This is a genomic window from Pseudomonadota bacterium (assembly GCA_026388275.1).
Taxonomy (GTDB): domain Bacteria; phylum Desulfobacterota; class Syntrophorhabdia; order Syntrophorhabdales; family Syntrophorhabdaceae; genus JAPLKB01.
The window spans coordinates 57,672-115,342 of the sequence record JAPLKB010000020.1 but is presented as its reverse complement, the minus strand read 5'-3'; the positions used below and the strand labels follow the sequence as shown (position 1 = coordinate 115,342).

Below are 57,671 nucleotides of genomic sequence, written 5' to 3'. Positions count from 1 at the left end.
AGCATCAAATCTCCCGCAGGCCACATAACAGAGATTGAGTGCGGCTGATCCATCCCTTCTGATTGCTTGAGCTTTGAAAAGAAAATTTATGAAATGATCAATATTGTTCCTTTCAGTTGTGGCTATATTGTACGGGAAACCTGTACTTAATAAGGCCTGCTTCAAATCATGGACAGATGACACCTGTATTGTTTCGCCATTCAGATATGCCCCTGTTCCTTTTCTGCTGAAAAACAACTCGTTAAATATGGGATTATAAACTACCCCGAGCGTAATTTGTCCATCCTCTTCGTAGGCAATTGAAGTACAAAAAAATGGATACCCGTGGGCATAATTTGTTGTGCCGTCAAGAGGATCTATAATCCATCTGTTCTTCTTCCCGTTGAAATTGTTCTTTTTTTCTTCGCTTATAATATCATCATCGGGGAATGCCGCTTTTATGAGCTCGATAATTCTTCCCTGGCAGGCCATGTCCACATCAGTGACAAGATCTATCTCCCCTTTGTGGCGAACATTTATACTTTTTTCAAAATATTTTCGCTGAATTTTTCCGGATTCAAAAGCACAATGCATTGCAAAGTTGAGTACTTCATCCATACGCTCTATTGTACACAATATAATAGAAGGTTTTCAATGATAAACATCCTTTACCTTCCGCCTGCTCCCATGTCGGCACAAGATATATTTATTTTTGAATTCCCTGTTCTGCCAGGGCTTTCAGGAACGCTTCCGGTACCGGGGCAACCCTTCTTGAAGCATAGTTGAATGTAGTAATGCCTGTTTCCACCAGGGCAACAACAATCTGCCCCTTTTTTAGACGATGAAACAACCGAAAGCTGCTTCGGCTTATTTCCCCGACATGTGTATCGATCATGAGTTCATCAAACATGAATGCTTCGGATTTGTAGTTTACTGCCAGGTCCGACATTATTACGCCTGTCTTCCCGTCGCCAAGATCTCCCTCGCTAAGACTTAGCGAGTGAAGCATATTAACCCGCGCCATACCAACAAGAGAAACAAGGGCATCATTGCCCAGGTGCCCTCCATAGTTAATGTCACGTGGCCCAAGTGTTACTGTATAATTAAATGCATAATCATTTAGTTCATTCAATTTTATCCGTGGCATCGCAATACCCCTTCTGATTTATTTTCTTAAATTGCATCACTTCCTTTTGTCTACCACTTCCAGGTTGAAAGTGTCAAAAAAAATGAATATCGGCCTGTCATATAGACTGTTTTTTTCTGGATTTATCAGGAACAAATGAAATATGGAAATGAACCTCCACGCAGCAAGCTGCGAGGTATCAGAGGAATGGGGAACATGATTATTCCCCTCACCCTGCCCTCTCCCTCAAGGGGCGAGGGAAAGTAGTAATCCTGCAGCAAGCTGCAGGGAATGATTTGGATTGAAAAGATAGAAAAATAACCGGTTTTTGCCGGAATTATTTGAAATATTTTGTATTATGGAGAGTTTTTATTGAATTGATATTAATGATAAAGTTTTTAAAAAAAGAAGGCCCGGATAACCGGGCCTTCTTTGGTAGGCTTAGCCTTTTGTTACATTTGACGCAGCAGGGCCCTTAGGACCACTTACTACATCAAAAGTTACTGATTCGCCTTCAGCCAGTGATTTAAAACCACTGTCCTGAATGGATGAATAGTGAACAAATACATCCGCGCCGTCATCTTTGGTAATAAAACCAAAACCTTTTGACTCATTAAACCATTTCACAGTTCCTTTTGCCATATCGACTTACCTCCTTTTTAGAATGTGGAAGAATACGGAACTGTGTTACGAAGGGACTACAAAAAATAATTTCTGCGGTTACAACTAACAAATACTTCCGAAACTCCAAGTCTATTATCCCATTAAACAGAAAAGAATGCAACACTTATTTTAATTAATAAAAAAGGCGGGTTAATTTGCTAACCCGCCTTTTTTCCTTTAGTATTTATTTATTTCTTTGGTGCCGGAGCAGCAGGTGTCGGGCTCTTTGGTGCCGGAGACGGTGGTGCAGGTGCTTTCTCCGGTGCAGGAGCCTTTGGTGCCCCACCAGGCTGCGGTGCACCTGAAAGAGAGCTCGTTATCTCATCTTTCTTTGCATTTATCTGATCATTTAATGCCTTAAGCTCATCAGCAGTTTCTTTCACTTTCGGGCCCTGGATCTTTTCTTTCACGGCTGCAAAATCTGTTTCCAATTTTGTAATTACGCTCTTGGCTTCTTCAACTGCCTTTGCAACGGCTTTCTTTTTCGGAACAGCCGAAACCGTGGCTTTCAGATCATCAATTGCCTTCTGCATGTCCTGGACAAGTTTGTCGGCATCTGCCTTCATTTTTGCCTTGGCAGCGTCAATACCTGCAATTGCCTGCTGCGCAATGGCCTCAGCCTCTATAGCAGCCTGTTTGGCCTCTTTATATTTCTTTCCCTCTACGTAGTCTTTCGCCGTCTTAAATGAAGCTTCCGCTTTAGCAAAGAGATCCGATACATAAACATGCGCTTCCTTTTGTTTTGCATCTCCTATAGACTTTTCGGCCTTTGCCATCTCTTCTGTAGGCGGTTTGGAACATCCTGTAAAGATTCCGAAAGACAAAATAAGTATTGCAATGAAAAAGCAGTAAAAAATACGTCCTTTAAACATACTCATACCTCCATAAATTATTTTTGATACCAATTCGCCTTCAATCATATAACTTTGTTGCCTCCTCCTCACACTCCGCTATTTCTGGGGCTCACGTCGCCCCCTCCACAAGCAAAGCTCGCGGAGCCTCCCCTTCTCGCTCACTGTGTGAGCTAATGCCTGCGTCGGCTCGTCGTCGTCGGCTCGTTCTATAAATGAATCCGAATTGGTATAAGATATTTTATCACATAATGAAACAAAATGCCAAATCCCGGATAAAAAACTTGACATATTTTATGTTGTGCTATACAATAGTTGTAATATGAAACTATTAGGTAAGCAACATGGATGAATTATTAATTCAACAATTCAGAAAAAACTTGCGAAAGCTTGAAAAAAAACTTGCTATACAACTCAAAGAAGATTCGTTCTGCTGTGGCGTTACCATAGCTCAATGCCACACTCTATTGGCTATTGAAGCAAAAGGGTTTACAACAGCTACTGAACTCGCCCTTGAGCTTGAACTCGATAAAAGTACTTTAAGCAGGACAATAGACGGCTTCGTTATAACCGGTCTTATCAACAGGGAGACCGATACAGATAACCGGAGGAGTCAGAAAATTTCTTTGACCTCCCAGGGTAAGAAGGTTACAGACAGCATCAACGTGCAATGGAATCTTTATTTTGCTTCCCTTTTTGCCCGCATTCCTGAATCCAAACATCAGGCCGTGATAGAAAGCATAGCGATATTATCGGACATAATCCCATCGTCTGAATGCTGCTGCGAAATAAAAGCTTGTGAAGATTTACAAAAAAAAGAGGACAAGAGTGACAACAACAGTAAAAGGATCAAAAATGATAAAAAAAAGTGAAGCTCCGGGGTGGATAATCGGCTGGCATCCTTCAGGAATGGGATTCGTCCCTGTAATCGATACACACCTTTCCTTTCAGGACAAACTCGGCGGCTTTCGTGCTCGTTGGGCAATCGGCAGAATGCACTATAAAGTCAACCCGGGCCTTTATGCAGCCGGAGCGCCCGATGCCGATTCACCGGTTCTGGTCACAGCGAATTACAAGCTGACTTTTGACAGCCTCAGAAAAAACCTTCAGCGCATAAAGGCATGGATTCTGGTGCTGGATACCAAAGGAGTCAACGTCTGGTGTGCTGCAGGGAAAGGTACTTTCGGAACTGAGGAGGTTATCAGGCAAATAAGGGCGGTAAATCTTTCTTCCGTTGTCCGTCACAGGACTCTTATCCTTCCCCAGCTTGGTGCGCCCGGTGTAGCCGCACATGAAGTGACACGAATGACAGGTTTTAAAGTTGTCTATGGTCCTGTACGGGCTGCCGATCTACCACGTTTTCTTGAAAACGGATTAAAAGCGGACAGAGAGATGCGTACCGTGTCATTTACTTTAATGGAAAGGCTTGCGGTTGTGCCTGTAGAATTTGTCAAGTCATGGAAAATAGCTCTTGCAGCCTTTCTGTTTGTATTCCTTTCCAAATATCCTGCAGGAGATATGATCTCGTGGTCAACCTTTTTTCTATTTCTTCCTTATGTGGGAGCAATCCTCATCGGCTGTCTCTTCGTCCCGGCATTGCTTCCCTGGACTCCAGGCCCTTCCCTGGCTTTTAAGGGATGGTTTATGTGTATCATCGCCGTAATTATCTACACCCTGTTGAACGGGAATCAACAAACAGAAAATATTGTGTATTTGCTTATCCTGCCGGCAATTTCTGCGTTTCTTGCACTCAATTACACCGGCGCAACTCCATATACATCGCTTTCCGGCGTGAAAAAGGAGATGAGATTTGCCATGCCGCTCATCGGTTTTACAGCAGGCTTCGGGATCGCGCTACATTTAATCAGTTTATGGAGAACAACATGATACATGCCATAAAATATCTCAAAGATGTGGTCACACTTGCGTTAGATGAATCAAAATGTACCGGCTGCGGCAGGTGCGCAGAAGTGTGTCCGCATAACGTTTTTGATCTGAAAAACGGTAAAGCATCAATAGCCGAACGTGACGCATGTATGGAATGCGGTGCCTGCAGCCGTAACTGTGCTTTTGAAGCAATAACTGTTTCGGCAGGCGTGGGTTGTGCCGCTGCAGTCATCCGCGGCGCCATGAAAGGCACCGCCCCTGATTGCGCATGCTCGGGCAAATCTGATTGCTGCTGACAGCCTGCTACTGGCTGCGATCCGGCATCAACCGCTTTTTTAGCATGGTATAGCGCATCTGCGGCTTATTGTTGTTTATGGCTATTGCCAGTGCCTTCCTTGTCCCTACAAGTATAACAAGTTTTTTCCCCCGTGTAATACCCGTGTATAAGAGATTCCGCTGCAAAAGCATGTAGTGCTGGGTAAGCAGCGGCATGATTACCACCGGATATTCGCTGCCCTGAGACTTGTGTACTGATATTGCATAGGCAAGAACGATCTCATCCAGTTCGGCATACTCATACGAAACAAGCCTGCCGTCAAAATCAACCCTCACTTCCTGCGTTTCCCTGTCAATCTCTTTGACTCTGCCGATGTCGCCGTTATAAACATCCTTGTCATAATTGTTCCTTATCTGAAGTACCTTGTCTCCAGTCCTGAATATTCTACCGCCGCGGATGATTTCATCCTTTTCCGGATTAAGTTCTTTCTGAAGCTCTGCATTGAGGTTTGAAACACCTACAACACCTTTATGCATAGGAGTGAGTATCTGGATAGCATTCAGGGGATCGTATCCGAACCGTGACGGTACACCTTCTTTGCATAGATACACAATCTTTTCCAGCACCTTTTCGGGTTCCTCGATTGCAAAAAAATAAAAATCATGGAGATACCCTTCACCGCCTCTGAAAAGAGGCATTTCGCCGCTGTTTATTCTGTGTGCATTTACAATAATCATGCTCTCCCTGGATTGCCTGAATATTTCATTCAATCTGACTACAGGCAGACAACGAGCATCAATAATATCCTTTAATACATTACCCGCGCCGACAGAAGGCAACTGATCCACGTCCCCTACAAAGATCAAAGTCGCCTTCAAGGACACTGCCTTGAGAAAATGATACATGAGTATGGTATCTACCATTGACGCCTCATCTATGATAATCAGGTCGGCTTCCAGAGTGTTTGACTCGTTCTTTTTAAAGTCTCCGGTGCCGGGGCTATATTCAAGAAGTCTGTGTATTGTCTTTGCTTCATGCCCTGTTGCCTCGGTCATTCTCTTAGCAGCTCTGCCCGTCGGCGCCGACAGCAGCACCTTCTGACCCATCCGTTGATAAATTTTAATAATTGCGTTGATTATCGTAGTTTTACCGGTTCCGGGTCCGCCCGTTATCACCATTACCTTACTGTTTATCGAACCCTGGAGTGCTTCAATCTGTTTCACGGAAAGAGCAATTTTCAATATCTTCTGCACCCACTCAATCGCCTGATCAATGTTGACAAGCCTCAATTGTTTAGGAAATGAAAGAAGATTTTTTAACTGTCGCGCAACACCACACTCTGACACATGAAATTTTGCTAAATAAACAGGCTTTTCATCTGTTTCACCTTCCTCTATAACCACCTTTTTTTCTGCAGTAATGGCATCGAGGGCAGAAGAAATACCTGATTCTTCAACCATTAGAGTCTCACTGCATTTTTTAACAAGGGGTTTGCAAGGATAGTAGACGTGGCCTTCATCAGACAATTCATGCAATACATAGAGTATCCCTGCCTCTGCCCTGATCTGTGAATCCTTCGGTATGCCGAGCTTTTCCGCTATTCTGTCGGCTGTGATAAAACCGATGCCGAATATATCCATGGCAAGCCTGTAAGGGTTTTCGCTTACTACTCTGACCGAGTCTTTGCCATACTGTCTATATATTTTCATTGCATAGGCAGGGCTCACCCCATTGCCCTGCAAAAATACCATGACATCCCGTATATCCTTTTGCTCTTCCCATGCTGTCTTAATCATCTCAACTCTTTTTTCAGCTATACCCTGGACCTCATGGAGCCTCTCAATTTCGTTCTCAATAATATCAAGAGTGTCATTCCCGAATTTCGTCACAAGCCTTTTTGCCATAACAGGGCCTATGCCCTTAATCATACCGGACCCAAGGTACTTTTCTATGCCCTTTACAGTTGCAGGCATGATTGTTTCATAAGATACTATCTTGAACTGCTCGCCGTATTTCGGATGTCTGTCCCAATAACCTGAAAGCTTCACCACTTCGCCGGGAATTATGGAAAAGAGGGTGCCCACTATCGCAACCATATCAGTTCTACCCTGCACCTTCATTTTTGCAATCGTGTACCCGTTCTCTTCATTGTAATAAGTAATCCGCTCTATCTGTCCTTTCAGTTCCAATTGCACCTTTTCGTTGTACATGGATTTATCTTATCCAAAACCGGCGGTAAATGAAAGGCATAAATGTTCAAGGCATATTGCGCTGACGAAAAATAGATTTTTATAGAAACGTGCTATACGTCTAATTTCACAATATCTGTACAATATTTAATACTTGTCATTTTTCCCTCATTACGATATTATAAAAAAATGAGGTTAATATAGCATGCGCTTGGGAATCCTTATCGTAGACGACGAGGAGGGCATAAGAAGGTCGCTTTCGAGAATACTTAGAGAAGACGGTTACACAGTCCAATCTGCAACAAACGGGGAAGAAGCTCTAACAATAGTCCGACAGAATCCTCACAATTTTGATATTGTTATCTGCGATCTCATCATGCCAGGGATGGACGGCATAAAAACAATCGAAGAATTAAATAAGCTGCATCAAGGTATTACAAAGATAATTCTCACAGGCTACGGCACACTGGAATCATCAATAAAAGCGATAGAAAACGGCATAGACGGATTTATCACAAAGCCTTTTGAAAATAAAGAGATCAAATGGAAGGTAAAGGAATATTATATAAAAAGGAGGATGAGACAGTTCATTTCGCCAGAAATATTCAATGAACTTATCGACGAACCTGAGCACCTTGAACCAAAGATCTCTCATTTAACGATCCTTTTTTCAGACATAAGAGGTTTTACACAGCTTTCATCCAAAATACCGCCGGCTGAGCTCGCTTCTTTGCTCAACAAATATTATTTCCAGCCGATGAGTGAGATAGTATTAAAACATAGAGGAATCGTTGACAAATATATCGGCGACAGCATCATGGCTTTGTTTGGAGCGCCTGTATACCATGATAATCATGAAGAAAATGCAGTGAAGTGCGCAGTTGAAATGGTAAAAAAGATGAAAGCAGAGGACCCAGGATTTCAAATGGGCATAGGAATAAGCACGGGCTATGTTGTTACAGGTATTCTGGGTTCAATCAACAAGAGAGAATATACAGCTCTCGGAATGCCGGTTAATGTAGCTGCCAGACTCCAAAAGCTTGCAGCCGCCGGTGAAATAATCATTTCAGAAGAAACGAAGGCAAAACTGGACAGCAAATTGCCCTTTGAAAAACTCGGTTCTATCGTAATTGCAACACATTATATGCCCACCGTTTATTACAAATGGACCGGAAATGGTCAGATTTAACGACATTGTAGAAGAGATACTGCGATACAATCCCCAGGCAGATATAAAGATACTTGAAAAAGCCTATGTTTTTTCTGCACAGGCGCATAAAGGTCAAACCAGGTTATCCGGCGAGCCATACCTTACACACCCCCTTGCAGTAGCCTATACATTAACAGTAATGAACCTCGATGTACCAAGTGTAGTTTCAGGTCTACTCCATGACACCATAGAAGACTCCTATGTGAGCAAGAAAGATATCGAAGAATATTTCGGACAGGAAGTTGCAGAGCTTGTAGACGGCGTAACAAAAATCGGCCAGATTCAGTTAAGAACATCGGAGGATTCAAGGGTTGAGAACTTACGGAAGATGATCCTTGCGATGAGCAAAGACATCAGAGTAATACTTATAAAATTGGCCGACAGATACCATAACATGCAAACCTTAAACTTTCTACCTTCAGAAAAGCAGGTTATAATTGCCAGAGAAACTCTTGAAATTTATGCCCCTCTTGCCCACAGGCTCGGGATAGAATGGATAAAGGGAGAGCTTGAAGACGAAGCCTTCAAATATCTTTATGCCTTGGAATACAAAACCATATCGGAAAAAATAGCAAAGAAAAAACAAGAAAGGGATGCATATATTAATGATGTAATAGAACTGCTTAAGGATAAATTTGACCAGTATAAATTGCATGCCGAGGTATCAGGCAGGGCAAAGCGGCTATACAGTATATACAGGAAAATGCAACAGGAAAAACTGGAACTGGATAACATATACGATCTGACCGCATTCAGGGTCACTGTAGACAGTGTCAGGGAGTGCTATTTGGCCCTCGGTTTAATTCATGCCTTTTTTAAGCCGATACCCGGCAAGTTCAGCGATTTTATTGGCATACCCAAGGCAAACATGTACCAGTCCCTCCACACGAAAGTAATAGGGCCTCATGGTGAAAATATAGAAATCCAGATAAGAACCCATGAGATGCACCGCCTTGCAGAGGAAGGCATTGCAGCCCACTGGAAATACAAGGAAGGCAAGGTATTTGACCCGAAAGAAGACAAGGTATTTGCCTGGCTCAGAAGAATCATTGAATCGCAGCAGGAATTAAAAAGCAATAAAGAGTTCCTGGAGATATTCAAGATAGACCTCTTCCCTGATGAAATCTATGTATTTACCCCAAGAGGTGAAGTAAGGGAGCTTCCGAAAGATGCAACACCGGTAGATTTTGCCTATGCGATACACACAGAACTTGGAAATAAATGTGTCGGGGCAAAGATAAACGGCAAACTCGTCCCTTTGCGATATGCGCTGAAAAGCGGTGATACAGTTGAAATCCTTTCGAATCCAACCCATAAGCCAAGTAAGGACTGGCTTGGCTTTGTAAAAACATCAAGAGCAAAAACCAAGATACGGCAGTGGATAAAAGCAGAGCAGAGAGAACAAAGCATAGAACTCGGCAAAATCCTGATAGAAAAAGAGCTGTCCAAACATGACCTGAGCTATTCCAAGCTATTGAAAACAGGGGATCTTTTGACCAGTGCTAAGGATTTTGGTTTTGAAACACTGGACGATTTTTTCGCAAGTATAGGTTATGGTTTACATACCCCGCATCAGGTACTCGGTAAGCTTATCCCTGAAAGCGAAAAACCAGGCAAGTTAAAACAGTTGATAAGCTCAATAAAACGGCCTAAAGACACTTCCATTAAGGTTAAAGGTATCGATGACGGGATGGTCGTAAGATTTGCAAAATGCTGCAACCCTATACCCGGAGATAAGATCTTCGGTTTCATTACCCGCGGCAGGGGCATAACGGTACACACCGAGGATTGTTCAAACACCCATACATACGATGAACAGAGAAAGGTCGAAGTTTCATGGGAACTGGATAAAAGTTTTACATATCCGGTAAAACTGAAAATATCCGGAGATGACAGAAAGGGTCTCATATCCGATATCAGCGCAGTCATGGCTGCAAGTAAAGTTAATATTATCAGTGCAAGCGCCATGACTTACCCTGACAGGTCAGCAGCAGGCATTTTTGAAATAGAAATAGGAAATATGTCGCAGCTTCAAAAAATAATGAAATCAGTTCAAAAGATTAAAGGTGTAAGATCTGTCGAAAGGATGCGGGGAGCAGGATAAAAAAAGAAATTATGCTGCTTTCTGGAAATTGCCTTTCTTAATGCACCTTGTACAGGCTTTAACTTTCTTTGTTACTCCGTCCTTCACAATTTTAATAGTCTGTAAATTCGGAAGCCACTGTTTTTTAGTTCTATTGTTGGCATGGCTCACGTTGAAGCCGATCTGCTTGCCTTTTCCACATAAATCACATACACGTGCCATCTTTCCTCCAATTCATGTTGCTTAAGGATAAGGATTTTACTAATTTACACATGGTATGTCAATAGAATTATCCCTGTCGTCATCTTAAAGAGAAGTGACTGTACCCCCTCTTTATCTAACCTCGTTTGTTCGGCCAGGATTTTTTCCTTGAAATATCTCGTCGATGCGGAACGATCGTCCGAGCGTACCTTGGCTATTGCGTCCATTCAGTTCACTTCGCCACCAAGCCCATGAGCTGGGTGATCCTTAGCCGCCTCCTATGGGAGGGAACAAGGCCAGCGTATCACCCTCGGAAAGCTTTGTTTCTAAACTGCTGTGACGACTGTTGATAAAGATTAGGGCGACCTCTGTTACAGGAATATTGACCTTGTCGATAATTTCTCCTACTGTTACTCCATCGGGAAGTTCAAACGTCTTCACATCGAACCGGTCTTTCCGGAATGTTGCAAATAATTTGACAATCACATGCATATCGGTCGTTCCAGGGGTATCGTGTTGTCTGCCAAATGATAATGTCTCATTGAAATTTATCTCTATCATCAATGCGGATTGTTATATAATCACCATTGCCGTAAGTACTTTCTGCGGATAAATCACGGGGGGCAATAATATTATCTCCAAGATACGCAGCATGTATTTCTTTCCAGAAAGCTTCCCTCTGTTCCTGAAGGAAGCCGACGATGGCAGAACAGCCCATGATAATACCCTTCCTGAGAAAAACAGGACCCAGTTCCTCCATGAGAAGGTTAAAGAGTTTGATGGTGATAGTCCCTTGCCGAGCGTCAACAGACATGTCTTTTTTGCGATAGGTAATGGAATTTCTCAGACATGCGTAAAAACCACCCCTTCTCAACGTGGCGCCGACAAGACCCGGAAGGGCCGAGGAAAATGCCACAACGGAATCGTCATTCAGAATGGTCCGGGAGATGTCATCGACACACTGTCCATCAAGGAAAACTGTACTTATCTTTTCTTCCACGAATAATTTTTTTAATGACAACTGCCGGAAAAGAAGGTCCTCAATGCTTTTCCCTACCTGACATCGGAAGAGGAAGCCGCTCTGAAAGATAGGCCGAAAATAGGGAAATAATGCTTCTCCTGCCTCGATACGCACACCGGGGCAATTTTCAAGGACCGCCCGTGTTTTGTTTTTCATCCTCTTCATAAATGGCAATACGGTTTGAGAAACAAAAAAGTTGTTTCTCGTCTCGTATTACCAGTTGAATACCTCGTCAAGTTCCTCATCGGAAACGTCGAAGACCACATTATGAGGAGGAATTTCCTGGGTCTTGAAAAATTCAGGCAATCTGTCCTGCTCTTTTGTAAAGCCTGCCCGAATATTGAAATCTCTCTCCATTGTGAGGACCTTTTTCCCATATTCCGTAACATCATTGCCGGTGAAGCTGAGGCCGCAGAAGGCATTGAGCAGATCAATGAGCGCCTGAAATGTTTCCGGTTGATCAAGTATGGCAAAAGCGATGAAGAGACACATGCCTGTCGAATCGATTGCTGCCGTGGCAATCTGAAGATTCCGGGAAAGTTCCACCTGTCCCTGTGGTTTCAAAGGATCAACAAATCCACCCACCTTCAGGATATTGGCCGTTGTTGCATAACCGGCTGTGTGGTCAGCGCCCATGGGACTTGTGGCATAGGTCACACCCAATCCTTTCACCGCTCGGGGATCATAGGCGGGCATTGCCTGGCCCTTGACAACGGGGACTCTTTCGACGCCGAATACTTTACCGGTCAGCGCAGCACCGCTCCCGATAATGCGGCCGAGCGGAGTTCCTTTCCCCACTTCGTGTATCAGATTGATTGCGCCGTCGGCATCGCCGAACTTGAGAAACCCGGCTTCCATAGCAACCCCGATGGTGGTCCCCATTTCTATCGTATCAAGTCCGTAATTATCGTCGAGGAAATCGAGCATGGCGATCTTATCCATATCGTCAATGCCACAGTCAGCTCCATGGGCCCATACTGTCTCGTATTCCGGTTGCTTACTCAGGTAGTGTCCGTCCTTATCGTTATATATCCCTGAACAACGGATGACGCACCCGCGATGACAGGCGTGGGTCGGTACGCCGCCCCTCTCCGTCTCAAGGGCTGCCTCGGTCTCGCCGCTTATCTTCGCAACACCGGCGAAGGTCCCTTGTTTAAAATTATATGTGGGATAGGCGCCTGCTTCATTGAGGATATTTGCCAACACATTTGTCCCGTAGGCAGGAAGCGCTTGACCTGTGACGCCATGTTTCAGCAGCCCCTCTATAAAAACCTTGTTTGCTTCCTTAAATCTCTCGGGATCTTTTGGCTGACGCATGGGCATGTCTGTGTCATCAAGGACAATCACCTTTACACCCTTTGAGCCCATGACCGCGCCGGGTCCCCCACGGCCGGCATGTCGTGCCGGTCTTAGTTCCATGTCAGTGAAAGCCACAGACGCTGCAGGAAGCCGCATTTCTCCAGCAGGGCCTATTGAAATGCAGGCGATCTTGTCTCCAAACTTTTCTTTCATTTTTGAGACCGTATCATAATTTCCGAGCATCCGGAGATCGTTGTTGACGGTAATTTTCACGCCCTCCTTATTTATGTATATTGTATAGAGGTCATCACCTTCGGGTTTCCCCTCGAGGACGATTGCCGCGTATCCCAGGCGCGCGAGGACTTGCGAAGGTTGTCCGCCTGAGTTTGATTCCTTGATACCACCTGTGAGCGGGCTTTTACATCCCACGGAAATTCTTCCCGACATGGCGGCAATGCTTCCGCTTAACAGACCGGGCGCAATGACGATTTTGTTAGTCCCACTTAATGGATGACAGGTAGGGGGAACTTCTTTAGAAACAATAGCAGATGTAAGTGCCCGACCCCCCAAACCAGTGTACACGCCGATTGGCTCAACAGTAAACTTTGGACCGCCCTTGGCTCCCATATTGACTCGTAAAATCTTGTCCATAATAGTACCCCCTATAGTTAATTATCGACTCTTTTTAAGTATACACCACAATCCTTGTTTTGCAAAGTCGGTGAATGTACTTTTCAGGAAAATAGCTAATTCTTACTACTAACGGAGACGTTTTGAGAAAATTCTTGAGTTAACGAACAAACAATGCCGTTTTTCGTAATATAACGAATAATCATACTTCACGCTACAACAGTACAATCATGAAATACCTGCAATTATAACGAGTTTCAATATTGGCATGAATAATGCTTTGATTAAAGGCAGGAGTCAAATAAAAATGAAACAGGAGAAAAGAAAATGAAAAAAGCGTTATTGATCGTATTTGCAATTATCCTCGGCGTCGCCTTCGTGACAACCGTGTTTGCCCAGACAGCGACAGATGCTGCAAAGGAAAAGGCAACTAAAGCAGCCACAGACACGGCAAAAGACAAAGCAAAGGCAGCAGGGGATGTTGCGAAAGACAAAGCAACAAAAGCTGCAACCGAGAAGGTAACACCGGCCCCGGAGAAAGCTGCACCTGCTCCCGCACCGGCAAAGAAAGCTGTTGCAAAGGCAAAGGTTAAACAGTTCACAGGGGAAGTCATTGCTGTAGATATGGCTGCCAAGACCCTTATTGCCAAAAACAAGAAAGGCGATATGACCTTTGACGTGACCGATGCCAAGATGAAGAGCGAACCCAAAGTGGGCGACAAAATCTTTGTGAAGTACACGGATAAAGACGGCAAGATGGTTGCCAAGTCTGTAGCAACTAAGAATGCGAAGAAGGCTAAAAAAGGAAAAACCGCTGAGAAACCAGCAGCTCCCGAGAAGACTGCCGCACCGGCACCAGCGAAGTAACCCAAGATCGAATAACCTGATAAAAACCGGGGAGAACATATCTTCCCGGTTTTTATATTGCCCATCCCCACAAATAAACTTTGAATTGAAGCCTGATATATGTTACTAATGAGTTGTATTTACACTATATTTCGCGAGGAACAATGGAAAAAATAAAAACATTAAGGGGATTCAGGGATATCCTGGGCGAGGAAATCCATAAATTCAGGCTTATAGAAGATATATCAAGAAAATATTTTGGTATCCTGGGCTTTAAGGAGATTGAAATTCCTATTCTCGAAAAGACAGAACTTTTTGTAAGAAGTATCGGAGATACAACAGATATCGTAGAAAAGGAAATGTTTACCTTCACGGATATCGGAGGTGATTCTCTCACATTGAGGCCTGAAGCTACAGCGGGCATTGTAAGGTCATATTTGCAGGAAGGTATGTACGTTAAGGAAAGAATGAGCAAGGTCTTTACCATGGGGCCTATGTTCCGGCATGAAAGGCCCCAGAAAGGCAGATTCCGGGAATTTCACCAGGTTGATGTTGAGGTTTTCGGGGTAAGTGAACCACTGATCGATGCAGAGCTTTTATGGATGATTTCCTTGATACTGCACGAACTCAACATCAATGATTACCGTATGGAAGTAAACAGTGTGGGCTGTAAAACGTGCAGGGAAACCTTCAGAGATATGCTTGTTTCATATTTTGAAGGGGAAAAAGACAGACTATGCGAGGATTGCGCCAGACGCCTGCAACGTAATCCTCTCAGGATATTTGACTGCAAAAATACCCAGTGTATCGAGATAAGCCAGGATTCACCCTTGCTTTATAATTATTTGTGCCACGGATGCATGGAACATTTTGATGCATTTCTGGAATATATAAATAGTTTTGGTGTCGATGTTGTTATCAATAAAAGGCTCGTCAGGGGGCTTGACTACTACACAAAAACTGTTTTCGAAGTAACGTCCGATGAGCTTGGCGCGCAGAAGGCATTCATTGCAGGCGGGAGGTACGATAATCTTGTTGAAGAGATGGGCGGTCCATCAACGCCTGGCATAGGTTTCGGCGCCGGTGTCGAAAGGCTGGCGTTATTGATGAAAACCGTTCCTTCATCTGAAAAACCTTCCTGTTTTTTTGCTTATATGGGAGACAGAGCAAGGAATTACCTTGTACCGCTCTTAAAGTCTTTTGCTAAAGAAGGACTGCCATTGTATTACTCATACGAAGGCAAATCTTTGAAATCACAGATGCGATATGCCGACAGCTTACACGTAGATTTTGTATTCATACTCGGCGACGATGAAATTGATAAAGGATCAATAACATTAAGAAATATGAAGACTAAAGACCAGCATAGTCTCCCCTTGGATCCTTTAAAACTCCCGCAGGAGATATTGAAGTTAATTACCGGATAGCTTATTGATCTCTCTTTGGAACACTTTCACAGCATAGAAATATAAAAAGCATAACAGGTTTGGCCAAAACTGAAGTCCCTTGACTTTTTTTATACACCGGATCGGTCATAAAGCGGGTTTCCCGGTGATATAACCTTTATAACTATAAAAGGAGGATTCACTCATGGACTTAAAGGGAACAAAAACTGAAAAGAATTTGCTGTTAGCCTATACCGGCGAGTCTAACAACAGGAACTTATATTCCTATTTTGCATCACAGGCAAAAGATGAAGGCTATGATCAGATTGCTGCAATTTTTTTGGAAACAGCCGACCATGAAAAAGAACATGCTAAGCAGGAACTGAATTTTATTCAAACAAGAGATGTGGAACTTCCTGCCGTTGTTTATCCTGTTAAGGGATTTGGCAAGACTGTTTCAAACCTGGAAACAGCCGTTTCCGGTGAACATTATGAACAGAGTATAATGTATCCTGAGTTTGCATGGACAGCCGATGAAGAAGGTTTTTTTGAAATCGCCCGAATGTTTAGATATATTTCCACTGTAGAAGCCCAACATGAAAAACGCTATCTTGCCCTTTTAAATAATGTAAAAGAAGGGAGAGTTTTTAAAAAAGATACGGTTGTAAAATGGAAATGCCGCGTCTGCGGCTATGTAAATGAAGATAAGGAGGCTCCGCATAGCTGTCCTGTATGTTCGTACAGCCGTGCTTGTTTTGAGCTATTAGCAGAAAATTATTAGGCCTGAATAGGAAAAATTTCTGCGGCTGTCTTGCTCATCAGTTCAAAATCATTGGTTACAAAAACTATAATAGACATATTTCCCTTTTACCCTATCTCAGCTTTTACAACACCGGAAATCTGCTCACAACATTTTTCAGTTATCTCATTGCTGGGACCTTCAACCATAACACGGCATAAGTTCTGTGTGCCTGAATAACGTACCAGCACACGGCCGCTTTCACCGAGTTCTTTCTCTACCTGCTCTATTATTTCCACCACCTTCGGCACAGAAGAGATTTCAGGCTTGTTTTTTACAGGTACATTAATAACCTTTTGAGGGAATACATCCATTAATTTGGCAAGCTCGGACAGGGGTTTCCCTGTTTTTACCATTGCGCTGATTAACTGCATTGCAGTCACTATGCCGTCACCGGTAGTGTGGTGATCGAGAAAAATCATGTGACCCGATTCTTCACCGCCAATGATGCTCCCTAAACGTTGCATGTCTTCAAGGACATAGCGGTCGCCCACTTTGGATGCATGGTGTTTAAAGCCGTTTTTTTTACAAGCTATGGTAAGACCGAGGTTGCTCATAATAGTGCTGACAAGCAGGTTGTTTTTCAGTTTGCCCTCATCTTTTAATATCTTGGCACAGATAACGAGAATCTGGTCGCCGGTGATTTCGTTGCCCTTTTCATCAACAGCGATAAGGCGGTCTCCGTCACCGTCAAAGGCCAGCCCTATGGCTGCACCTGTTTCAATGACACGCTTTTTTAGATCACGGGTATATTGAGAACCACAATTATCATTAATATTAAGGCCATTTGGAGCACGGTGGATTACTTCAATGTCGGCGCCCAGTTCAAAGAATGCATCCGGGGCAACTTTGTAAGTGGCCCCATTTGCAGAATCTATGACTATCTTCATATCTTCCATAGACAATTCACGCGGAAAAGTATTTTTCAGAAATACAATATATCTCCCGTGCACATCTTCCAGACGGTATGCACGGCCCATTTCCGCTGCAGGGGGAACCATTTCCGGAAGCTTGCCTTCGAACATCAGCGTCTCTATCGTTTCCTCCTCTTCGTCGGATAATTTAAAGCCGTTCCCCGAAAATATTTTTATCCCATTATCCTGATAAGGGTTATGAGAGGCAGAAATAACGATACCGGCGTCAGCACGCATGCTCTGAGTAATAAAGGCAATTCCCGGCGTAGGCAAAACGCCTACCAGATAGGGTATACCGCCCATGGAGGTAATGCCTGCCTCAAGGGAACTTTCCAGCATATAGCCTGAAATTCTCGTGTCTTTACCGATAATCAACCTTGGTTTATGATGTGATTTTCTCAAAAGATGTGTAACTGCCTGTCCTACTGAAAATGCAATGGCAGAATTCATCGGATAACGGTTAGCCTCGCCCCTTATCCCATCTGTCCCGAATAATTTACCCATTTACTGCCTCCTTGATGAAATAAATCTAAAAAATTACTTTTTGAAAAGGTTTAACAACGGCATGAAGCTGTCTACTTCGCTGCAAAGACTTTCAATGATTGCTTCAAGCCATTTTACACCTGCCTTTGATATATCGATAGGTAAACCTTTTATAAAGTCAATATATTTCTGATCGCTGCCTTTTTTGTGTGCATTGACTGTGGTAAGAAAAATATCGCGCAATTCCCCGTTCAGGTCATTTGCAGGGGGATTGGTAAAAATATTCCGGATTTTGTCGGCGGCATCATAAAATTCCTTTTTACCGGCTTCAGATTGTCTTTTATCCGGGTACTTTTCAGTTAAAACCTTTGCTTTGTCTGCCATATCCCGAAGACGTTTAATACGTTCTTTCTTTGCCGATGAAAGTTTGTCCATTGCTCCTGCATAAACAAGGTCGCCGAATTCCTGCTTTTCAAAAAAAGGTTGACGAATATAGGTATACCATTGTTCAAGGGCAACCAGATTTGCCAGGTAAAGGATGTTGTTGCCAACAACACGGGAGATGGAAAGATAGTTCCCCGGGGTGTTATTAATGGTTGCGCCAGACAAAGATTTACCAAAGATCAGCTTGTTCTCCTCAATAACATCCTTGCGTAATATCGTCCCTGCGGCAACAATATTTCCGTAGCTCACAAGGAGCGGACCCACCATACCGCCCTGCCCTCCAAGGAAAATAGGGGGCTGATTGAGCATTACACCTCTTGGAACATCACCGATAAGTGAAGCCGTTGTTTTGTCTCCGTCAGGAGTGAAATTAAAATGTATGTACGAACTGCCGACTTCACTGTGATTTTTACGACTTGTGCCGCCAGCCATCAGACAGTCGCAAAAATTTATCAAACTCCCCAGAGTTACAAAAGGGAAAAGAATGGTCTGTTTCAATCCTACGCAATGGGCTCCTCCTGCTTCTTCTTCCAGAATACATCCTTCACGTACATGAGCGCCAAGACCCATATTGGCCTTTTCAAGAAAAACAGCTTTATTGAAATATCCGGCTTTTAGTTCTACATCCGGACCTATCTGGCAGTCATCAATTGTTACCGGGCCTTCGTATCCTATCTTTGCCCCTGCCGAAATTACTGTGTTTTTGCCATAAATCCGGCAGCCCGGATAGATTGTCACTCCGTTGCCTGAAATAAGTTCAGGGTCAACATCCTTACCAATATCCAGAGTTAAAGGATTAGGAATATCAACACCTTTTTCTACTAATCTGACAATCTTATCGTATGACCTGACCTTGAGTTCCACAGATTCCTCCTTATAGCATATCTTTTGGCAGGAAAACGAGATAAATCATAATAATGTTAATGGTTTGCCGTAAACATGAGCTTTCGAAAATTAACATTTTATATAATTCAAGTCAACAAAGTAAATAATGTTATTTAATTTAGATAAGTTAGTACTTTTGAATAATCCAGGCATCACAAAGGCACGCAGGATGCCCGGCCTTGTAAGTGGGGTAATTCAAATTCAATGATTCATCTTCACAATGTTCAGCTGCGGCCAATGGACAGGAGGGAATGATTGAAGGTGAATTGTTGTTATAGAAAAGAAATTGCTATTAAATTTCTGCGCCGGATTCTTTTAACTGGACAAGGGAAAATACGGGGCCGTCCTTGCATATGTATTTCGAACCGATGTTGCACCGCCCGCATATGCCGATGCCGCATTTCATCCTTGCTTCCAGCGTGGTAATTACATGATCATCCTTAAAATTCAATTTGGCAAGATTTTGAAGGACAAACTTTATCATAATGGGGGGTCCGCATGTAATTGCCACAGTATTGTCAGGAGATGGGGCAACTTCATTTAAAACAGTAGGGACAAATCCTATCCTCTTATGCCAGCCGGGATATTCATTATCTACAGTCAGGATTAAATTCACATCCGAACGGGTTTCCCATTCCTTTAATTCATACTTATAGCAGAGATCAATAGGGGTTCTTGCTCCATAGATAATAGTTATATCGTCATAATCGCCCCTGTTGTCCAGCATAAAAAGTATCAGTGTCCGAAGGGGCGCAAGGCCGATTCCTCCACCGATGAAGAGTATCTTCTTCCCTTTTATATCCCCATAAGGGAAACTGTTGCCAAGAGGCGCTCTTATGCCAATCTGATCGCCTTCACGCAGTTCATGGATCGCAGAAGTTACTTCCCCTGCCTTCATAACGCTGAACTGTAGATAATCCATTCTGGTAGGTGGAGAATTGATAACAAATGTTGACTCACCAACACCAAAAACATAGATCTGTCCAACCTGGCCGGGTTCAAAGGAAAAGCTTTTCATCTTATCAGGATCATTAAAAATTACCTGATATGTTTTTATATTGGGCGTCTCATCAATAATTTTGATAATAGTAGCCAGTTCAGGAAGGTAAGGATTAAAGCTTTGTTCCATGTCTTTCACTCCGGACTTCTAAGTTGGGAAACAATTTCACTAATATCTACAGAAACGGGGCAATACCTGATGCATCTTCCGCAACCGGAACAGGCAATTACTCCATTATATTTTTCAGGATAAAAAAGGAATTTATGTCCTACCCTGTTTCTATATCTTAAGAATCTTGTTGCTCTCGGGTTATGGCCACTTGCTTCCAGAGTAAAATGATAAAACATGCAGGCATCCCAACTACGGATCCTCTCCCCCTTTTCCAGGGTCTGTTCGTCGGTAAAATTAAAACAGTAACATGTGGGACAGAGAAATGTACAGGCGCCGCAGCTTACACACTTGCTTACTGCTTGCTGCCAGAATTCATCAAGGTCAAAACGTTTTCTCGATATTTCGGTATGGCTCACTGACGGAAAGGGTTTTTTTACTGCATCATGTGCCTGTTGTTGTTTCTTACGGGCTTCCTCTATAAATTGGCTTCCGTCTTCCATCTCCGGCATTCCAAGGATAGCCTTGCCTTTTTCGCTGACAGGCTCAAGGAGAAACCCTTTCTCAAGGACGGTCATAAGTACATCAGATCCTTCCATGTTGGCAGGTCCGCCCCCTAAAGCAGTGCAGAAACATCCTGCAGAGGGTGCCGGGCAACTAAGTGTAATTATTGTGGTCTTGTCGCGGCGTCCCTGATAGTATGTATCAGGACCGTTCGATTCTATAAAGACCCTGTCATAAACAGTGAAACCCATTGCATCACAGGGGCGGCATCCAAAGATCACTGACTTCGGGTAATCCATATGTGTTTCTATCTCAACGGACACCTTTTTCGGGTCATCAGTTTCTTTTTTATATTCATATGAAAACAAAACATCGCTCTGCGGATAAATTACCGACTTTGGCGGACTGTTGGCGGGTCTGTCCAGACAGAGGGCGTTTCCGGTGATGAAAGGCCTGAATATGACAACATCGCCCTCAAGGACAGGTGTATATAAAAGGGCATCTTTACTGATTGCCCCTAAAAAGTTTTCAATTTTTTCTTTTGGAAGAAAACCTGTTTCTGCCATTAAATTTTATGCTCCTTTATCTTTAACTCATCAACATTAAACATAAACATAGGAGGTTTTTCATCAAGGCTGACTCCCGGTTCATAACCGTAGAGTTCCTTCATATCCTGGTTGATCTTCCTTTTCAGTTTGTTTACCGGTATGCCCATAGGGCAGGCACGTTCACATTCGCCGCACTCAACACACCTACCTGCCAGATGAAGAGCATGGATCATGTGAAACATAAATTTCTCAGTGAACATCATTTTTTGTGTAATCCAGTGAGGATCGCGGCTTTCTGCAATGCAGTTATCACTGCAAATACACATGGGGCATGCATTCCGGCATGCATAGCAACGGATGCAGTGGTCGAATTCCTTCTCCCAGTATTGCATGCGTTCTTCAAGTGTTTTACCCTCAAACTCCTTTATATCATTATAAACGCTGTCAGGAGCTTTCTCCGACTTTATGGGATCTCCTATTAAATGGTCATATACAAGAGGTGTAGGATATTGACATGTCCTGCATTTATCAGGCGAGAAATCAGTTATAGCTAATGTCTTTTGGCCTTTTTCCGTTTTAATGGTTATGTTTCCGTTATTATCAAAGGAAACCTCTTCAATATATTCCCGATTTGTTTCTCTCAGTATCTTATTCACGCTTATCACGCCTGTACAAGGAATGCCTATAACAATCAGGTTTTCCCGTACTATCAATCCTTCCTGAATAAACTGGACTATGGTGCGGCTGTCGCAGCCTTTAACAATAACACCGGTCTTTTTCTTTTTAAGAATCGGGAGGTGCGTTGTCAGATTGTGCACACATAAAGGATTCCAGATCAGCTTATCAATCTGGTCTGCTGAAGTAATGTAATGCGGCGTGGCATGTATTGCATCAAAACCCTGCTGATATCCGATTACCAGATCAACATCATTTAACACCTTTGCAACAACTTCTTTGAGTTTATCTATCAAGGGTTTACCTCATTTTTAATATGGAGGGGTCCCAACTCATGAATTCTGTTAGTAAATTCCGTTACCGTTTGCTGCCATCTTGCCCCTTCTGAAGCAGAAACCCAGGCATAGTAAAATCTCCTTTCATCAATACCCAGGAAAGGGAGAAGCCTTTTCAGCATTTCGAGTCTTCTTCTCGCATAAAAATTCCCATCAGAATAATGGCAGTCCCTTGGATGGCAACCAGAAACAAGCACTCCGTCCGCCCCGTTGAGGAGGGCCTTTACTACAAAAAGCGGGTCAACCCTGCCGGAGCAAGGCACTCTGATAATCCGGAGGTCGGTTGGCTGTTTGAAACGGCTTACACCGGCAGTGTCAGCTCCACCGTAAGAACACCAGTTACATAGAAAACCGACAACTCTGAGTTCTTTAGGGGCTACTTCTGGCATATGGCATTAACCTCCGCTAAGAGCTGATTATCGGTAAAATGCTGTAATTGTATGGCGCCACAGGGACAGGTTGAAGTACAAACACCGCAACCGGCACAGACAGTCTCAATAACTTCGGCTACAACCTTTCCATCCCGAAGTTCCTTGTCTTTGATAGCACCAAAGGGACATGTTTTCACACATTTAAGACATCCGACACAAGTATTTATATTGACCCTTGCAACAGCAGGATCGGATTCGAGCATATCCTTTGAAAATAGCGCCTGAACCTTACTGGCAGCAGCACTTCCCTGACCTACGGAAGCCGGTATGTCTTTAGGCCCCTGGCAGGCACCTGCAAGGAATACACCTGAAGTATTTGTCTCAACAGGTCTTAATTTAGGATGACTTTCCACATAAAACCCGAAGGTATCATAAGAGATATGTAGCTTTTCTGCCATATGCGCCGCATCCGGTGTTGAAATCACCGCAGTACCGAGGACAACAAGATCGGCTTCAACTTCAACCTGAGTTCCGAGAAGCGTATCAGCGCCGATTACGACCATCTTGTTTCCTTTAGGATAAATTCTTGATACGCGTCCCCGTACATATTTTGCCCCGTATTCTTCCTGCGCCCTTCTTGTAAACTCATCATAGCCTTTTCCATTGGAGCGGATGTCCATATAGAACACATATGATTGAGAGTCAGGGATATGGTCCTTTGTAAGGATAGCCTGCTTGGCAATATACATACAGCAGAAGTTTGAGCAATAAGGTATTCCGATGGATTTGTCGCGTGAACCTGCACAGGAGACAAATACTATTGTCTTCGGCTCAACATGATCGGAAGGTCTTATAATGTGACCTGACGTGGGACCCGATGCGTTTAGCAGTCTCTCATATTGAATCCCCGATATCACATCAGGGTAACGGCCTCCGCCATACTCCGGAAGTTTATCCATATCTATAAGACTGTAACCGGTAGCAACAATAATCGCACCTATGTCCTCTGTGATGATCTCATCCTGCATTTCATAATCAATTGCCTTTGTAGGACATATCTTGGCACATACACCGCATTTCCCTTTTACGAACTGGCGGCAGAATTTCGGGTCTATCTTTGCTTTTTTTGGAATGGCCTGGGGAAAGGGAATGTTGATTGCCCGTGTCGGAGCAACACCATAATTGAATGCGTCGTATGCATTTTTGGAAGGACATTTTTCCATACAGGCGCCGCAGCCAGTGCATTTTGTCCAGTCAACGTACGTGGCTTTCTTTCTGATTTTAATCTGATAGTTTCCAACATATCCCTTGATTTCTTCGATCTCGGAAAAGGCATGGAGGGTTATTTTATCGTGCTGGGCCACATCCACCATTTTCGGACCCAGTATGCAAATAGAGCAATCTATTGTTGGAAATGTCTTGTCAAGGCGTGCCATCATGCCGCCTACGCTTGGGCTCTTTTCCACAAGCAGAACTTCCAGACCACCGTCGGCACAATCAAGGGCTGCCTGCATACCGGCAACTCCGCCGCCGATAACCAGCACCCTCTTATTTACCTTAAAAGATGTTGAATAGAGCGGTTTATTCTGCATAACCTTTGCCACTGCCATTCTGACTGCTTCTGTAGCTTTTGTGGTATTAAGGTCTTTATTTTCGCCGATCCATGAAATGTGCTCCCTGATGTTTGCCATCTCAAAGAAGTAGCGGTTAAGCCCGGCCTTTTCTACGGTACGTCTGAAGGTCAGTTCATGCATTCTTGGAGAACAGGCCGCAACAACAACCCTGTCAAGGCCTTCTCTTACTATCGCCTCTTTTATTTCATTCTGGCCCGGCTCAGAGCAGGTATACATATAAGTTGTTGCATAGGCAACGCCTGGAATTTTTCGTGTTTCTTCCGCCACTTTGGCAACATCAACTGTGCCGGCAATATTATTTCCACAGTGGCAAATAAATACGCCAACCCGCATTTATTCAATCTCCTCTAATTTAGTTTCTTCTTTGCTTTCCGTTGCTTTCGATTTCTGACCTTTCGCTTTTGCCTGCTGTTCCTGCAACTCCTTTGCCTCACGAGCCTGCTGAACAGTGATACGTGTACGTACAAAACGATCTGCACTTACAATCACCTTATCCATGGCAAGATCATTTGGAGAGTAACCATAGGCAAGACCCATAATCTGAGAAAAATAGAGAACAGGCATATCAAAAGAAGAACCCATTACTTTATTTACCTGTTCCTGGCGTAAATCAAGGTTCTGCTGGCACAGAGGGCATGCGACGGCAATACAGTTTGCGCCTGCATCGATAGCCATAGAAAGCACTTTATATGTAAGGCGGTTCACCATGTCTCTTTTTGGAACTCCAAATGCCGCACCGCAGCATTCAACTTTAAATGCAAAATCACATACTTCAACCCCGGCAGCTGCAAGGATTTTATCCATTGACACAGGGTTTTCCGGGTCATCAAATTGGGCAATCTCCGGAGGTCTGTTAAGAATACATCCGTAATATGGCGCAACCTTCAGATCAGGAAGCGTGTGGGTAACCTTTGCTGTTACTGCATCAAGCCCGACATCTTCATAAATTACCTGCAGGGCAGATTTAGCGAAGACTCCGCACTCATACGGTTCATCAAGAAGCTCGTTGACTTCTTGTTTAAAGGAATCGCTTTTCGTCATTCCGTGCTGTGCCTTTTTAAAGGCTGTCATACAGGAGGGACAAGGCGTAATAAGGGTCTTAAGACCGGTCTTTTCAACAATTGCGAGGTTTCTGGCAGCAAGGGCAGCAGCAAAAACATGGTCTACCGTATGCGCCGGTGTTGAGCCACAGCAACTCCAGTCATCAGGCTCTCGAAAATCTACCCCGAGGGCTTTTAGTACAACCTTCAGGGATGTATCATATTCGCTTGCCGTGCCTTCAAGTGAGCAGCCGGCATAGTAGCCGTATGTTGTTTCAATCATGCTTCTTTGCCTTTTCCTGGAATCTGTTGAAAATTTGAGCTACCTTATCAGCACCCTTAATCCACTTAGGTAAAAAGTGTATCTTTTCATGCTCCATAACCTTTGGTCCAAGCTCCGCATCAGCAAATAAATGACCTGATTTAAGATTATACGAGAGGAGAATTCCCACTTCATAAATCCTGCCGAATTGCTTCATGGAATTAAGGAATGTGTCGTAAAATAGCTTTACATCCTTCTCGGACACCCTGTTCTCACGACGTGCAATAATCCGGAGAATATCCATAATTCCGGCAACATCTATTTCGCAAGGACACCTTGTCGTACAGGTTTCACAAGTGGCGCAGAGCCATATGGCTTTTGAATTAAGGATCGTGTCTTTCTGTCCTGTCTGGAGAAGCCTCATGATCTGGCTCACAGGGTAATCAAAATACTGTGTATAAGGACATCCTGCGGTACAGTTGCCGCATTGATAACAAAGCGAGGGGTTTTCTCCGCTTTCTTTGAAAACCTGTTTAATAAAATCTAAGTCGACATCATTGCTGAAGTTAATTGTATTCATAATCTCTTATTATAACTAAGACGCTTAATGGTTTTCAAAAATAGCATATTATTAATAAATTTTCAACAAACTGAGTAATTATTATTGGAATATGCTGTAAAAGTGCTCAAATTCATTGCTACGGTGTAACTTAGGGTTAGAACATCTTGAATTTAGAGAAGAACTAATCGATATTGTTGTGATTCTAAACTTCTTGACTCCTTATAATAGCTCTGGTAGGATGCTTAACAAATTCCAAATCGAAAGGAATGCAAAATATGAAACCATCAAAAATAGAAGGTATAAACAAGGTTTTGATTATAGGTTCCGGCCCTATTATCATCGGTCAGGCTTGTGAATTTGATTATTCAGGCACGCAGGCATGTAAAGCACTGAGAGCTGCCGGGTATAAAATTGTCCTTGTTAATTCAAATCCTGCAACCATTATGACAGACCCTGGAATGGCTGATGCGACATACATTGAACCACTCACAGTCGATGTCCTCGAAAAAATTATAGAAAAAGAAAAACCTCAAGGATTGTTGCCTAACCTTGGGGGACAGACAGGATTGAATCTCGCTGCGGAACTTTCAAGAAAGGGTATTCTCCAGAAACATGGCGTGCAGATTATAGGTGTCCAGGTAGACGCGATTGAGAGAGGGGAAGACCGGGATGAATTCAAAAAGACAATGAGCAAACTCGATATCCCCATGCCTGAGTCCGCCCTCGCCTATTCTATTGAAGATGCACTTGAAATTGCCGACAGGCTCGGTTATCCAGTTGTCATAAGGCCGGCATATACCATGGGTGGTACGGGCGGTGGTATTGCATATAATAAGGAAGAGCTAAAGACTATTGCAAGCAGGGGTATTTCAGCGAGCCTTATCGGTCAGGTACTCATAGAAGAGGCAGTTATAGGTTGGGAGGAACTGGAGCTTGAAGTAGTAAGGGATGCTGAAAATAACATGATTACCGTTTGCTTTATTGAAAATATCGACCCCATGGGCGTTCATACGGGAGATTCCTTCTGCTCTGCTCCCATGTTGACCATATCAGAGGATGTGCAGCAAAAACTGCAGGAATATTCGTACCGGATTGTTGAAGCCATACAGGTAATCGGTGGGACAAATATCCAGTTTGCCCATAACCCGGATGACGGGCGGATCGTGGTCATTGAGATCAACCCCAGGACTTCACGTTCATCCGCCCTCGCCTCCAAAGCCACCGGTTTCCCTATTGCCTTTGTTTCTGCCAAACTTGCAGGGGGATATATGTTAAAGGATATCCCCTATTATAGAAGCGGGACTCTTGATAAATATGTGCCTTCAGGGGAGTATGTTGTTATAAAATTTGCCCGCTGGGCCTTTGAAAAGTTCAGAGAGGCAGAAGACAAGTTGGGTACACAAATGAAAGCAGTGGGCGAAGCAATGAGTATCGGCAAGAATTATAAAGAAGCATTTCAGAAAGCAATCCGCTCTCTTGAGATTAAACGTTATGGTCTGGGTTTCGCAAGCAATTTTAATGACCTTCCCCTTGACGACCTGATGAGACTGCTCAATGAACCATCATCGGAAAGACAATTTGTTATGTATGAAGCATTACGGAAAGGCGCAACAATAGATGAGTTATTTGAAAAGACAAAGATAAAACACTGGTTTATAGGGCAGATGAAGGAGTTGGTCGAGCTTGAAGAGGAAATTCTGCAATATAAAGGAAAGACGCTTCCCGACATACTTCTTGTGAAAGCCAAGGAAGACGGCTTCTCAGATAAATATCTTGCTAAAATCCTTGTTTTGAAAGAAGAAGATATCAGGAATAGAAGGATTTCCCTGGGTAAAGTTGAAGCATGGTGTGCGGTTCCGGTAAGCGGCGCCGACGCTGCATACTATTACTCAACATATAATGCCCCTAATGAAGTTGCAATAAGCGACAGGCCTAAGGTAATGATTCTTGGAGGCGGTCCGAACAGAATCGGCCAGGGTATAGAGTTCGATTATACCTGTGTCCACGCTGCATTTACACTACGCGATGAAGGGTATGAATCAATCATGGTGAATTGTAACCCTGAAACAGTTTCTACCGACTACGATACCTCTGATAAACTTTACTTCGAACCCCTTACTGTAGAAGATGTATTAAGCATTTACAATAAGGAAAAACCTATCGGTGTGATAGTCCAGTTCGGAGGGCAGACTCCGCTCAATATTGCAAAGGAACTTGAAGAGGCAGGCGTAAAGATATTGGGCACATCACCTGAAAGCATAGATCTTGCAGAAGACAGGAAACGTTTTAAGCAAGTAATGCATAAGCTTGATATACCACAGCCTGAGAGCGGAACTGCAATAACACTTGAGGAAGCACTTAAAGTGGCAGGTAAAATCGGTTATCCTCTCATGGTTAGACCATCATACGTGCTTGGCGGGCGCGGGATGGAAATTGTCTATGACGATGCAACACTTACCTCCTATGTGAATGCAGCCGTAGACATATCCCCAGGCAGACCTATCCTGATAGATAAATTTCTTGAGAATGCAATTGAAGTGGAGGCAGATGCAATAGCAGACGGCGAAGATGCTTTTGTTCCTTCAATTATGGAGCATATAGAACTTGCCGGCATCCACTCCGGTGACAGCGCCTGTGCAATTCCGCCCAGGACTTTATCTGAAAAACATATCCGTACGATAAATGAATATACGAAAATGATCGCCATCGAGTTGAACGTTGTAGGGCTCATGAACATCCAGTACGCAATTGCCGATGATATAGTCTATATCCTTGAAGCAAACCCCAGAGCAAGCAGGACTGTGCCTCTTGTGTCAAAGGTAACGGGAGTTCAGATGGCACGCATTGCCACACAGTTTATGCTTGGTAAAAAACTGAAAGATATAGGACTGAAGCACAAAAAATATCCCCATGTTGGGGTAAAAGAGGCTGTATTTCCTTTCAATATGTTCCCTGAAGTTGATCCGACCTTGGGGCCTGAAATGAGATCCACCGGAGAAGTTCTTGGTATGGCTGACTCATTCGGTCTTGCTTTTTTCAAATCTCAGGCTGCTGCAGGTCAAAAATTGCCTGAAACAGGCACTGTACTTATCACAATATCGCCAAAGGACAGAAACGATGTCCTCGGTGTGGCAAAATATCTGAAAGAAGCAGGCTTCAACATCCTTGCTACGGAGGGAACACAGAAATTCTTTGCAACTAATGGAATAGCATCAACACTGATAAAGAAAGTTCACGAAGGAAGACCCAATATTCTTGATGCGCTGCACAACAAGGAGATTCAGCTTATTATCAATACGCCGATCGGGAAGAACAGTATGTATGATGATTCTTACATAAGAAAGACAGCTATAAAATACAAAATACCATATATTACAACAACTGCAGCAGCCAAAGCAGTGGCAGAAGGTATCAGGGCATATATAGAGAATAAGGAAGGAGTGGGAATAAAGTCACTCCAGGCTTACCACATGGATATAGAATGACATTACGTCTCCTTGCGGGGACGATTTTTTTATGAAGTGATAATTGTTATGCTTTATATGCGTTATTCCAATTCTAAATCAAGGCGCTATCATCGTTGGCTTCGTCATCAGATTCTCGACGTACTGCTATCGTACGCCTACGTCTCCTCTTCCTTGCCGCCTTGATTGCCCCGCAAGCTGAAGCGGGGTAAGTCATTGCATCCTTGATTTATAATTGGAATTAATAATTTTTTGGAAAACAATAATTTCTCATTCAGGGTTTCCGGATGAGAAATTTTCATGTTTTTCTCTTGTGTACATACTCAGGAAGTTCAAGAAGCGCATCCTTAAAGGGTGATGGCTCAAAGATCTTTAAACAATCTTTAGCTGCATTTGTGTACTGCATTGCCTTATCGGATGTATATTTTATCCCGTCATATTTTTTTATAATTGCACTTACTTTCTCAAAATCTTTCAATGTAATACTCGATTTTTCAACAACTCTTTTAATAACAGCTTTTTCTTTCTCTGTTGTAGCATTCATAGCAATGATAAGGGGAAGTGTTATTTTTCCTTCTTTAAGATCTGTCCCAACTTTTTTCCCGAGAACTTCATCGTATGAGTTGTAATCAAGTATATCATCCGTCAGCTGAAAAGCCATGCCGAGATTTTGTCCATATTCTTTTAAGGCAAGCCTTTTCTCTTCATCAATATTGCTCAGTATAGCGCCTATTTCACATGCTACTGAAAAAAGAACAGCCGTTTTATTCCTGATGATTTCAAAATACTCTTCTTCACTGGTACTAATATCCGATGTCTTCAAAAGCTCTAATATTTCACCTTCTGATAATTGCTTTGTAGTATGCGCCATGGTTTTTATTATTTCAAAGTTGTCTCCGTCTGCCATAAGTTCAAAAGATTTTGTATAAAGGAAATCCCCGACAAGGACGCTTGCTTCATTCCCCCATATTATATTTGCTGTTGAAGCACCCCTTCTCGTTTTCGCATTATCTACCACATCATCATGTAAAAGTGTTGATGTGTGAATAAACTCAATGATTGCCGAATAGGTTATATGCTGTTCTCCATTATAACCGCAGAGCTTTGAGCTGAGCATAACAAGAATCGGCCTGATTCTTTTTCCGCCCGATCTTATTATATAGTTTACAATCTCTTTTATAAAACCGACTTTTGTTGAAACCAATTGTTCTATTGATAATTCGAGTTTTTTCAAGTCATTTTCTATCAGTTTTATAATCTGCTCCATCTTCCTACCCTTTCTTCAGACAGTAATAGCTTTCAATTTCTTCCGTATATTGCTCATTATCGTATATAAAAAGAGGTTTTTCAATAGTTACTTCCATACCACCTTCTTTTATGAATTCAGCAAGAAAAAGATTGGCACCCTTTTCTTTTTTCGGATAAATCAATCTCAGTCTTTTCGGCTCAAGTTTATTAGCTTTGGCTGTATAAATAAGTTCACCCAGTCTTTTTGAAGGATAAATAATATAAAAACGTCCTTTTTTATTCAATAGAGTCGATGAAGCTGAAAGCAATGCCGGAAGGTCAATATACGATTCATATCTTGCTATAAATCTTGAATGTTTTGGACTTTCTCTACCCGTATGACCTTTTGTATAAGGAGGGTTGGACGCTATTACATGAAAAGGCCTCTTTTTTAAACTTTCAACAAAAAGTTTAATATCACCGTGGATAAATTCAATGTTTTCACACTTGTTGAGATCTTTATTCTTTTGAGCTACATGGAATAATTCCTCCTGTATCTCTATGCCCATCATGGAATTATTGTTGCCTTTCTTCGACATATAGACCGGCATAATGCCACAGCCTGTTCCAATATCCAACAACCTTTCATGTTTTTTCAGGGTTATAAAGTTTGACAGTAGAATAGCATCGATGGAAAATCTGTAGCCATCCTTCTTCTGGATTATTTTAAGTTCATCATTGCATAGAATATCAAGTGTTTCATCGTCTTCTAATAACATAATTATGTTTTACCAATCATGGGTTAATCTTCATTTACGAAAAGATTGACCCGGGATTTATAATTGAAGGTATTTCATTCGTACCTGTATAAAACCAGGCCTGTGAGTATTTTAGGATAGAAATAAGTTGATTTAGGCGGCATATAGAGACTATGGTCCGCAATATCTTTCACTTCTTCAACTGTTGTGGGGGGGAGTAAGAGCGCCAGATCAAATTTACCTTTTTTTACATCGCTTATCAATTCATGCGAGTCTTGAGTAAATTCAATTTCGTCATCAGATATATAAAGCAGTCCCTTCAATATACCGTTATGCGCTATATTAACTTTCAGTTTTTTAAGGCTCTCATGCATATTATTATCCATGGGAATGGGTTTGTTTACCTTAAGCATATAAAGCACATCAGGCGCATCTTTCGAATATAAAAGATAAGCCGGCATGTCAGATTGAGAAATTAGTTCAATTGCCGTACTGAGCGAATTATCGTTATCCAGCAGAATTTTATCAATATCAGCATATTGCTTTACTGAGTTTAAAATTTCATTAATATTTTTAAATTGTTTAAATTTTATCATTCTGTGATAAGGGAGAATCACAATGCCATTGGAATACATATTTGTTAAATAAATCGGTATATAAGAAAGTCCCAGCCTGTATGAAACATCCAGCCTGTGATGGCCGTCGGCAATATATATGTTTTTTTTATCTATTTCCTTAGAAAGGGCGTTTATTGCATCCCTGTCTGTCATCTTATAGAATCTGTTTGTAACAAACTGCTCGTCAATAAAGTCATAGATAATCTCTTTTGGAGCAGTTGTAAGAATGTTTTCGATATCCTGCATCTTATCTTCATAAAGACCGAAAACAAAACTTGTGTATGTTTTTAAAGAAGAGATCAGCCTTTCCCTGTCTTCTTTTGCCTTTTTCCGTGTTTCTTCGTGCGTAAGCATACGGTTTTTTTCAATCTTATTAAGAGCAATAAAACCTCTCCTTAGGAAGGATTTATGCTCGACTTCAAATTCCTGTTCGTATATATAGACCGCATCCTTTTCATCAAAAGTAATTACTCCCTGTTGCAGCCAATGTTCGAGTGTTTCTCTCGCATTATTATACTGATCAAGTGGAGGATTCTGTTCCGGTAATTCCAGTCTGATAATATTGAACCTGTTTCTCTCAGAATAGGTCCGCGCATCTGAAATTACATCATAAGGCGGGCAGACGCAAGAGGCTACATCGCCGATTTTTTCCTTGTTGAATAGCATTCCTCTAAAGGGTTTTATATTTGGTTCATGCATGTGAATTTTTTAACACAGCATATACATAAAGTCAAAAGGTTTTAACTTGACACAGTATAGCTGTTTCGATAAACTGAACCTGTGTTCACATGAACAGATGCTCAGGAAAAGATTCAAAGAAAAAAATACCCGATTCAGCCCTAAAATGGATTCCGGTTGCTTTCATCAATGCAAAGAACATGAAAAAGCAAAACAATTATTGAAATGCTAAGAGTTTTTTATTTCAATAATTGTTGATCCGGACAACCTTTTCTCGCTGGAAGAATGCAGCAATTTTAGATTGTTTAAGAGAGACGAAAAAGCCGTTAAATATTGAGGGTTAACGGCTAATAGATTCATTGAAAGAGGCTGTTATGAAAAAATGTTTTTTTATATGCCTGATTACATTGGCTTTTTGCTCCAGGGTAGACGCAACAACGGAGTATACTCTTGATACATTATACAGGATAGCCCTTGAGCGGTCAGAAAAAATAAAAATTTCCGCTGAAGATCTTTACATAGCTATAACAGGCAAAGAAAAAGCCATGTCATTTTTACTACCTCAGCTTTCAGCAGTTGGAGGATATACAAGATATAAAGATTCCAAAATATCCGATTCGGTTACGCTGATTCAACCGGATGAAACAGCGTCCTACGGGGTAAGACTTGACCAGTCAATGTCATTGTCCGGCAGGGAAATTACTGCTTTTAAAATCTCAAAGGACAACATAGAGAAGAGCAGGTTAGATCTTATCGCAGTGAAAGAAGCTTACATGTTTCTTGTCTCCAGCGCCTACTACAACTATTTGAAGGCAAAAAAAATCGATGATATTTCAAAGGCTAATGTGGAGAGATTAACGAAACATAAAAATGCAGCCACAACGAGACTCAGGATAGGAGAAGTTACAAAAACAGCCCTTTTGAGAGCGGAAGCGGAGTTGTCCGGGGCTCAATCTGATTTGATAAAAACAGGTAATTTAACGACCCTGAGAAAGGCTGTTCTTGCACGGATTGTTGGAATAGATGAGGATTTTGAAGTAAAAGAAAATAGCGAATTACGGGACTCAAGGAGCACCCCGGAAGAAATAATTGAAGGATGTCAGCCTTTGGCTGTCGAATGTTTGAAAGAAAAAGCCAATATTGAGCGCGCCGAACTGAAATCGGCAAACATGCAGAAAAAAATGGCCGACGATATGGTCAGGATTGCAAAAGGAGCTTACTGGCCTACAGTTTCAGTTGAAGGTGTATATCAGAAGAGGAAGGAAACTCCTGAAACGGGGAGCATTGTCCGTGATAACCTCTATGGCGGATTAAAATTTAACTTGCTGTTTTTTGAGGGCGGAATACGTGATGCTCAGGTAAAAGAAGCAGATTCAAAAAAAAGGCAGGCAGGGCTTGCCTATGAAGACCTTAAAAAAAATGTCAATATTGAGGTTGAAGGCGCTTATCTCGATTTTGTGACCCAAAAGGGGGTTTTAAAATCTCTTGAAGATCAAGACTCATTTGCAAAAGATAATTACAGCGCTGTTACAAGACAGTTTGAATACGGGCTTACTAACAGCATAGATGTTATGGATGCCAATACTTTACTAGTTACAGCAGAAAGACAGCTTGCTGATGCAATTTATAGTTACCGGTTATCCGTATTGATGGTAAAACGAGCAACAGGAATACTTTTGAAGTCAATAACCGGTTCAGACACCAATTAATTCACAGGAGCGGTTAATAAATGAAAAAGATGAAATTTGTTGTCATGTTCGGCTGCTTGTTATTTACTGTTTACTCCTTATTTTTTTTAATCGGGTGCAACAAAAAAGAAAATAAAACTTTGGAGAAAACTTTTAATGTTCAGGTTCAGACAGTAGAGAAAAGACAACTCAGGCCATTTATTGAGGCCACCGGCACGCTAACTCCTTTTGAAGAGGTTTTTATCAGCGCAGAAGTTGAAGGGGTTTTGAAAAGCGTAAAAGTAGATGAAGGCACAATAGTTTCGAAGGGCATGCTCCTTGCGGCAATTGACGATACAGATTATAGCCATGAAGTGAAAAAAGACGAAGCGTTGCTGAAACAGGTTGAAGCAACACTTGCCAATACAAAGCTCGAGTTTAAGCGAAAAGAAGCCCTTTTTAAAGAAGAGCTTGTTACGCGGCAGCAGTTTGATGATGTGTCTACAAGGCTTTCTCTCGCTGATGCAGAGATTGACAGGGCAAAGGCGTCTTTGTCCCTTGCTAAACATAAACTTGTTAAAACAAGGGTATATTCTCCTATTTCATCTATAGTAAAAGAGAGAAAAGTTTCAATTGGGGATTTTGTAAAAAATGGCACTCAGCTTTTTGTGATTATCCAGTCAAATCCTTTAAAATTACACTTTTCAGTCCCCGAGAAAGACGTGAGGAGGCTCAAGGTAGGCCAGGATATTGCGTTAAAGGTTGACGCCTTTCCTGATAAAGATTTTAAAGGAAAGGTCAATATTGTTTATCCGAGCCTTGAGGAAAAAACAAGGACACTTCAGATTGAGGCATTGGTTCCAAATCCCAATGAAACTTTAAAACCCGGTATGTTTGCAAAGGTGCTGCTCTATACCGGAGGAGAAACGGCAACGGTCGTTGTCCCGATAACTTCACTGCTATATGAAGCGGAGAAAGTAAATGTTTTTATTGTTGAGAGCAACATGGCAAAAGAAAGACCTGTAAAGATCGGCAGTAAATACGGAGAAATGATGGAAATTATTGAAGGTCTGAAAGCGGGGGACAGAGTTGTTGTTGCCGGGCAACAGGCACTTTCAGAAGGTGCAAAAGTTGCCGTGCTGGCAGCGCCTGCAAGCTCGGAGTCTGAGGCTGTCCCGCCTGCGCCAGGAGGGAGCGGTTCGCAAAAAGAGATAAAAAACAAAGGCGAGGCAAACAGCAAAAAATGAGGCGCAATAAGATGATAATAAGAATACATTTGTTATGTTTTATCCCCGAACTCCTAGCTTCAGGTAGTCCAAAACTCAAAATTCAACATTTAAAATTTAAAATTATCAGCCGGAGGCTGATATGTGGTTAGCCGATACATCTGTAAAACGTCCTGTTTTTGCAACAATGCTCGTTATGGCACTTGTCGTGCTCGGCATTGTTAGCTATCCCAACATCGGCGTTGACCTATTCCCTAAGGTAGATTTGCCTATTGTTAATATCAGAACAGAGCTTAAAGGGGCGAGTTCTGAAATTATGGACATAGATGTCACAGACAAAATTGAAGAATCTGTAAATACAATCGATGGCATTAAAACAATTACTTCCACAAGCACAGAAGGCGTGTCTGTCATATCGGTGGAGTTTATTCTCGAAAGGAATATTGACCTTGCTGTCCAGGATGTGCGCGAAAAAGTATCGGCCATAAGAAGAAAATTGCCGACAGACATTGACGAACCTGTAATTGAAAAGGTGGACCCTGATGCATCGCCTGTTTTGTGGTTTGCCTTGTCCGGCGAGAAATCACCGCGGGAACTTTCCACATATGCAGATGAAGTATTGAAGGAACAGTTTCAGAGAATCAACGGTGTCGGGGCAATAAGAATGTATGGTCTTCGTCTCAGACAGGCCAGGGTGTGGCTTGATAACGATAAACTCAGATCATACGGAATCACTGCACAGGATATAATGGCAGCACTCAAGAGGGAAAATATCGAATTGCCCGGTGGAAGGATTGAGAGCAATACGAAAGAATACACAGTAAAGGTAAAAGGTGAGTTTCCGACAATACAGCAGTTTAATGACCTTGTTGTGGGCTATTCCAGGGGAGTAGCCGTTAAGATCAAGGATGTAGGACGTGCTGAAGACGGTATGGAGGAAAAAAGAAGTTTTGCACGATTTAATGGTAAAAATTCCGTAAATCTTGGTATTCAAAAACAGTCGGGCACCAATACAGTTGAGGTTGTGGACAGGGTAAAAAATGAACTGAAAATTATAAAGAAGACACTGCCGGCAGGGATGAATCTGAATATCGGGTTTGATCAGTCGGATTTTATTAAACGTTCCATCAACGAAGTTCAGCACCACCTTATATATGGAGGTTTTTTTGCAGTTCTTGCAGTTCTCCTGTTTCTCCGGAACATCAGGACAACTATAATCAGCGCTTTGGCCATACCGGCATCCGTAATTTCTACCTTTGCCTTGATGAACGCTTTCGGCTTTACATTCAACAACATGTCAATGCTTGCCCTTTCCCTGTCCATAGGTATTCTTATCGATGATGCAATTATTGTTATAGAAAACATACAAAGACATATAGAAGAAGGTATGTCACCCCGTGAGGCATCGTTCTTTGCTACATCGGAGATAGGGCTTGCCGTGTCTGCAACAACCCTTGCAATTATTGTGATATTTATCCCTGTTGCATTTATGAAAGGGATAATCGGAAGATTTTTCTTTCAGTTCGGTATGACCGTTGTATTTGCCGTCATGGTTTCCTGGTTTATTTCCTTCACACTCACACCGATGATGGCTTCATTATTTTTAAAACATAGCGAAAAACATTCGCAAACACCCTTAAAGGAGGGTGTCTCTGCGTCAAACTCCTCGTTGTACGCAAGACTAGTAAATAAGCATATTTTCAGGAATATTTCCGACAGACTGGAAGGGGCATATAAAATACTGGAGGAACGATATAAAAAGCTCCTTGCTGTTGCACTGGGTCGAAGGAAGACCGTTCTGATCCTTGCAATAGCCATATTTTTAGGTAGTCTCTTTTTTACAAAATTTATCGGCAAAGAGTTTATCCCCTCTGAAGATCAGAGCAGATTTGTTATCAGGTTACAAATGCCTGTTGACTATTCTGTTGATGAAGTTGAGCATATGTCAAGACGTGTTGAAAGTATCGTAAAACAATTCTCTGAAGTGAGTGCAATCCTTTATTCACAGGGTGGAGGATTAACCAGAGAAGCAAATAAAGGCAATATGATGATAAACCTGAAACCAAAATCTCAGAGAAAGAAAAATCAGAACCAGATAAAGACAGAAATGAGGAGGGCATTTAAAGCCATACCAGGACTGAGGGCTTCTGTAGAAGATGTGTCGCTGATCGGGGGAGGACAAAGGCAGGTGGCTATTCAATACAGCATAAGAGGCAGGGACCTTGAAAATCTTAAAGCATACACAAAAGATATTCTGGGTAAGTTTTCCAAGCTTCCCGGTATTGTTGACGCCGATACATCCCTTGAAACCGGAAAACCGGAAATACGCGTACTTATTGATAGGGATAAAGCGGCAGATCTTGGTATTGATGTCGCGACAGTGGCAGAAGCAATAAATTTTCTTATCAGCGGAGAAGTGGATATTACAAAATATAAAGATGAAACCAAGGGAAGAAGATATGATTTGAGGGCAAGGCTGATACAGAAAGACAGGGAAAATCCTGACGATATCGGAAAATTGTATGTCAGGGCAAAAGACGGGCGACTTGTACAACTCTCAAATATTGCGATGTTTCAGGAAGCAGGCGGTTCAAATGTTATTAACAGGGTAGACAGACAAAGGGCAGTTACGATATTCGCAAATCTTGAAATGAAGCCGCTTGGTCAGGCCGTTGAAGAGCTTAATAATATATCTGCAAAGATACTGACAACTGAATATTCAGGAAAATATAAAGGAGAGGCCGATATCATGGCAGAATCATTCGGGTACCTGATGTTTGCCATGATGCTTGGTATTGTTATGGCATACATGGTGCTGGCTGCCCAGTTTGAAAGTTTTGTCCATCCTTTTACTGTATTGCTTTCTATGCCCTTTTCTTTTGTGGGTGCCTTTGGCGCTCTTTTGCTATTCGGCAAAACCTTGAATATATTCAGCTTTATCGGGCTGATTCTCCTTATGGGACTTGTAAAGAAAAATGCAATTTTACTTGTTGATTATACGAATGTTCTCAGAGAGAGGGGCATGTCAAGGAAAGATGCGTTGCTGGAGGCAGGTCCTGTGAGACTCCGGCCGATTCTTATGACAACATTTGCCATGATATTGGGCATGATGCCCATTGCAATCGGTATCGGCGAGGGCGCTGAAACACGGTCCCCTATGGCGCTTGCTACAATCGGCGGATTACTGACTTCCCTGTTCCTTACCCTTGTTGTGGTACCGGTAGCATATGATCTTTTCGATGAATCAAAAAATAAATTTTCCAGGAAACAGCTTAAAGATAAAGCTTAATCATGGATTGTTGAATCCGGGGAGGCATTTGTTATGAAAATGATTATCACCGTATATAACGATGCAATAGATGAAGTTGTTATTGCTGCTTTGAAAAAAAATAATATTAAGGGCTACACCAAATGGAAAGAGGCATATGGAGAGGGCACGGAAACCGAACCGAAACTCGGCACACACTATTGGCCCGGTAAAAACTATGTACTTACTGTGGTGGTTGAGGATGAAATGATGCCGATATTATCTGATATGATTAAACAATTAAAACAGGAACATCCTAAGGCCGGACTAAAAACATTTATTTTGCAGGTAGAAGGCATTATATAAATTAGGTTGAATTACCCCACCTGCAAGGCGGGACATCCTGCGTAGTTTAATGAAAAAACTAAAGGCAGGATAATACTGACTCCTGCCTTTAGTTTTTCAAATATATAAACTATTTATTATATAAACCTTCTTCTAAATGCGGCAAGCCCGGCAAGTCCGGGAGCAAGAAGCCATAATGCACCGGGGATGGGGACGGGAGAGGTTGAGCCCACTTCCACATTGGCAAATGTCGCATAGGGTTTGTTGTCCCCCCAATTACTTAGCGGGGCCTGAAACATCGTACCCAACATGATCGTGTCCAGATTGGTATAATCATTTCTTTCCGAAGTTCCTACCGCTGCTCCATCAATGTAAAAATGAAGCATCCCGTCAGTACTACTTAACTGGATTTTGAGGTCGTGCCAGCCAGCAGTACGAGCAACCCCGGTATCCGTCCATGCAGGATTATTAATAGGGGCAGCGGCGTGATAGTAATAGCTGCCGGCTTGGTTAAATCTACTGCCAAACTGAACATCTGTCCAGTCATCGGCTTGCGGCGTATATGAAGTGGTAGGGACGGCATAAAGTTGACCGCCTCGGTTAATCCCGCCATCATCATAATAGCTGACTTTCATATAAGGGTTGTATTGCTTGTCCATAGCACTGGTGTTAATGTTTTTATTATAAACAACACCCCACCATTCCCAACCTTGATTAACTGAAACCACGCTCACATTAACTGCATTCCGACCTGCCACAGTAACTTGTTGCATTGTAGCAACAGGTTCTATTCCCCAGCGATATCCTTCATTGTCCCAACCAGGAGCATAGTCTCCGATCCAAGGAGTTGAGAAATTATCCTGAAAGTTGTAAGCATTTGCGGAAGCAACCATTGAAAAAACCAGTACAACAACACCCAATAATAAAAATTTCTTCATTTTCTCTCCTTTTTAAAAAGTATTTCGTAATATCAAGCTATAGCCTACTACATAAACCTTCTTCTCAACACAGCCAAGCCGGCGAGTCCGGGACCAAACAGCCATAATGCGCCGGGGATAGGAACAGGGGCGCCCATCACCTGCACATTGACATCGGAAGACTTATCCCAACCATATCCATTAGAATCCCATGCTCCGAGTTCCCCAACTGTGCCACCGGACAAAATTTGTGCGTATAGCATGGAGTCATTGGCCCCTTGCTGGGTAGAACCGCTCAATCCGGCATTGGAGGAATGGAGGAAGGCATCGACGACATGTGTATATGGAGATTCTCCTTGCACATCTTTCAGCGGTCCGTCAAGGAAGAACTGATAGGTACTCGCTCCACTCAAAACCTTGTTAATGATAAAATCGATCTGATAAATCTGAATAAAACTCAAGGAGTTTCCCTGATAGCTTTGACCGTCAGAATATGTAACCGGAGTGATCGTAGGTGAACCTGACAATTGGGCAATAGTTTTCCCAGCTTCACCGAGCCAGAGCGAAAGGCCTGTATTGCTTGTGGACCATACACGGATTGTGCTGACAAGGTAATCTCTTGAACCTCCAATTGTAAAGTCGTCACCGTTAAGCCAGCGGTCAGATGCCATGGGGTCGGCTCCAAAAGCCCATTGTACATTGCTTCGATTATTTCCCGCAGCATTGTTCAGGTTAGATGTGGGCAAACCCCTGTCGAACAACAGCTCTGCTGATGCCTGGTTAGCCAGGAAAAGTGCCATAATGACAAAACAAATACTAAAAAATAAAGACGTTCTAAAATAGCTTTTCATACTGTACATCCTCCTTTTTTTGTTTGATCAAACTCACCTGGCAACCTGGCAATCTCTGTTTCAAGATCCTTGGGTTTTCCGTCCCATCCTCACGAATGGTTTAGCTTTAACAGAATTATAATACATTGTCTTATGTTGTTTTACAATGTATTATCTAATTTGTATGTAGGATATATTATACAAGTTGTGTAGGATAAGTACAGAACTTTTTGTAATACTTGATAAATGTATTGACTTTTGTAATTTTCCTTATTTAAAAATAGAAACAAATTGCCCCGGCTTTTTCAGGCGAGGCAATTTTTAAGGTAGGAAATACTTCAATGATTATCAGTCATGAACAACAGTACATAGAATTTCTATGGTTATTCACCACAGTCGGCTAATTACTATTTCTTTACGAGTCTCCTTCGTATACCTGCCAGCCCGGCCAAGCCTGAGCCGAGAAGCAGAAGAGCACCGGGTAAAGGCACTGCGGTTGTCCCTTCAACGCTGATTGAGTATACCCTGTTCGCATATGGGTAGCCTGTAAGAAATGTTGTCTTCGAAACACTTCCGGTGATTTCACTTCCCGGATAGGTAGTCCAGAGCGTATTCCCGTAAAAAATACTGGAATTGTCAAAGTAGATTCCAGTACCAGGGGCGGAACCGCTTGTATAATACCATCCGATGATATCTCCGACTTTTACTGAAATAGGTGTCGCAAAGGAAAAGGTCTGTCCACCAAAAGTTGTAGTGACAAAGGGACTACTGCCCACAAGATCGTAGTTATCGCCGTTCTCCCTGAAAATCTTCAGCCTCATCGTTCTTCCCGCAACAGCATAAACTGACCAGGAATCAATCTCACCGTCTGATATTATCCGATGGTTTACATCTATAAAGGTGATTCCAGTTGCTCCGTCGACATATGATCGCACAATGGTATCATTGCCTCCAAGAAACGCTGCAGAAGCTGAACCGTAGGCCGCGATAAGCAAACAAGCTGCCAAAGCAAAAACGTAAACCATCTTATTCATAAAGTCATCTCCCTATTTCGCAAACCTGCGCCTTATACCAATAAGTCCCAGGAGTCCGGGAGCAAGAAGCATAAGTGTCGGCGGGACAGGCACAGCCTCAACACTGACCAGATCGATAGCAGGACCAAAAGATAAATAATCCATACTCTCGAATCTAAGCGTCGTAGTTGAACTGCTGGCAGTAAAAATAAAGGATTTCTCCGTCCAACCCATGTTATCCTGTGATTTATCGGTGACATCAAATGTATACTGTATTGAGACATCTCCTGCCGAAACAGCAAGGTGCTTAATTTCTGGAGGTCCCATGTAATTACCGGCAAGCCAGAAATCCACACGATATTTTGCGTTAGTATCAGTAGCAAAGGATTGTTGAATCCAACCGGGGGTATCTTTGTTAACATCAATACACCAACTACCATCCTTCGCTACCAAGGGGTCTTGCCACCAGTCAACATTGGAGTAACTCCAGGCAAGCACATTATAATTCTCAAAGCTTCCGTTCTGAATTAGATTTGCTGCTTGAACACCAGTCGATATAAGAATAAGTAAAAGTGCACCAACAAAAATTATTTTCTTCATGTATTTCCTCCATTGAACATTGATTCCAACACTTGTATCAACATTCTTCATAGCCGCCACGGTTGACCTGTTCTGCCTTCTAAAATTGATGAACACACCTAACAGGTCGTCACCATGAAACAAAAGCTACGGCAGAAACAAAACAGTCGATACTATCCTCTTATACAATGTATAACAAATTAAATTCATTTGTATGTAGGAAATATACGACAGTTTATGTAGGAAATGTTAGTGAATTGTTGTAATACATTAAGCTACCCTATCAATTCTTCGGATTATTATGCAAATATCCTCATAATGTGTGCCGTTACTGCAACCATTATTCCAAAATAACAGCAAATGACGGTTCTTTGGGTGGAGCTAAGTAAAATAAAAAAACAGAGTAGGACACTGACAAAGCTTTTTGGGAAGCAGCTTTTTTATTTTCACAATAAAAAGCAAAATCAAAACACATACTACCGGCACAACTGTCATAACAGCCAGAAGTAAAATAAGTTGTATTTGTCATCAATAAAAGATAATATAAAACGTTTTACGATGAATTCACCCGGCGCAACACAAAATATTTCAAAAAAAGACCAAATTATTCATGATACTAAAAGCGTAATAAAGTCTTTTGGCCTTGTTTTCGGCGACATAGGCACAAGCCCAATTTATACCTTGACAGTGATTTTTCTTTTACTGAAGCCGACGTATGATAACGTTATCGGTGTTCTCTCTCTTATTGTCTGGACATTAATAATACTTGTTTCTATCGAATATGGGTGGCTTGCGATGAGTCTCGGCGAAAAGGGTGAGGGAGGTACAATAGTTCTGAGAAGCATACTTTTGCGATACATCAGGAAGAGCAGAAATGCTGTATTTATCACAATCCTTACTTTTGTAGGCATATCCCTTCTTGTAGGTGATGGAGTTATTACCCCTGCCATAAGTATACTCAGCGCTGTGGAAGGTATCCTTCTTGTTCCTGGTTTTAAAGAAACAAAACAAATAACACTGATAATCATTGCAAGCATCATTGCCCTCCTGCTCTTTATCTTTCAGAAAAAAGGAACGGAAAAGGTGGCGGGTGCTTTTGGGCCTATCATGTTTATCTGGTTTTTAGCACTCGGTATATCCGGTGTCATATCTATTATTCATACTCCATCTGTTTTAAAGGCTGTTAATCCATACTATGCATTCAAGTTTTTTTATGAAAATGGTCTCGCAGGTTTTTTTGTGCTCTCAGAGGTAATTCTTTGTGCAACAGGAGGTGAAGCTCTCTATGCCGATATGGGGCATCTTGGGCGCAAACCCATTATCAGGGCATGGTACTTCGTTTTTATTGCATTGTTGCTGAATTATCTCGGTCAGGGGGCATTTGTTATCAATCAACCTGGCAGTGCATGGAATGTGCTTTTTGGTATGATAATGTATGAATCGACATTATGCTATATCCCATTTCTGATTCTTAGCATTGTTGCGACAACTATTGCTTCCCAGGCACTCATTAGCGGCATGTTTTCAATCTTTTATCAGGGGATTAATACCCGTTTAATGCCCATGTTTAAAGTTGAATATACTTCAACAGAAATGAGATCCCAAATTTATATCGGATTTGTAAACTGGTTTCTCCTGGTATCGGTGCTGTTTATAATATTCCTGTTTAAAGAGTCCAACAAACTTGCTGTAGCATACGGCCTTGCCGTAACAGGCACTATGACATTAACAGGTATCATGATGACAATGATATTCTTTTTAAGAAAAGAAAAGATTAAAACACTTATCGCCTTTTTTGTTACCATTGCAGACCTGGCCTTTCTCATTTCAAATACTTATAAATTACCGAACGGAGGATATTGGTCGCTTATCATTGCAGCTATCCCTTTAAGCATAATTCTGATATACACCGGAGGCCAGAGAAAGCTTTACCGGACTATTCACCCTCTAAAACTTGACACCTTCCTTTTCAGCTACAACCAGGTATATAAGGAGCTGAATAAAATAAAGGGTACCGCTCTTTTTTTTGCCCGTGGTGTAAAGCAAATACCATCCTACATTGTTCATACTATGTTTATGAATAATATCATCTATGAAGACAATATTATTGTTTCTATTGTTACAACAGATCAACCCTTTGGCATTAATGGTTTTTTTAAGGAGGCTCTTGCCGATGGATTACGGCATTTTGAGATTCAGATGGGGTATATGGAGGTAGTAGATGTTGAAAAAATACTCAAAAAGGCAGATATTAACGAGAAAAGCATTTTTTATGGACTTGAAGAGATAGCTACCCATCATTTCATATGGAAATTATTTTCCATTTTCAAAAAACTTGCACCTCCTTTCGTACAGTTCCATGATTTACCTTCCAATAAACTTCATGGCGTTGTCACAAGAATAGAGCTTTAATCCCATATTTGCCGTTAGAATAAGTATCGGTCTCGGGTTGTCCTAAGCAAATTGTTGTCTGATGGAGTCGAGGAAGCCTGGTCCGTGCATTTTTTGATTAATAAAAAGGCTACAAAAACAGGCGCACGAATCAGCTAACCTGCCATCTGTAAAATAACGATTGCATTTTGAGGTGGAATTCACCTCATCAGAACTGCCTTACTTATTTAGTTAGAATTAAATAAAGACCTAAGAAGACAAGCAGCATCCCGGCTATGTAGCGAATTGTAATTGTCTCACGGAAAATCACAAAACCAACGATGCTGGCTATAATAAGCCCGCCAAGACGTACCAGAGGGGAAGCAAGAGATATAGGAGCTCCGGCGGTAAAGGTCGCATAAAGACCAATAGTAACTGCGCTGAAAGACACACCCACACCCAGAGCATAGAATAAACCCAAAAGATCGGAGTTCAAAGGAACATTGTTCAGGCGTTGCGAGAGAACCCATATTATACCAGTGGCAAATGTACACCCACCGTAAACAAGCAGGCCGAGACTGCTTGAGATGCGGCCCGCAGCCAGTTTAATGAAACAGTCTGCCGATGCAAGAAAAAATGCGGTAATTGAAGCATATATAATCCACAAATGGATTTTCATAATTCAACCGTCCTGTTTTTTCCTCGATTCTACAATATATCTTTAATGTTTTGGCAATAAAACTACTGATTTTTCAATACATTTTTTGTACGTAATGTTTTACTTTACACAGGGCTACTGAAGGATCACAGGCTGTGGGCGGTCTTTTCCTAGATTTTCAAAACGGAGGGCTTATTAAAAGCCTGAAACCGGGTGACAAGGTTGTGATTCATGTGACAAGACATGCTCAGGACCCTGTAATGATGGTGCCTTTCATTTTTAATATTATGCCGCAGCCCGATGGTACACTGGGTTTTGCGCAGATACCAAACATTAAACAAGGCACATGGGATAGATCCCGGTACCAGCTTTGAGGCAGCCGGATAGCGTCTCTTGCGTTTATTTAGTCTTGACGCAAAGGTCATTCTTTGCACATACTATGTTCCATGCTCAATAATCTCAGGAATGAACTGGAACTACTTGCAAACCCTGAAAAGTCAGAAGTGCTTCGCCGGTTTTTCAAAACCGGTCCCGGCCAGTACGGTGAGGGCGATGTCTTCCTTGGTGTTATTGTTCCTGTCTCCCGCAAAATAGCAAAAAAATATACCGATTTACCCGACGACGGGATTCTCACCCTCCTTAAATCAAAGATTCATGAAGAAAGGCTTATAGCCCTTTTGATCCTCATCACTCAATTTGAAAAAGGTGATGTACATAAAAAGGAGCAGATTTTTCATCTTTATCTTCAGCACACAGCATTTGTCAATAACTGGGACCTCGTTGATCTCTCGGCTGAAAAAATTATCGGTGTATACCTTGACGGGAAATCCAAAGAGATACTCTATAACCTCGCATATTCGAAAAACCTGTGGGAGAGACGCATCTCCATCATCTCCACATTCCATTACATCAAGCAGGGAAAATACGATGATACCCTTGCCATTGCCGACATCCTGCTTGGGGATAAGGAAGACCTTATCCATAAGGCTACGGGGTGGATGTTAAGAGAGGTTGGCAAACGCTGCTCAGAAGAAGCAGAGGAAATGTTCTTGCGCAAATGTCACCATGAGATGCCGAGAACAATGCTTCGTTACGCCATAGAACGTTTCAGTCCGGAAAAGAGGCGCCTGTATCTTTAATTCTATTTCCGAATGGAAGGATAATAACCCGACACCGTTGTGAATGATATATCTGGAATTATTGTAAGTATATCTCCAGCATCAAACATATCAAAGTTTTTCGACATTGCACTCATAATAAATAATATTTAAGGTGTTTTTACCATGTCCTGTTTTGGGTGACAGTCAAGAATTAAGTCGGAAAAACCGGAGGAAAACAAACAACTATCCTGAACCGAGACAGAAGATATGCTTTCCACCTGTGGCGCTGTTTCTTACGGCGGGCATTTCGCACAAATAGACCTGAACTGCATAGTGCTCAGGTAACGGTCGCCCCTATCAGGCAATATAACAACAATTGTACCATGATCCATGTTTCGGGCTATCTGTAAAGCTACTGCTGCAGCAGCCCCGCTTGATGTTCCGACAAAAATTCCTTCTTTCTGGGCAAGCAGTTTTGTTACTTCAAAAGCCTCGCCATCTCCAACGGTAATCTTATCGTCTAATATTTCGGGCTGATATATCTTGGGCACCATAGATTCAGTAAGATTTTTAAGACCCTGGATCGTATGACCTATAGCCGGTTCAACACCGACAATCTTTATTTGAGGTTTTTTTTCTTTCAAATACTTTGAGGTACCCATCAGCGTCCCCGTGGTTCCCATACCAGCAACAAATACATCAATCTCCCCCTTCGTTTGCGCAAATATTTCAGGACCTGTTGTTTCATAATGTGCAAGAACATTATCGTCATTGTTATATTGGTTTGGCATAAAATATTTATCCGGCTCTTTTTCAAACAACTGGTAAGCCCTCCGAATTGCACCGTCAATATTCTCTTTTGCCGAGGTAAGAAAAACCTCTGCGCCAAGGCCCTGGAGGATAAGTCTTCTCTCCATGCTTACACACTCGGGCATACAGAGATCAACCTTGTATCCTTTCGCAGCGCCTATCATTGCAATTGCAATACCGGTGTTGCCGGAAGTAGGTTCAAGAATGATTTTATCCTTAGTTAAATCACCACGTGCTTCTGCTTTTGTTATCATATAGAGGGCAGGACGGTCTTTTACCGACCCTCCCGGGTTGCATCCTTCGAGTTTACAAAATACTTTTGTATTCGGATTCGGGTTGATGTTCATCAATTCTACAAGTGGCGTATTTCCAATTGCAGACAAAATATTCATAAACTTTACCTCCAGTAATTAGTGTTCCGTCTTTGATCAAAAGAGATTAGCAGAATAATTTATATTTCACAAGAGAAAGCCTTATTTTGAACTTTTGCTTATGCAAAAGATAGAGCCTAACTCAAACGAATGAAACCTCGGGAGCATAATGAGTGTATTGGCCTGGGACAGTCCGACACTGTTGCTTATCCGAATGGAAAATATGAGATAAATATTAATTAATTTGTATCACAATATTTCTACGGGATTCATTAGGACCACTTAAACGCAGGGAAATAACTAAATATTACAGCTATCAACACCGGATGCGTTGTGGACATTCTTCAATAATTATGTGACCCGCTTATACTATGATTTAAATAAATTAGGAGATCGTTAGTGTTATTTCCCTCAGAAAAGTGTATACTATAAGCACGGTCGATCTCTCCTTCTTCACTCTGCGGCTGCTCACCAGGTCGGCTGATACGGAATACAATCGCAATTCGATTCCTGACATATTATCAACTAACCAAATACAAAGAGGGTGACAAATGTCAACTGTTGCAGAATTCATTGAGGTAAGAAAAAGTATCGAAACGCTCGCTACAAAGATCATTATGTTTGCCGAGCACAATGCAGTCCTGGATTCAAAGCAAAATCTTGATGAAGCAAATAGGCAATTGGAAGTACTAAAGACCATGGTTGACAACGATGTGCAGGTAATTGCCGCCAGCCGTCTTTCCAGGCAGCTCGTAGGTCTCGGTAAGAAGGTTGAAACAATGACAGCAAAAATGCCCGCGGCGAAAAAGGCAGCTGCTAAAAATAAGCAGCAGAAGGCTGTCTGAGTTTATTCGAGGGCTCATAGCAACGAATTTAAGTAAGTAAATTACCCCGGTTGAACAAGCTTTTGTTTCCGGTGCGTTCCTTCTTATGAGACCCGTCTTCCCGCAATAATTCACAACAATGATTGAGAGGTCATAAAACCGGTTCATCCGGTTATTTCATACCCGGTAATGTCGCCTGCTTTATTGATTTTTCTCCAGAGGAGGTTAAAATCCCTGTCAATATTTTAAAGTGGCAGAACATTGAACCTCCCCGCAGCAAAGCTTCGAGAAATCTATTGATAGAATAAAAAAGTGCTTCCCTCATATATCGAAAACGTGTAAAAACAGGATTTTAGTTTGCGATAGATAAATCACAAACAGGAGGTAGTCATGAAAAAAGTAGCACAGATTACAATGGTTGTGGTAATTGGGTTTGTCCTTGCGGCATCCACCGGATATACAGCAGACAAGAAGTATTCTGGTTTCCTGGGAGACAATTATAAGAATCTGCAACCCGGCCCCGAAGGCGGCGTCAAGGAGCGCTGGCTAAAGCCTGGGGTAACGTTCGGCAAATACAATTAAGTTCATGGTGGACAGTGTCATTTTTTTCTTTGCAGACGATTCGGAATATAAGGGCATCGACCCCAATGAGATGAAAGAGTTGTCAGTAGCTTCAACCAAACAATAGTTGCGGCCTTCAAAGACAAATATCCCATAGTAACTGAGCCTGGGCCAGATGTTGCCGGATCCTTATCGCCATTACGGGCATTAAAGCAAGGAAACCTGCTGCAAGTGGTGTATCATCGATCCTTCCTGTAGGGATAGCTTTCAGCCTTGTGTCACCGGTGCCTGGAGCGGCTCCGGCACAACCATCGCAGAAATGGAGGCGCTTGACTCTCTTACCAACGACGTCATACTTATCGCCGTTGACAACAGGACTGCGGGGTATACAGAACGGTTTTCCAAGTGGGAATCGGCCCAGGAGGCCTTCAAGTTCTGGGCCGAGCGGGCGGTAGGGTTCATAGATGATACCCGTGGTCTGAAATAGCAGGGTCACACTTGTAAAAGGCAAGAAAAAAATACAAAACCAAAGTGAGGCAAGGAAACCTGGTCTATTGATAATTTTATCAATAGTAAGGGAAATAGAAAATATTGCAATAAAAAGGGCTTGAATCGTTCAGACTGGCGGGGGCTACTTCCTCACGTTTCCACCTAGTGATAACCCACGTATGGCAAACCAAGGGCCTTCCCATAAATAAGCCTGACAACTCAAGCCTTGAAGAGAGTTTTTCCACCAACCCCACTCTCTTTCAACATTACCAGTCTAATGGTGGGTGGACCGCCTTCCGGTAGATGTTAATACTGTTATAGCAGAAATTCCGAATTTGTCAACAACGGGATATGTATTTATTTCTCTTTGAAATCAGCGTCCGGATAGGTAAGGCTTATTCTATGTGAATCTGTAGGATGGATGTGGGACTCTACTTTGAGGCATAGGGGGGGCAAATCCTGCGCCCAGGCGTATACCCTGTTCCTGGTTTGCTCATATTTTTCAGCAAGGTTAACTACTGATGAATAAAAAAAGGCAGAGCTATTTCTAACCCTGCCTTGATAATTCATAAATTGTTTTGCTATCCCAAATATTTCCTCTTAAGCCCTACGAGCCCAAGAAGACCAGGGGCAAGAAGATACAGAGCAGATGGGAGGGGGACTGGAGTTGCTGTCAATTGGATATTGTCCAAGTAGGCTGATGTATCTAAAGCTCCGCTCCCGGTGCCTATGAAGGCAAGTATATGCGAACCTGCCGATAAAACTCCAAAATCAACAGTTTTTTCAGCCCATTCCGATGAATTGGCAGGGAAAAGGGATTTCTCGAATCCATCAAGAAGCACTTTTACTTGTTGACCAGCAGGGTAGCCTGGCCGCAATGCCATAAAAAAATCAATTGCCACTTTTGAAGTCGAAGTTAAATTAAAACTTTGAGATATTGATGAATCAGCCTGCTTTAGAAAGGCAAAACGGGAACCATCGTACGCTGCCCCACCCCATGCTGTATAGCTATCAGAAACACCTGTCCCACCCGAGAATGTCCAGCCTATGCCTGAACCGGTCGGCAAATACTGTTAACCATAACCAAGTACCCCATATGGATAACTGTCCCATTTTGATTCAAAACTGAAATTTGTTAATGAAAATTCAGTATGACCGGTACCAACAAAGGTCAAAGAGATAAACATTATTGCTATAAATATAAATCCAATTGAACGCTTCCCCATAAGAACAACCTCCTCTTTTGTCATTCTCTGGTAACCCGACTGTCTGGCTTGAGACCCTTATGTTTTCCGTCCCTACCGTCACCAGTGGTTTTGCTTTATCATAATTATTTTACATTATATTACAATTATAATTTATTGTCTGGAGGATATCTACGACAGTTTGTGTAGGAAAAGTTAGATTAATGCCAGTCAGGGTAATACCACATACTTTGCTGTTAACTTTCACTCCGGTGTGGCATCTATGGCTTTCTGGTAGACTTGACGTTGTTCATCAGGAGGGAGAGAAGCAAGAGGACGTAAGTGTGTTTCAGGGATTCCGTTTTTCACTTTAGTGCAAATATTTCTTTCTGTTTTCGCTGCCTATAATCTGCATAGTATCCTTTTTTATATTATCATCCGTTAACTTATTATGATTTATGGTTAGCAATATCATGTAGTTACAATGCTCTTGCCGGTAATGCGGTAATGTTAACTGTGTGATTATGTGATTCTATCCGGCAATTATTCGGTATCATGAACTTAATAAAATACAGGATAAAATCTTCTATCTGTCGGATGTCTATCGATTTATAGGGCTTATTATGCTTATAACTTATTGATATCATGGGATTTATAAAGCGGAGAGGGTGGGATTCGAACCCACGGTACGCTTACAAGGCGTACAGCCGATTTCGAGTCGGCCCCGTTATGGCCACTTCGGTACCTCTCCTTGCCTGAAAGAATTCTTTCAACAATGCTTTGCACTTCTTCTCCAAAACACCGCCCTGGACTTCGAACTTGTGGTTAAGAGGAAGTTTGTTTACATCAATTAAGGAGCCAAGAGCTCCTCTCTTCACATCGTAACAACCGAAAACAACTCTCTTTATTCTTGCCTCGATGATTGCACCTGCACACATAATGCAAGGCTCTTTTGAAACAAAAAGTGTACAACCCGTTAATCTAAAATTACCGAGCACTTTTGCTGCCATATCCATTACAAGTGTTTCAGCATGGGCAAGCGGCGAGTTTTTATGTACGGTCAGATTATGTGCTTTGGCTATCACTTGATTATCCTGGGATGCTATAACCGCTCCGACAGGCACTTCGCCCGACATGAAGGCAGCCATAGCTTCATCCAGACAAATCTTCATATAGTATTCATCATCCACGGCTTAAGTATATCCGTGATTGTCCATAAAATCAATCAAATGTGACGAAAAACCGGCGCAGCTTGCCTTCCAAAAAAATCTAAACACCAAAAACAAACCACCGTAATGCTTCATAATACTCATCAAACCCGACAGACATGATGTCATTATGGTCGGCACCGGATATCAATACAAGACGTTTTTTGTCTGTCCCGACATGTCTGTATATGGTTTCGGCCTCCCTCGGCGAGACAAGAACATCCTCTTCCCCATGAATAATAAGGGTAGGAAGAGTTATATTTCCGACTATGCTGAGACATTCTTCATCTATACCCTCATAATCAGCTCCGTATAACGGCAGACCGAGATGCATTAGAATCCTTAAAATATTTGCAAAACCACTCTCTATAATGAGGCCTCTTATCTGATCTTCGTAATGATATGCAAGTTCAATGGCAGATAAGCTGCCTAAAGACCTTCCCATGATCCATAAGCCGGCATTGGAATCTCTGTTCTTCAGCTCTTCCCTTACTGTTTTAAAAATTATATGGGCATCCTTAAAAAGATCGGCCAGTGAAGGTGTTCCATTGCTTGAACCATAGCCACGATAATCAGCCACAATAAGATTAATGCCATTCTTTATATAAAAATGGGATACATGGTCATAATCACTGATTATTTCTCCGTTGCCATGAAAAAATAATATCCATGGCCATTCATTGTCTCCCACATAAAACCTGCACGAAACAAAAACACTATCTTCGACAGGCACAGATACATCAAATGCATTGGCCGGACAGTCAGTATGCCCACTGCGTGGATAAAAAATATACCAGAGCACCGGTGAGTTATCAATTATCGAATAATCAGCCATATTGCACCTCATCAATTTGATGCATATACAAGTTCAATCACAGTTATTTCAGGCGGCGCCAGGAAACGAATCGGCGGTCCCCACGTGCCTGAACCCCTGCTGACGTACAGGTATGAAAAGTCAGAGAGTTTAAAAAAACCATTATACATGGGAAAAAACAGTTTGGTAATAAAATTGAAAGGAAAAATCTGTCCTTTATGCGTATGCCCGGAAAGCTGCAAATTAAACAGGCCTATAGCTGCCCGATCTACTATAGGTTTATGCTTAAGCAGAACAGTGAACAGACCTTTAGGGAGGCCGGAAAGCAATACATTATCAGATATTTCCACGTATTTAAATGGCATTCTAACAGCATCATCAACCCCGGCAATGTTGATAATTCCTCCGGCAATTACACTTCTTCCTCTGAGAACTATAAAACCAGCCTTTCTCATGAATTCAAGCGACTCTTCGATACCTGCGTAAAATTCATGATTGCCCGTAACAGCATACTTACCATAGGGAGGGTTAATGCTTTTTAAAGGATCTATGAGGCCATCGAGATGGTCTATCTGTCCATCAACAATATCCCCTGTTGATACAAGTATATCGGGTTTTATTCTTCTGATTTCAGCAGTAATTTTCTCCAGACTTCCTTGCCGGACAATAAGTCCGAGATGAATATCGGAAATCTGTACTATTTTCAATTTTTTTATCTCTTCAGGTATTTTGTCCGTTTTTATTACCAATCGTTCAGTTTTTATTTGTCCTGCCTCATAGTACCCGTAAACAACAATAGACAATGAACATATTAGAGGCACAACAAAAAAACATTTATATGCATGAAGCACGTGTGAAAAATTTATTTTTAATATTCGTCCCGGAACATAGATACATAGCCTGCAAAAATCAATAAAAAGGGAAAGGGGAAAAAACAGAAACAAGACTGCCATCCAGATATACCCTGTATATGCCATAAACCTTGCAAAATATTCATAACCGGCCTTTTCAGATAATCTCACAATCACAGGGGCAAAGACCATTGCAGTCATAAATACAGCGAAGAAAATGCCGGTTTTTATGCCAAAACGGTAGACATATCTTGTTTTCAGACATACATAAAAGTGCATCAGGCTGTATAAAAGAAAAAAAAGGACGAGTATTAAACTCATATAGGTAAATAAAATATCAGCAAAATAGCAGATACACAAGACATACTGATAGGTTTAGAATTTAAGGGGATATGATCTTTGAATTTTATTCCGAAATCACCTCTACAAGCTTAAGTTCAAAAATAAGTTCTTTTCCTGCAAGCTGGTGGTTCATGTCAAGTGTTACACCTGTTTCGTTGACATCGGTTACCGTAACCTTAATCATTTCTCCTTCCGGTGAACGGATCTTAAGCACCATTCCAACTTTAGGAGTAATATTATCAGGTATTCGCGCCGTTTCAATAACACCTACAAGGTCATCCCTGTGTGGACCATAGGCATCTTCCGGCGGGATTGAAATAACCTTTGCATCCCCTTCTTTCATCCCGATTATACCATTTTCAAATCCTGGGATTATTACCCCATGTCCTATCTTAAACTCCAGGGGTTGTCTATCCAGTGATGAATCAAAGACAGTGCCATCTTTTAATGACCCTGTATAATGCACCCTTACAAGGTCATTTGTTTTTGCCTGTCTCATTAATTTCACCTCCTGCGATCCATGCCCCTGTAAAACAATTTGGAAATCTATTAAACGAATAAATTTCCTGAATCAGTATCTCCTGCCGAAACCGCCTCCCCTTCCGCCTCTTGGTTTTTCTCTCTGGGGGCGCGCTTCTTCAACGGTAATTGAGCGTCCCATGAACTGTGTACCGCCTAAGTCTTTTTTTGCCTTTTCTGCTTCTATCTGTGTTCCCATTTCGACAAAACCAAAACCCTTACCTTCAATTATTTTGACTTCTTTTACCTCTCCACAACCTGAAAATAGCTCCTTAAGCTGTTCGCTGGTTACCGAATAACTAAGATTTCCAACATAAAGTTTGCCACCCTGCATTTTATCCTCCTGATATTATTTTTATGCTCCTTGTGGAGATAGAAGCAGGGAAGCACATCTACTCCATATCGAAACATGTGACATAGATTCATGCCCAAGCCATTTGATTATCATAAATTAATTGTTATTAAAAAGAAAGCCTTTTATATGAATCCTTCAAAATACGTATGGATACAACAATTAAAATATATTATAGATAAACCGCTGCATCTCCTGAATAAATTATCAAGCTTGTGCATATTTTTTTGCAATATCTTATCATTATATGATAAAGTACAAAGTTGTGTTCTTAAACGTTGCTACCTACATTCATAAGTTCAAGACAGGAAAAATGTATAGACTAATTTACTGCAACAAACGTTATTAGGAAAAGGAGCGGATGGAAAATAACAATATAAGACAGACATTGCCGTCATTAAAAATAAAAGGTAAAACCATAACATCACCTATAATCCAGGGTGGAATGGGAGTGGGTGTATCACTTGCGCCCCTTGCAAGTGCAGTTGCCAGGGAAGGTGGCATAGGCATTATCTCAAGCGCTGCCCTCGATAGACTTGTCTCTAGAAGAACCGGTAAGACCATGAATACATACGAAGCCGCTTATGAAGAAATATCACTTGCAAAATCAACATCAGGTTTTGTCGGTATTAATATCATGGTTGCCCTTCAGCAAGATTATGAAGCTTCTGTTACAGGAGCCATTGATGCACATGCAGATGTAATTATTTCCGGTGCAGGTCTCCCTCTTAATCTCCCGGTCATCAAGGATCCTGGGGACACTGCTCTTATACCTATTGTGTCGTCTGCAAGGGCCCTTGAATTAATATGTAAAAAATGGGAAAGGGTGGGCTATAGACCTGACGCTGTCGTCCTTGAAGGGCCGCTTGCAGGAGGGCATCTCGGGTTCAGATTTGACCAGTTAGGTCTTGAATCAAACAGATTGGAAAATCTATTTCCCTCTGTCAAAGAGGCAGCCATGCAACATGGTGGATTTCCTGTCATAGTCGCAGGTGGTATCTATACACATGATGATATTGTAAAGTTTATAAGGATGGGTGCGGACGGGGTACAGATGGGTACACGCTTTCTTGTGACAGATGAAAGCAGCGCAACGCAGGCATACAAACAGGCTGTTATTGAAGCAACAAAAGAGGATATACTCATAGCAGAAAAACCCGGCTCCCCCTGTGGCTTACCTTTTGTAGTTATAAAGAGTTCCCCCATGTTCCTTTCCACACTTAATGGAAAGAGAAAACCTAAGTGTGATAAAGGATATGTACTTACCAGAGATAAAAACGGCCAATATACACAATGTAATGCACAAACAGATAATAAAGGATATTTCTGCATATGCAATGGCCTTCTCAGTTCAGCAGGTGACTGTCCCCAGGAAGAACCGCTCTACACAGTGGGTCTGAATGGTTATAGGATTGACAAAACTACAAACGTAAAGGAATTAATGGATGAGTTAAAGGGCATTAAGTAAATGTATAAGTTATGAGTGAAAAGTTGGAAAGATGGTGGATTTCAATAATTGTGTTGTTTGTGGCTAAACCTTCCATTTATGTTGTAATTCAAAATTTTTTTTAAAAGTTTCAAAGATATGCATGATATTATTAATGATATAAGTACATGGTCTATTCTTAAATGGGTTATTATTGTCCTGCTTGCAGGTTTTATCGGCCAGTTCGGCAAAAGTATGGCCCAGGCAGTCATGGCAAAAATCCGCCTTACCAGGGTAAAAAAGCAGGAAGCCAAAGACATCAGTTTACCCCGAGCGACTGAATCCGAGATAGAAGCCCCTGATCACATCAAAAAAAATATTTATGAGGCGCCTGTTCCAAACACAGGAATCCCTGATAAAAAAAGCCTGAAAACCTTATCCAAACAGGAGAAAAAAGCGGCTAAGCTGGCCAAAAAAGGGAGCTGACAACGGCCATCACATAGTTGCTTAGCAAAAGTTCAAAAAGCAAAAACGCGAGCATAAACCAGCTCACACCGTGGGCGAGAGGGGGGGGCTCCGACAGCTTTGCTGGTGGAGGAGGCGACGCAAGCCCCGGTAAATGAAGCCACCTTAAGCGTAATGAGCGTGTTTGTTGAGGACAGCACGACACCGATACTTATCTTAATAAAAAATATGGGATTAACATTATGACTTTGTGAGCATGATCCGTGCATCTGCGACGACACATCGGGAAGCATTGCATATAACAGGGTTCAGATCTACTGATTCCACCTCTTTCTCAAATTCCATGATGAGACTTGAAAACGCCAGGAGCATCCTTTTGAGTTCATCAACATTCACTCCTTCGGATCCCCTGTATCCTTCTAAAAGCGGTCTTGCCGTAAGGCACATCATCATAGATTCCGTATCATGCTCGCGGAGCGGCGCCATCCTGAGCGTTACATCTTTATATATCTCGACAGCCGTACCTCCCATACCAAGGAGGATAACGG

The 57,671-nt window shown here is 42.1% G+C and carries 55 protein-coding genes, 1 tRNA gene, 1 pseudogene and 1 riboswitch (2 of these 58 cut by a window edge); of the genes and pseudogenes, 21 read left to right on the top strand and 36 right to left on the bottom strand.

Features of this window, described 5'->3' with window-relative positions; genetic code table 11:
• The 4 genes from NT010_05840 to NT010_05825 form a co-directional block, all read right to left on the bottom strand.
• Positions 1–597: the 5' portion of an inositol monophosphatase family protein gene (locus NT010_05840; protein MCX5805578.1), read on the bottom strand. The gene continues 177 nt to the left of window position 1, outside the view; only the first 597 of its 774 coding nucleotides appear in the window; its start codon is at positions 595–597; its stop codon lies off the left edge, out of view.
• A gap of 88 nt (positions 598–685) precedes the next feature.
• Positions 686–1,126, bottom strand: coding sequence for a thioesterase family protein (locus NT010_05835; protein ID MCX5805577.1), 441 nt, complete (start codon positions 1,124–1,126; stop codon positions 686–688).
• 420 nt (positions 1,127–1,546) lie between these two features.
• Positions 1,547–1,747 carry a cold-shock protein gene (locus tag NT010_05830; GenBank protein ID MCX5805576.1) on the bottom strand — a complete coding sequence of 67 codons (201 nt, stop codon included), beginning with the start codon at positions 1,745–1,747 and terminating at the stop codon, positions 1,547–1,549.
• Positions 1,748–1,956: 209 nt separating this feature from the next.
• Positions 1,957–2,688 carry a hypothetical protein gene (locus NT010_05825; protein MCX5805575.1) on the bottom strand — a complete coding sequence of 244 codons (732 nt, stop codon included), beginning with the start codon at positions 2,686–2,688 and terminating at the stop codon, positions 1,957–1,959.
• A 275-nt stretch (positions 2,689–2,963) separates the two neighbouring features.
• Between NT010_05825 and NT010_05820 the strand changes: the two genes are divergently transcribed.
• Genes NT010_05820 through hgcB form a run of 3 tightly spaced genes read left to right on the top strand, consistent with a single transcriptional unit; the run spans position 2,964 to position 4,802 of the window.
• On the top strand, positions 2,964–3,491 hold the full coding sequence (locus tag NT010_05820; protein ID MCX5805574.1) for a MarR family transcriptional regulator: 528 nt from the start codon (positions 2,964–2,966) through the stop codon (positions 3,489–3,491).
• Positions 3,448–4,506 (top strand): mercury methylation corrinoid protein HgcA, encoded by a 1,059-nt coding sequence (gene hgcA, locus NT010_05815; GenBank protein MCX5805573.1) that lies wholly within the window; start codon positions 3,448–3,450, stop codon positions 4,504–4,506. The genes NT010_05820 and hgcA overlap by 44 nt, the downstream gene beginning before the upstream one ends.
• Positions 4,503–4,802, top strand: a complete 300-nt coding sequence (gene hgcB, locus NT010_05810; protein ID MCX5805572.1) for a mercury methylation ferredoxin HgcB — start codon at positions 4,503–4,505, stop codon at positions 4,800–4,802. The genes hgcA and hgcB overlap by 4 nt, the downstream gene beginning before the upstream one ends.
• A gap of 7 nt (positions 4,803–4,809) precedes the next feature.
• On the opposite strand, the gene NT010_05805 is transcribed toward hgcB, so the two are convergent.
• Positions 4,810–6,993 (bottom strand): ATP-dependent RecD-like DNA helicase, encoded by a 2,184-nt coding sequence (locus NT010_05805; protein ID MCX5805571.1) that lies wholly within the window; start codon positions 6,991–6,993, stop codon positions 4,810–4,812.
• Positions 6,994–7,177: 184 nt separating this feature from the next.
• On the opposite strand from NT010_05805, the gene NT010_05800 reads away from it, so the two are divergent.
• Both NT010_05800 and NT010_05795 read left to right on the top strand, forming a co-directional pair.
• On the top strand, positions 7,178–8,161 hold the full coding sequence (locus NT010_05800; GenBank protein ID MCX5805570.1) for a response regulator: 984 nt from the start codon (positions 7,178–7,180) through the stop codon (positions 8,159–8,161).
• Complete coding sequence (locus tag NT010_05795; GenBank protein ID MCX5805569.1) at positions 8,148–10,286, top strand: bifunctional (p)ppGpp synthetase/guanosine-3',5'-bis(diphosphate) 3'-pyrophosphohydrolase; 2,139 nt, start codon at positions 8,148–8,150, stop codon at positions 10,284–10,286. The genes NT010_05800 and NT010_05795 overlap by 14 nt, the downstream gene beginning before the upstream one ends.
• Before the next feature lie 9 nt (positions 10,287–10,295).
• On the opposite strand, the gene rpmB is transcribed toward NT010_05795, so the two are convergent.
• From rpmB to NT010_05775, 4 genes are all read right to left on the bottom strand, one after another.
• Positions 10,296–10,487 carry a 50S ribosomal protein L28 gene (gene rpmB / locus NT010_05790; GenBank protein MCX5805568.1) on the bottom strand — a complete coding sequence of 64 codons (192 nt, stop codon included), beginning with the start codon at positions 10,485–10,487 and terminating at the stop codon, positions 10,296–10,298.
• 246 nt (positions 10,488–10,733) lie between these two features.
• The gene (locus NT010_05785) at positions 10,734–11,027 is read right to left on the bottom strand and encodes a MoaD/ThiS family protein (GenBank protein MCX5805567.1); all 294 of its coding nucleotides are present in this window, start codon (positions 11,025–11,027) and stop codon (positions 10,734–10,736) included.
• Positions 11,005–11,643: a hypothetical protein gene (locus tag NT010_05780; protein ID MCX5805566.1), complete on the bottom strand. Its 639-nt coding sequence runs from the start codon at positions 11,641–11,643 to the stop codon at positions 11,005–11,007. Before NT010_05780 ends, NT010_05785 begins: the two co-directional genes overlap by 23 nt.
• A 57-nt stretch (positions 11,644–11,700) precedes the next feature.
• Complete coding sequence (locus NT010_05775; GenBank protein ID MCX5805565.1) at positions 11,701–13,437, bottom strand: aldehyde ferredoxin oxidoreductase; 1,737 nt, start codon at positions 13,435–13,437, stop codon at positions 11,701–11,703.
• A gap of 306 nt (positions 13,438–13,743) precedes the next feature.
• On the opposite strand from NT010_05775, the gene NT010_05770 reads away from it, so the two are divergent.
• The 3 genes from NT010_05770 to NT010_05760 all read left to right on the top strand — a co-directional run bounded on the left by NT010_05770 (position 13,744) and on the right by NT010_05760 (position 16,428).
• On the top strand, positions 13,744–14,283 hold the full coding sequence (locus tag NT010_05770; protein MCX5805564.1) for a hypothetical protein: 540 nt from the start codon (positions 13,744–13,746) through the stop codon (positions 14,281–14,283).
• Between the two features lie 143 nt (positions 14,284–14,426).
• Positions 14,427–15,689: a histidine--tRNA ligase gene (hisS, locus tag NT010_05765; GenBank protein ID MCX5805563.1), complete on the top strand. Its 1,263-nt coding sequence runs from the start codon at positions 14,427–14,429 to the stop codon at positions 15,687–15,689.
• Positions 15,690–15,852: 163 nt separating this feature from the next.
• The gene (locus NT010_05760) at positions 15,853–16,428 is read left to right on the top strand and encodes a ferritin-like domain-containing protein (protein ID MCX5805562.1); all 576 of its coding nucleotides are present in this window, start codon (positions 15,853–15,855) and stop codon (positions 16,426–16,428) included.
• An 86-nt stretch (positions 16,429–16,514) separates the two neighbouring features.
• Here the strand turns inward: NT010_05760 and glmM are convergent, their stop codons facing one another.
• From glmM to NT010_05715, 9 genes are all read right to left on the bottom strand, one after another.
• Positions 16,515–17,864: a phosphoglucosamine mutase gene (gene glmM / locus NT010_05755; GenBank protein ID MCX5805561.1), complete on the bottom strand. Its 1,350-nt coding sequence runs from the start codon at positions 17,862–17,864 to the stop codon at positions 16,515–16,517.
• A gap of 33 nt (positions 17,865–17,897) precedes the next feature.
• Positions 17,898–19,151, bottom strand: a complete 1,254-nt coding sequence (locus tag NT010_05750) for a UDP-N-acetylglucosamine pyrophosphorylase (protein ID MCX5805560.1) — start codon at positions 19,149–19,151, stop codon at positions 17,898–17,900.
• Between the two features lie 313 nt (positions 19,152–19,464).
• Positions 19,465–20,301: an FAD/NAD(P)-binding protein gene (locus tag NT010_05745; GenBank protein MCX5805559.1), complete on the bottom strand. Its 837-nt coding sequence runs from the start codon at positions 20,299–20,301 to the stop codon at positions 19,465–19,467.
• Between the two features lie 5 nt (positions 20,302–20,306).
• Positions 20,307–21,350: a 4Fe-4S dicluster domain-containing protein gene (locus NT010_05740; protein ID MCX5805558.1), complete on the bottom strand. Its 1,044-nt coding sequence runs from the start codon at positions 21,348–21,350 to the stop codon at positions 20,307–20,309.
• On the bottom strand, positions 21,350–22,303 hold the full coding sequence (locus NT010_05735; GenBank protein ID MCX5805557.1) for a 4Fe-4S dicluster domain-containing protein: 954 nt from the start codon (positions 22,301–22,303) through the stop codon (positions 21,350–21,352). Before NT010_05735 ends, NT010_05740 begins: the two co-directional genes overlap by 1 nt.
• Positions 22,300–22,731, bottom strand: a complete 432-nt coding sequence (locus NT010_05730) for a hydrogenase iron-sulfur subunit (protein ID MCX5805556.1) — start codon at positions 22,729–22,731, stop codon at positions 22,300–22,302. Before NT010_05730 ends, NT010_05735 begins: the two co-directional genes overlap by 4 nt.
• Positions 22,719–24,680, bottom strand: coding sequence for a CoB--CoM heterodisulfide reductase iron-sulfur subunit A family protein (locus tag NT010_05725; protein MCX5805555.1), 1,962 nt, complete (start codon positions 24,678–24,680; stop codon positions 22,719–22,721). Before NT010_05725 ends, NT010_05730 begins: the two co-directional genes overlap by 13 nt.
• On the bottom strand, positions 24,681–25,670 hold the full coding sequence (locus NT010_05720; GenBank protein MCX5805554.1) for a CoB--CoM heterodisulfide reductase iron-sulfur subunit B family protein: 990 nt from the start codon (positions 25,668–25,670) through the stop codon (positions 24,681–24,683).
• Complete coding sequence (locus NT010_05715) at positions 25,663–26,229, bottom strand: 4Fe-4S dicluster domain-containing protein (GenBank protein MCX5805553.1); 567 nt, start codon at positions 26,227–26,229, stop codon at positions 25,663–25,665. The genes NT010_05720 and NT010_05715 overlap by 8 nt, the downstream gene beginning before the upstream one ends.
• 257 nt (positions 26,230–26,486) lie before the next feature.
• Here NT010_05715 and carB point away from each other — a divergent pair, with 257 nt between their 5' ends.
• Complete coding sequence (carB, locus tag NT010_05710) at positions 26,487–29,696, top strand: carbamoyl-phosphate synthase large subunit (protein MCX5805552.1); 3,210 nt, start codon at positions 26,487–26,489, stop codon at positions 29,694–29,696.
• A 277-nt stretch (positions 29,697–29,973) separates the two neighbouring features.
• On the opposite strand, the gene NT010_05705 is transcribed toward carB, so the two are convergent.
• The 3 genes from NT010_05705 to NT010_05695 all read right to left on the bottom strand — a co-directional run bounded on the left by NT010_05705 (position 29,974) and on the right by NT010_05695 (position 32,976).
• Positions 29,974–30,942, bottom strand: a complete 969-nt coding sequence (locus NT010_05705; GenBank protein MCX5805551.1) for a polyprenyl synthetase family protein — start codon at positions 30,940–30,942, stop codon at positions 29,974–29,976.
• Positions 30,943–30,946: 4 nt separating this feature from the next.
• A complete protein-coding gene (locus tag NT010_05700; protein ID MCX5805550.1) occupies positions 30,947–31,681 on the bottom strand; it encodes a methyltransferase in 735 nt (244 codons plus the stop codon).
• A 74-nt stretch (positions 31,682–31,755) separates the two neighbouring features.
• Positions 31,756–32,976 (bottom strand): DUF1015 domain-containing protein, encoded by a 1,221-nt coding sequence (locus NT010_05695; GenBank protein ID MCX5805549.1) that lies wholly within the window; start codon positions 32,974–32,976, stop codon positions 31,756–31,758.
• 353 nt (positions 32,977–33,329) lie between these two features.
• Between NT010_05695 and NT010_05690 the strand changes: the two genes are divergently transcribed.
• The 4 genes from NT010_05690 to NT010_05675 all read left to right on the top strand — a co-directional run bounded on the left by NT010_05690 (position 33,330) and on the right by NT010_05675 (position 39,461).
• A complete protein-coding gene (locus tag NT010_05690) occupies positions 33,330–34,664 on the top strand; it encodes a TolC family protein (GenBank protein MCX5805548.1) in 1,335 nt (444 codons plus the stop codon).
• Positions 34,665–34,684: 20 nt separating this feature from the next.
• Entirely contained in the window at positions 34,685–35,869 is a 1,185-nt protein-coding gene (locus NT010_05685; protein ID MCX5805547.1) for an efflux RND transporter periplasmic adaptor subunit, read from the top strand.
• A gap of 121 nt (positions 35,870–35,990) precedes the next feature.
• Positions 35,991–39,137 (top strand): efflux RND transporter permease subunit, encoded by a 3,147-nt coding sequence (locus NT010_05680; GenBank protein MCX5805546.1) that lies wholly within the window; start codon positions 35,991–35,993, stop codon positions 39,135–39,137.
• 33 nt (positions 39,138–39,170) lie between these two features.
• Complete coding sequence (locus tag NT010_05675) at positions 39,171–39,461, top strand: hypothetical protein (protein ID MCX5805545.1); 291 nt, start codon at positions 39,171–39,173, stop codon at positions 39,459–39,461.
• 116 nt (positions 39,462–39,577) lie between these two features.
• On the opposite strand, the gene NT010_05670 is transcribed toward NT010_05675, so the two are convergent.
• From NT010_05670 to NT010_05655, 4 genes are all read right to left on the bottom strand, one after another.
• Entirely contained in the window at positions 39,578–40,378 is an 801-nt protein-coding gene (locus NT010_05670) for a hypothetical protein (protein MCX5805544.1), read from the bottom strand.
• A gap of 47 nt (positions 40,379–40,425) precedes the next feature.
• Positions 40,426–41,208, bottom strand: coding sequence for a VPLPA-CTERM sorting domain-containing protein (locus tag NT010_05665; GenBank protein ID MCX5805543.1), 783 nt, complete (start codon positions 41,206–41,208; stop codon positions 40,426–40,428).
• Between the two features lie 36 nt (positions 41,209–41,244).
• Positions 41,245–41,323, bottom strand: a riboswitch (cyclic di-GMP riboswitch).
• A 271-nt stretch (positions 41,324–41,594) separates the two neighbouring features.
• Entirely contained in the window at positions 41,595–42,221 is a 627-nt protein-coding gene (locus tag NT010_05660) for a PEP-CTERM sorting domain-containing protein (GenBank protein MCX5805542.1), read from the bottom strand.
• Between the two features lie 12 nt (positions 42,222–42,233).
• Entirely contained in the window at positions 42,234–42,800 is a 567-nt protein-coding gene (locus NT010_05655) for a DUF642 domain-containing protein (GenBank protein MCX5805541.1), read from the bottom strand.
• A 537-nt stretch (positions 42,801–43,337) separates the two neighbouring features.
• Between NT010_05655 and NT010_05650 the strand changes: the two genes are divergently transcribed.
• Positions 43,338–45,191 (top strand): KUP/HAK/KT family potassium transporter, encoded by a 1,854-nt coding sequence (locus tag NT010_05650; GenBank protein ID MCX5805540.1) that lies wholly within the window; start codon positions 43,338–43,340, stop codon positions 45,189–45,191.
• A 202-nt stretch (positions 45,192–45,393) separates the two neighbouring features.
• On the opposite strand, the gene NT010_05645 is transcribed toward NT010_05650, so the two are convergent.
• Complete coding sequence (locus NT010_05645; GenBank protein ID MCX5805539.1) at positions 45,394–45,828, bottom strand: hypothetical protein; 435 nt, start codon at positions 45,826–45,828, stop codon at positions 45,394–45,396.
• A 134-nt stretch (positions 45,829–45,962) separates the two neighbouring features.
• Here NT010_05645 and NT010_05640 point away from each other — a divergent pair, with 134 nt between their 5' ends.
• Positions 45,963–46,181 carry a hypothetical protein gene (locus NT010_05640; protein MCX5805538.1) on the top strand — a complete coding sequence of 73 codons (219 nt, stop codon included), beginning with the start codon at positions 45,963–45,965 and terminating at the stop codon, positions 46,179–46,181.
• Positions 46,182–46,253: 72 nt separating this feature from the next.
• On the top strand, positions 46,254–46,946 hold the full coding sequence (locus NT010_05635; protein MCX5805537.1) for a DNA alkylation repair protein: 693 nt from the start codon (positions 46,254–46,256) through the stop codon (positions 46,944–46,946).
• A 254-nt stretch (positions 46,947–47,200) separates the two neighbouring features.
• Here the strand turns inward: NT010_05635 and NT010_05630 are convergent, their stop codons facing one another.
• Entirely contained in the window at positions 47,201–48,109 is a 909-nt protein-coding gene (locus NT010_05630; GenBank protein ID MCX5805536.1) for a cysteine synthase family protein, read from the bottom strand.
• A 530-nt stretch (positions 48,110–48,639) separates the two neighbouring features.
• Here NT010_05630 and NT010_05625 point away from each other — a divergent pair.
• The 3 genes from NT010_05625 to NT010_05615 all read left to right on the top strand — a co-directional run bounded on the left by NT010_05625 (position 48,640) and on the right by NT010_05615 (position 49,960).
• Positions 48,640–48,933, top strand: coding sequence for a hypothetical protein (locus NT010_05625; protein ID MCX5805535.1), 294 nt, complete (start codon positions 48,640–48,642; stop codon positions 48,931–48,933).
• A 369-nt stretch (positions 48,934–49,302) separates the two neighbouring features.
• The gene (locus NT010_05620) at positions 49,303–49,494 is read left to right on the top strand and encodes a hypothetical protein (protein MCX5805534.1); all 192 of its coding nucleotides are present in this window, start codon (positions 49,303–49,305) and stop codon (positions 49,492–49,494) included.
• A gap of 220 nt (positions 49,495–49,714) precedes the next feature.
• Positions 49,715–49,960: a DUF3313 family protein gene (locus tag NT010_05615; GenBank protein MCX5805533.1), complete on the top strand. Its 246-nt coding sequence runs from the start codon at positions 49,715–49,717 to the stop codon at positions 49,958–49,960.
• A gap of 583 nt (positions 49,961–50,543) precedes the next feature.
• On the opposite strand, the gene NT010_05610 is transcribed toward NT010_05615, so the two are convergent.
• The 8 genes and pseudogenes from NT010_05610 to NT010_05575 all read right to left on the bottom strand — a co-directional run bounded on the left by NT010_05610 (position 50,544) and on the right by NT010_05575 (position 55,214).
• A complete protein-coding gene (locus NT010_05610; protein ID MCX5805532.1) occupies positions 50,544–51,029 on the bottom strand; it encodes a hypothetical protein in 486 nt (161 codons plus the stop codon).
• Between the two features lie 6 nt (positions 51,030–51,035).
• Positions 51,036–51,188, bottom strand: coding sequence for a hypothetical protein (locus NT010_05605; protein MCX5805531.1), 153 nt, complete (start codon positions 51,186–51,188; stop codon positions 51,036–51,038).
• A gap of 618 nt (positions 51,189–51,806) precedes the next feature.
• A tRNA-Ser gene (locus NT010_05600) sits at positions 51,807–51,897 on the bottom strand.
• Positions 51,890–52,336, bottom strand: a pseudogene (gene tadA, locus NT010_05595) (tRNA adenosine(34) deaminase TadA). Before tadA ends, NT010_05600 begins: the two are co-directional and overlap by 8 nt.
• A gap of 79 nt (positions 52,337–52,415) precedes the next feature.
• Positions 52,416–53,189: an alpha/beta hydrolase gene (locus tag NT010_05590; GenBank protein ID MCX5805530.1), complete on the bottom strand. Its 774-nt coding sequence runs from the start codon at positions 53,187–53,189 to the stop codon at positions 52,416–52,418.
• A gap of 11 nt (positions 53,190–53,200) precedes the next feature.
• The gene (locus NT010_05585) at positions 53,201–54,340 is read right to left on the bottom strand and encodes a metallophosphoesterase (protein MCX5805529.1); all 1,140 of its coding nucleotides are present in this window, start codon (positions 54,338–54,340) and stop codon (positions 53,201–53,203) included.
• An 85-nt stretch (positions 54,341–54,425) separates the two neighbouring features.
• Entirely contained in the window at positions 54,426–54,860 is a 435-nt protein-coding gene (locus NT010_05580; protein MCX5805528.1) for a peptidylprolyl isomerase, read from the bottom strand.
• 72 nt (positions 54,861–54,932) lie between these two features.
• Positions 54,933–55,214, bottom strand: coding sequence for an RNA-binding protein (locus NT010_05575; protein ID MCX5805527.1), 282 nt, complete (start codon positions 55,212–55,214; stop codon positions 54,933–54,935).
• A 379-nt stretch (positions 55,215–55,593) separates the two neighbouring features.
• Here NT010_05575 and NT010_05570 point away from each other — a divergent pair, with 379 nt between their 5' ends.
• Positions 55,594–56,700 carry a nitronate monooxygenase gene (locus tag NT010_05570; protein MCX5805526.1) on the top strand — a complete coding sequence of 369 codons (1,107 nt, stop codon included), beginning with the start codon at positions 55,594–55,596 and terminating at the stop codon, positions 56,698–56,700.
• A gap of 117 nt (positions 56,701–56,817) precedes the next feature.
• Entirely contained in the window at positions 56,818–57,144 is a 327-nt protein-coding gene (locus tag NT010_05565) for a hypothetical protein (GenBank protein ID MCX5805525.1), read from the top strand.
• A 219-nt stretch (positions 57,145–57,363) separates the two neighbouring features.
• Here the strand turns inward: NT010_05565 and NT010_05560 are convergent, their stop codons facing one another.
• Positions 57,364–57,671: the final stretch of an acetate--CoA ligase family protein gene (locus NT010_05560; GenBank protein MCX5805524.1), read on the bottom strand. 373 nt of this gene lie beyond the right edge of the window; 308 of the gene's 681 nt are visible here — the last part of the coding sequence; the start codon falls outside the window, past its right edge — the gene reads right to left on this strand; the stop codon is at positions 57,364–57,366.

What these genes read in the sequence shown, in the direction of transcription:
- NT010_05835 (MCX5805577.1), bottom strand. Translation starts at nt 1,126, where the DNA reads ATGCCACGGATAAAATTGAATGAACTAAATGATTATGCATTTAATTAT.
- NT010_05830 (MCX5805576.1), bottom strand. Translation starts at nt 1,747, where the DNA reads ATGGCAAAAGGAACTGTGAAATGGTTTAATGAGTCAAAAGGTTTTGGT.
- NT010_05825 (MCX5805575.1), bottom strand. Translation starts at nt 2,688, where the DNA reads ATGATTGAAGGCGAATTGGTATCAAAAATAATTTATGGAGGTATGAGT.
- NT010_05820 (MCX5805574.1), top strand. Translation starts at nt 2,964, where the DNA reads ATGGATGAATTATTAATTCAACAATTCAGAAAAAACTTGCGAAAGCTT.
- hgcB (MCX5805572.1), top strand. Translation starts at nt 4,503, where the DNA reads ATGATACATGCCATAAAATATCTCAAAGATGTGGTCACACTTGCGTTA.
- NT010_05805 (MCX5805571.1), bottom strand. Translation starts at nt 6,993, where the DNA reads ATGTACAACGAAAAGGTGCAATTGGAACTGAAAGGACAGATAGAGCGG.
- NT010_05800 (MCX5805570.1), top strand. Translation starts at nt 7,178, where the DNA reads ATGCGCTTGGGAATCCTTATCGTAGACGACGAGGAGGGCATAAGAAGG.
- NT010_05795 (MCX5805569.1), top strand. Translation starts at nt 8,148, where the DNA reads ATGGTCAGATTTAACGACATTGTAGAAGAGATACTGCGATACAATCCC.
- rpmB (MCX5805568.1), bottom strand. Translation starts at nt 10,487, where the DNA reads ATGGCACGTGTATGTGATTTATGTGGAAAAGGCAAGCAGATCGGCTTC.
- NT010_05785 (MCX5805567.1), bottom strand. Translation starts at nt 11,027, where the DNA reads ATGATAGAGATAAATTTCAATGAGACATTATCATTTGGCAGACAACAC.
- NT010_05780 (MCX5805566.1), bottom strand. Translation starts at nt 11,643, where the DNA reads ATGAAAAACAAAACACGGGCGGTCCTTGAAAATTGCCCCGGTGTGCGT.
- NT010_05775 (MCX5805565.1), bottom strand. Translation starts at nt 13,437, where the DNA reads ATGGACAAGATTTTACGAGTCAATATGGGAGCCAAGGGCGGTCCAAAG.
- NT010_05770 (MCX5805564.1), top strand. Translation starts at nt 13,744, where the DNA reads ATGAAAAAAGCGTTATTGATCGTATTTGCAATTATCCTCGGCGTCGCC.
- hisS (MCX5805563.1), top strand. Translation starts at nt 14,427, where the DNA reads ATGGAAAAAATAAAAACATTAAGGGGATTCAGGGATATCCTGGGCGAG.
- NT010_05760 (MCX5805562.1), top strand. Translation starts at nt 15,853, where the DNA reads ATGGACTTAAAGGGAACAAAAACTGAAAAGAATTTGCTGTTAGCCTAT.
- glmM (MCX5805561.1), bottom strand. Translation starts at nt 17,864, where the DNA reads ATGGGTAAATTATTCGGGACAGATGGGATAAGGGGCGAGGCTAACCGT.
- NT010_05745 (MCX5805559.1), bottom strand. Translation starts at nt 20,301, where the DNA reads ATGGAACAAAGCTTTAATCCTTACCTTCCTGAACTGGCTACTATTATC.
- NT010_05740 (MCX5805558.1), bottom strand. Translation starts at nt 21,350, where the DNA reads ATGGCAGAAACAGGTTTTCTTCCAAAAGAAAAAATTGAAAACTTTTTA.
- NT010_05730 (MCX5805556.1), bottom strand. Translation starts at nt 22,731, where the DNA reads ATGCCAGAAGTAGCCCCTAAAGAACTCAGAGTTGTCGGTTTTCTATGT.
- NT010_05725 (MCX5805555.1), bottom strand. Translation starts at nt 24,680, where the DNA reads ATGCGGGTTGGCGTATTTATTTGCCACTGTGGAAATAATATTGCCGGC.
- NT010_05720 (MCX5805554.1), bottom strand. Translation starts at nt 25,670, where the DNA reads ATGATTGAAACAACATACGGCTACTATGCCGGCTGCTCACTTGAAGGC.
- NT010_05715 (MCX5805553.1), bottom strand. Translation starts at nt 26,229, where the DNA reads ATGAATACAATTAACTTCAGCAATGATGTCGACTTAGATTTTATTAAA.
- carB (MCX5805552.1), top strand. Translation starts at nt 26,487, where the DNA reads ATGAAACCATCAAAAATAGAAGGTATAAACAAGGTTTTGATTATAGGT.
- NT010_05705 (MCX5805551.1), bottom strand. Translation starts at nt 30,942, where the DNA reads ATGGAGCAGATTATAAAACTGATAGAAAATGACTTGAAAAAACTCGAA.
- NT010_05700 (MCX5805550.1), bottom strand. Translation starts at nt 31,681, where the DNA reads ATGTTATTAGAAGACGATGAAACACTTGATATTCTATGCAATGATGAA.
- NT010_05695 (MCX5805549.1), bottom strand. Translation starts at nt 32,976, where the DNA reads ATGCATGAACCAAATATAAAACCCTTTAGAGGAATGCTATTCAACAAG.
- NT010_05690 (MCX5805548.1), top strand. Translation starts at nt 33,330, where the DNA reads ATGAAAAAATGTTTTTTTATATGCCTGATTACATTGGCTTTTTGCTCC.
- NT010_05685 (MCX5805547.1), top strand. Translation starts at nt 34,685, where the DNA reads ATGAAAAAGATGAAATTTGTTGTCATGTTCGGCTGCTTGTTATTTACT.
- NT010_05680 (MCX5805546.1), top strand. Translation starts at nt 35,991, where the DNA reads ATGTGGTTAGCCGATACATCTGTAAAACGTCCTGTTTTTGCAACAATG.
- NT010_05675 (MCX5805545.1), top strand. Translation starts at nt 39,171, where the DNA reads ATGAAAATGATTATCACCGTATATAACGATGCAATAGATGAAGTTGTT.
- NT010_05670 (MCX5805544.1), bottom strand. Translation starts at nt 40,378, where the DNA reads ATGAAGAAATTTTTATTATTGGGTGTTGTTGTACTGGTTTTTTCAATG.
- NT010_05665 (MCX5805543.1), bottom strand. Translation starts at nt 41,208, where the DNA reads ATGAAAAGCTATTTTAGAACGTCTTTATTTTTTAGTATTTGTTTTGTC.
- NT010_05660 (MCX5805542.1), bottom strand. Translation starts at nt 42,221, where the DNA reads ATGAATAAGATGGTTTACGTTTTTGCTTTGGCAGCTTGTTTGCTTATC.
- NT010_05655 (MCX5805541.1), bottom strand. Translation starts at nt 42,800, where the DNA reads ATGAAGAAAATAATTTTTGTTGGTGCACTTTTACTTATTCTTATATCG.
- NT010_05650 (MCX5805540.1), top strand. Translation starts at nt 43,338, where the DNA reads ATGAATTCACCCGGCGCAACACAAAATATTTCAAAAAAAGACCAAATT.
- NT010_05645 (MCX5805539.1), bottom strand. Translation starts at nt 45,828, where the DNA reads ATGAAAATCCATTTGTGGATTATATATGCTTCAATTACCGCATTTTTT.
- NT010_05635 (MCX5805537.1), top strand. Translation starts at nt 46,254, where the DNA reads ATGCTCAATAATCTCAGGAATGAACTGGAACTACTTGCAAACCCTGAA.
- NT010_05630 (MCX5805536.1), bottom strand. Translation starts at nt 48,109, where the DNA reads ATGAATATTTTGTCTGCAATTGGAAATACGCCACTTGTAGAATTGATG.
- NT010_05625 (MCX5805535.1), top strand. Translation starts at nt 48,640, where the DNA reads ATGTCAACTGTTGCAGAATTCATTGAGGTAAGAAAAAGTATCGAAACG.
- NT010_05620 (MCX5805534.1), top strand. Translation starts at nt 49,303, where the DNA reads ATGAAAAAAGTAGCACAGATTACAATGGTTGTGGTAATTGGGTTTGTC.
- NT010_05605 (MCX5805531.1), bottom strand. Translation starts at nt 51,188, where the DNA reads ATGGGGAAGCGTTCAATTGGATTTATATTTATAGCAATAATGTTTATC.
- NT010_05590 (MCX5805530.1), bottom strand. Translation starts at nt 53,189, where the DNA reads ATGGCTGATTATTCGATAATTGATAACTCACCGGTGCTCTGGTATATT.
- NT010_05585 (MCX5805529.1), bottom strand. Translation starts at nt 54,340, where the DNA reads ATGAGTTTAATACTCGTCCTTTTTTTTCTTTTATACAGCCTGATGCAC.
- NT010_05580 (MCX5805528.1), bottom strand. Translation starts at nt 54,860, where the DNA reads ATGAGACAGGCAAAAACAAATGACCTTGTAAGGGTGCATTATACAGGG.
- NT010_05575 (MCX5805527.1), bottom strand. Translation starts at nt 55,214, where the DNA reads ATGCAGGGTGGCAAACTTTATGTTGGAAATCTTAGTTATTCGGTAACC.
- NT010_05570 (MCX5805526.1), top strand. Translation starts at nt 55,594, where the DNA reads ATGGAAAATAACAATATAAGACAGACATTGCCGTCATTAAAAATAAAA.
- NT010_05565 (MCX5805525.1), top strand. Translation starts at nt 56,818, where the DNA reads ATGCATGATATTATTAATGATATAAGTACATGGTCTATTCTTAAATGG.